Origin of the sequence: Sphingobium herbicidovorans (assembly GCF_002080435.1) — a bacterium.
Lineage (GTDB): Bacteria > Pseudomonadota > Alphaproteobacteria > Sphingomonadales > Sphingomonadaceae > Sphingobium > Sphingobium herbicidovorans.
In genome coordinates, this window is sequence record NZ_CP020538.1 from 1,871,941 (window position 1) to 1,912,500 (window position 40,560).

General features: G+C 62.4%; 37 protein-coding genes (2 of these 37 cut by a window edge). 22 read left to right on the top strand and 15 right to left on the bottom strand.

All coding sequences use genetic code 11. From position 1 onward, the window contains the following. Positions 1–1,775 carry the 3' portion of a transglycosylase domain-containing protein gene (locus B6S01_RS09080; RefSeq protein ID WP_037469060.1) on the top strand. It extends 301 nt beyond the left edge of the window, so only the last 1,775 of its 2,076 coding nucleotides appear in the window; its start codon lies off the left edge, out of view; the stop codon is at positions 1,773–1,775. Between the two features lie 11 nt (positions 1,776–1,786). On the opposite strand, the gene B6S01_RS09085 is transcribed toward B6S01_RS09080, so the two are convergent. After that, positions 1,787–2,743 (bottom strand): retroviral-like aspartic protease family protein, encoded by a 957-nt coding sequence (locus tag B6S01_RS09085; protein ID WP_037469063.1) that lies wholly within the window; start codon positions 2,741–2,743, stop codon positions 1,787–1,789. A gap of 215 nt (positions 2,744–2,958) precedes the next feature. Here B6S01_RS09085 and rho point away from each other — a divergent pair, with 215 nt between their 5' ends. Next, positions 2,959–4,215: a transcription termination factor Rho gene (rho, locus tag B6S01_RS09090; protein ID WP_037469064.1), complete on the top strand. Its 1,257-nt coding sequence runs from the start codon at positions 2,959–2,961 to the stop codon at positions 4,213–4,215. A gap of 22 nt (positions 4,216–4,237) precedes the next feature. Beyond that, on the top strand, positions 4,238–4,960 hold the full coding sequence (locus B6S01_RS09095; RefSeq protein ID WP_037469066.1) for a YjbE family putative metal transport protein: 723 nt from the start codon (positions 4,238–4,240) through the stop codon (positions 4,958–4,960). 123 nt (positions 4,961–5,083) lie between these two features. Here the strand turns inward: B6S01_RS09095 and B6S01_RS09100 are convergent, their stop codons facing one another. Then, a complete protein-coding gene (locus B6S01_RS09100; protein WP_231568088.1) occupies positions 5,084–6,052 on the bottom strand; it encodes a quinone oxidoreductase family protein in 969 nt (322 codons plus the stop codon). Positions 6,053–6,067: 15 nt separating this feature from the next. Further along, complete coding sequence (locus B6S01_RS09105) at positions 6,068–6,766, bottom strand: dienelactone hydrolase family protein (protein ID WP_037469192.1); 699 nt, start codon at positions 6,764–6,766, stop codon at positions 6,068–6,070. A gap of 151 nt (positions 6,767–6,917) precedes the next feature. Here B6S01_RS09105 and B6S01_RS09110 point away from each other — a divergent pair, with 151 nt between their 5' ends. The 7 genes from B6S01_RS09110 (at position 6,918) to pepN (ending at position 15,385) form a co-directional block, all read left to right on the top strand. Continuing rightward, on the top strand, positions 6,918–7,172 hold the full coding sequence (locus tag B6S01_RS09110) for a DUF6489 family protein (RefSeq protein ID WP_037469069.1): 255 nt from the start codon (positions 6,918–6,920) through the stop codon (positions 7,170–7,172). A gap of 7 nt (positions 7,173–7,179) precedes the next feature. Beyond that, complete coding sequence (gene mnmE / locus B6S01_RS09115; protein WP_037469193.1) at positions 7,180–8,457, top strand: tRNA uridine-5-carboxymethylaminomethyl(34) synthesis GTPase MnmE; 1,278 nt, start codon at positions 7,180–7,182, stop codon at positions 8,455–8,457. Positions 8,458–8,515: 58 nt separating this feature from the next. After that, positions 8,516–10,366, top strand: coding sequence for a tRNA uridine-5-carboxymethylaminomethyl(34) synthesis enzyme MnmG (mnmG, locus tag B6S01_RS09120; RefSeq protein ID WP_037469072.1), 1,851 nt, complete (start codon positions 8,516–8,518; stop codon positions 10,364–10,366). Then, positions 10,363–11,007, top strand: coding sequence for a 16S rRNA (guanine(527)-N(7))-methyltransferase RsmG (gene rsmG, locus B6S01_RS09125; protein ID WP_037469073.1), 645 nt, complete (start codon positions 10,363–10,365; stop codon positions 11,005–11,007). Before mnmG ends, rsmG begins: the two co-directional genes overlap by 4 nt. Continuing rightward, positions 11,004–11,786 carry a ParA family protein gene (locus B6S01_RS09130; RefSeq protein ID WP_037469075.1) on the top strand — a complete coding sequence of 261 codons (783 nt, stop codon included), beginning with the start codon at positions 11,004–11,006 and terminating at the stop codon, positions 11,784–11,786. Before rsmG ends, B6S01_RS09130 begins: the two co-directional genes overlap by 4 nt. Further along, positions 11,783–12,709, top strand: a complete 927-nt coding sequence (locus B6S01_RS09135; protein WP_037469077.1) for a ParB/RepB/Spo0J family partition protein — start codon at positions 11,783–11,785, stop codon at positions 12,707–12,709. The genes B6S01_RS09130 and B6S01_RS09135 overlap by 4 nt, the downstream gene beginning before the upstream one ends. Positions 12,710–12,784: 75 nt before the next feature. Further along, positions 12,785–15,385: an aminopeptidase N gene (pepN, locus tag B6S01_RS09140; protein WP_037469079.1), complete on the top strand. Its 2,601-nt coding sequence runs from the start codon at positions 12,785–12,787 to the stop codon at positions 15,383–15,385. 60 nt (positions 15,386–15,445) lie between these two features. On the opposite strand, the gene B6S01_RS09145 is transcribed toward pepN, so the two are convergent. Genes B6S01_RS09145 through B6S01_RS09160 form a run of 4 tightly spaced genes read right to left on the bottom strand, consistent with a single transcriptional unit; the run spans position 15,446 to position 19,019 of the window. After that, positions 15,446–16,057 carry an ABC-type transport auxiliary lipoprotein family protein gene (locus B6S01_RS09145; protein WP_037469081.1) on the bottom strand — a complete coding sequence of 204 codons (612 nt, stop codon included), beginning with the start codon at positions 16,055–16,057 and terminating at the stop codon, positions 15,446–15,448. A gap of 14 nt (positions 16,058–16,071) precedes the next feature. Next, on the bottom strand, positions 16,072–17,034 hold the full coding sequence (locus B6S01_RS09150) for an MlaD family protein (RefSeq protein ID WP_037469083.1): 963 nt from the start codon (positions 17,032–17,034) through the stop codon (positions 16,072–16,074). Positions 17,035–17,037: 3 nt separating this feature from the next. After that, complete coding sequence (locus B6S01_RS09155; protein ID WP_037469085.1) at positions 17,038–17,910, bottom strand: ABC transporter ATP-binding protein; 873 nt, start codon at positions 17,908–17,910, stop codon at positions 17,038–17,040. Next, complete coding sequence (locus B6S01_RS09160) at positions 17,910–19,019, bottom strand: MlaE family lipid ABC transporter permease subunit (protein WP_037469087.1); 1,110 nt, start codon at positions 19,017–19,019, stop codon at positions 17,910–17,912. The genes B6S01_RS09155 and B6S01_RS09160 overlap by 1 nt, the downstream gene beginning before the upstream one ends. Before the next feature lie 98 nt (positions 19,020–19,117). On the opposite strand from B6S01_RS09160, the gene B6S01_RS09165 reads away from it, so the two are divergent. Continuing rightward, entirely contained in the window at positions 19,118–19,792 is a 675-nt protein-coding gene (locus B6S01_RS09165) for an HAD family hydrolase (protein ID WP_037469089.1), read from the top strand. 128 nt (positions 19,793–19,920) lie between these two features. On the opposite strand, the gene B6S01_RS09170 is transcribed toward B6S01_RS09165, so the two are convergent. After that, positions 19,921–21,246: a cystathionine gamma-synthase family protein gene (locus B6S01_RS09170; RefSeq protein ID WP_037469091.1), complete on the bottom strand. Its 1,326-nt coding sequence runs from the start codon at positions 21,244–21,246 to the stop codon at positions 19,921–19,923. Between the two features lie 135 nt (positions 21,247–21,381). Between B6S01_RS09170 and B6S01_RS09175 the strand changes: the two genes are divergently transcribed. Then, complete coding sequence (locus B6S01_RS09175; RefSeq protein WP_037469093.1) at positions 21,382–23,793, top strand: ligase-associated DNA damage response DEXH box helicase; 2,412 nt, start codon at positions 21,382–21,384, stop codon at positions 23,791–23,793. On the opposite strand, the gene B6S01_RS09180 is transcribed toward B6S01_RS09175, so the two are convergent. Then, the gene (locus B6S01_RS09180) at positions 23,790–24,281 is read right to left on the bottom strand and encodes a hypothetical protein (protein WP_037469095.1); all 492 of its coding nucleotides are present in this window, start codon (positions 24,279–24,281) and stop codon (positions 23,790–23,792) included. The genes B6S01_RS09175 and B6S01_RS09180 overlap by 4 nt on opposite strands. Positions 24,282–24,428: 147 nt before the next feature. On the opposite strand from B6S01_RS09180, the gene B6S01_RS09185 reads away from it, so the two are divergent. The 3 genes from B6S01_RS09185 to B6S01_RS09195 are packed head-to-tail and all read left to right on the top strand — an operon-like array spanning position 24,429 to position 26,516. After that, the gene (locus B6S01_RS09185; RefSeq protein ID WP_037469098.1) at positions 24,429–25,670 is read left to right on the top strand and encodes a pilus assembly protein TadG-related protein; all 1,242 of its coding nucleotides are present in this window, start codon (positions 24,429–24,431) and stop codon (positions 25,668–25,670) included. A gap of 1 nt (position 25,671) precedes the next feature. Next, complete coding sequence (locus B6S01_RS09190) at positions 25,672–26,139, top strand: TadE/TadG family type IV pilus assembly protein (protein ID WP_037469099.1); 468 nt, start codon at positions 25,672–25,674, stop codon at positions 26,137–26,139. Continuing rightward, on the top strand, positions 26,136–26,516 hold the full coding sequence (locus B6S01_RS09195; protein WP_037469102.1) for a TadE/TadG family type IV pilus assembly protein: 381 nt from the start codon (positions 26,136–26,138) through the stop codon (positions 26,514–26,516). Before B6S01_RS09190 ends, B6S01_RS09195 begins: the two co-directional genes overlap by 4 nt. Before the next feature lie 34 nt (positions 26,517–26,550). Here B6S01_RS09195 and gyrB read toward each other — a convergent pair whose 3' ends face one another. Then, the gene (gene gyrB / locus B6S01_RS09200) at positions 26,551–29,058 is read right to left on the bottom strand and encodes a DNA topoisomerase (ATP-hydrolyzing) subunit B (protein ID WP_037469194.1); all 2,508 of its coding nucleotides are present in this window, start codon (positions 29,056–29,058) and stop codon (positions 26,551–26,553) included. An 85-nt stretch (positions 29,059–29,143) separates the two neighbouring features. Between gyrB and B6S01_RS09205 the strand changes: the two genes are divergently transcribed. After that, on the top strand, positions 29,144–29,605 hold the full coding sequence (locus B6S01_RS09205; protein ID WP_037469103.1) for a hypothetical protein: 462 nt from the start codon (positions 29,144–29,146) through the stop codon (positions 29,603–29,605). A gap of 143 nt (positions 29,606–29,748) precedes the next feature. Then, a complete protein-coding gene (yczR, locus tag B6S01_RS09210; RefSeq protein WP_037469105.1) occupies positions 29,749–31,212 on the top strand; it encodes a MocR-like transcription factor YczR in 1,464 nt (487 codons plus the stop codon). A gap of 79 nt (positions 31,213–31,291) precedes the next feature. Here the strand turns inward: yczR and ppa are convergent, their stop codons facing one another. Both ppa and B6S01_RS09220 read right to left on the bottom strand, forming a co-directional pair. Further along, entirely contained in the window at positions 31,292–31,834 is a 543-nt protein-coding gene (gene ppa / locus B6S01_RS09215) for an inorganic diphosphatase (RefSeq protein WP_037469106.1), read from the bottom strand. Positions 31,835–31,878: 44 nt separating this feature from the next. Next, positions 31,879–33,792 carry a M61 family metallopeptidase gene (locus B6S01_RS09220; protein WP_037469195.1) on the bottom strand — a complete coding sequence of 638 codons (1,914 nt, stop codon included), beginning with the start codon at positions 33,790–33,792 and terminating at the stop codon, positions 31,879–31,881. Positions 33,793–33,947: 155 nt separating this feature from the next. Between B6S01_RS09220 and hisS the strand changes: the two genes are divergently transcribed. The 4 genes from hisS to B6S01_RS09240 all read left to right on the top strand — a co-directional run bounded on the left by hisS (position 33,948) and on the right by B6S01_RS09240 (position 38,258). After that, a complete protein-coding gene (gene hisS / locus B6S01_RS09225; RefSeq protein WP_037469108.1) occupies positions 33,948–35,210 on the top strand; it encodes a histidine--tRNA ligase in 1,263 nt (420 codons plus the stop codon). Continuing rightward, positions 35,210–36,301, top strand: coding sequence for a peptide chain release factor 1 (gene prfA, locus B6S01_RS09230; protein ID WP_037469110.1), 1,092 nt, complete (start codon positions 35,210–35,212; stop codon positions 36,299–36,301). The genes hisS and prfA overlap by 1 nt, the downstream gene beginning before the upstream one ends. Then, a complete protein-coding gene (gene prmC / locus B6S01_RS09235; RefSeq protein ID WP_037469113.1) occupies positions 36,298–37,125 on the top strand; it encodes a peptide chain release factor N(5)-glutamine methyltransferase in 828 nt (275 codons plus the stop codon). Before prfA ends, prmC begins: the two co-directional genes overlap by 4 nt. Before the next feature lie 314 nt (positions 37,126–37,439). Continuing rightward, a complete protein-coding gene (locus B6S01_RS09240; RefSeq protein WP_037469114.1) occupies positions 37,440–38,258 on the top strand; it encodes a DUF4167 domain-containing protein in 819 nt (272 codons plus the stop codon). Positions 38,259–38,355: 97 nt separating this feature from the next. On the opposite strand, the gene B6S01_RS09245 is transcribed toward B6S01_RS09240, so the two are convergent. Together B6S01_RS09245 and B6S01_RS09250 are read right to left on the bottom strand one after the other, a co-directional pair. Continuing rightward, positions 38,356–38,733 (bottom strand): acyl-CoA thioesterase, encoded by a 378-nt coding sequence (locus tag B6S01_RS09245; RefSeq protein ID WP_037469116.1) that lies wholly within the window; start codon positions 38,731–38,733, stop codon positions 38,356–38,358. Then, positions 38,726–39,025, bottom strand: coding sequence for a hypothetical protein (locus tag B6S01_RS09250; protein WP_037469117.1), 300 nt, complete (start codon positions 39,023–39,025; stop codon positions 38,726–38,728). Before B6S01_RS09250 ends, B6S01_RS09245 begins: the two co-directional genes overlap by 8 nt. Before the next feature lie 75 nt (positions 39,026–39,100). Between B6S01_RS09250 and B6S01_RS09255 the strand changes: the two genes are divergently transcribed. Then, complete coding sequence (locus B6S01_RS09255; RefSeq protein WP_037469118.1) at positions 39,101–39,529, top strand: CBS domain-containing protein; 429 nt, start codon at positions 39,101–39,103, stop codon at positions 39,527–39,529. Positions 39,530–39,535: 6 nt separating this feature from the next. On the opposite strand, the gene B6S01_RS09260 is transcribed toward B6S01_RS09255, so the two are convergent. Then, positions 39,536–40,560, bottom strand: the 3' portion of a protein-coding gene (locus tag B6S01_RS09260; protein ID WP_037469119.1) for a lipopolysaccharide biosynthesis protein. Its footprint extends 463 nt past the window's final position; only the last 1,025 of its 1,488 coding nucleotides appear in the window; its start codon lies beyond the right edge, outside the window; it ends in the stop codon at positions 39,536–39,538.

The window sequence follows — 40,560 nt, forward strand, 5'->3', positions numbered from 1 at the left end:
ACAGGCGCTTTTACATGCATCCCGGCGTCGATCCGGTAGGCATGGCGCGCGCGGCCTGGGTGGCGTTGGAGAACCGGGGCAAGGGACGCCGCTGGCAGGGCGCGTCGACCATCAGCCAGCAGGTGACGCGCAACATATTCCTCAACAACAGCTATAGCTGGGGCCGCAAGGTCAGGGAGATGATCCTGGCGCTGGCGCTGGAACGGAAATTTTCCAAGCGACAGATACTGGAGCTGTATCTCAACAAGGTCTATTTCGGCGGCGGCGCCTATGGCATCGACGCGGCGAGCCGCAAATTCTTCGGTCATCCGGCGACCACCCTGGACCTGCCCGAGGCCGCTATCATCGCCGGTCTGGTGAAGGCGCCGTCCAGCTATTCCCCCACCGCTGACGCTGAAGCAGCAATCGGGCGCGCGGGCGTGGTGTTGCAGTTGATGCAGGAAAATGACGTGATCAGTGCGGCTGAATTAGCCAGCATCGACCTGAACGACGTCAAGATGGCGCCCGAGCCGCCGCAGAACAGCGTGCGCTATTTCACCGACTGGGCGCTGCCGCAGCTCGACCTGCTGGTCGATGAGCCCAATGAACCGCTGGAAGTCTATACCACCATAGACCTTGGCATGCAGAAGGCGGCGACGGCGGCGATCCAGGCCAATGTACCCGCTGGCGCGCAGGGGGCGATGGTGTCGCTGGACCGCGACGGGGCGGTGCGGGCAATGGTCGGCGGGCTGGACTATGTTACGTCCAATTATAATCGCGCGACGACCGCGACGCGCCAGCCCGGCTCGGCATGGAAAATCTTCGTCTATATGGCGGCGCTGGAGGCGGGATACACGCCTGACACCGGCGTTACGGACAGCCCGGTCGATATCAACGGATGGAAACCGCGCAACAGCAGCGGCCGCTATTCCGGCGACATCGATATCCGCACCGCATTTGCCTATTCGGTCAATACGGTCGCGGCGAAGCTGGGCGTGGAGGTCGGTTTTCCCACCGTCGCCGACATGGCGCGTCGTTTCGGCGTCACGACGCCGATCAATACGCATCCGTCGATGGTGCTGGGCACGTCCGATGTGCGATTGATCGACATGACGCGGGCCTTTGCCTCGATCGCGCGCAAGGGCGTGGCGGTGACGCCCTATGGCATAACCAAGGTGACGACTGCGGACGGGCGACTGCTGTACGAGCATCAGGACGACACCAGCCGGGTGCTCGTCGCGCCGTGGGTGGCTGCGGGGATGACCGACCTGATGCAGACGGCGGTCAGCACCGGCACCGGCAAGGCGGCGCAGATCGGGCGACCGGTGGCGGGCAAGACCGGCACGACCAGCAGCAACAAGGACGGCTGGTTCCTGGGATTTTCCAGCGGGATCACCACCGGCGTCTGGATGGGCCGGGACGACGCCCGCGCGGTGCGGGTGCTGCAGGGCGGTCGCGCGCCTGCGCACGCCTTTGCCGACTATATGAAGGTTGCGGTGTCTCGCCGTCCGGTCGAGCAGTTCGAAACGCAGGTGACGCTGCCCGAATGGCAGTTGGAGCCGGACGAAGAAGCCTATTATGGCGAACCCGATAATGGCGTTGGCGGGGGCATGATGGTCGATGAAAACGGCCTGCCGATCGGCCCCGACCGGCAGCCGCCGCAGGATGAGGCCCCTTATCCGGATGACCAGCCGATCGATCAGGCGCCCGCCGCCCGCACCGCGCCGCCCCGGCTTGACCAGCAATGGATCGATCAGGTGCTGGGCCGCGAGCGGCAGCGGCCCCCGCCACAGTAGGCGGTGACCATTCAGCCCTGGCGGGGCGCGGCGGCAAAGCGCCGCAGATCGAGCGCGCTGCCGTCGGGCATCAGGAAATCTATCCTGCCCCGGCCAAAGTCGATGGCGACGCGGTCGAACATCTTGAGCGCCTGGATGCCGAGCAGCAGCGTCGGTTTGTCCTGAAGGCCCAGTTCCCGGAAGGGTGGGGCATCCGCGAACATGACCGGCAGGTTGGTCAAGGCAATCGGACCCATGCGAATCCTGCCGATTTGGCCCAGCTTTCCGGTCAATGTCTCCCCGGTTACGCTGATCAGGCTGACATCGCTCATTATGGGCGCGCGCTTCTTGCGGATCAGCTTGTCGCGGAGCGCCAGATTCCCGACGCTTAAATGCGTGCCGGTGTCGAGGATGATGTTGACCTTCAGCCCATTGGCATCGGAATGCAGCAGGATAAGCTGTCCCTTGCGGCGGCGCGCTTCCACGATGATCGCGTCAGGGTCGCGCCATGCAGGGCGGCTGGCGCCAATTTCCATGCGGCCCGTGCGAAAATTCAGCAGCAGGCGTTTGGCATGCAGGCTGTCCAGGCCAAGCAATCCGGCGGCGCCGAGATGGTCCGCCTCCAGCACTGGCGCCTCTATGTCGTCGACCGTTTCATGCCCATAGCCCAGGCGGGGGAGGGCGACGGTCCGCGCCTCGCTGCGGCCCGCCATGCTGATGATCGTCACCGCCCGTTGGTAGGGAAGGGCGAGGCGTTCGGCGAGGTCGCGGGAAATGACGGTGCGCTGCGACCCGGTATCGACAATGAAGTTCCACGGGCCCTTGCCGCCGATATGGATCGGGATCGACACGCGGTCGTCCGCCGCGGTGACCGTGCGCACCACTGCTGGCGGATCGGCGAGCGGAACGGCGGGCGCGGTCGGTTGGGCCGCTGCGGAGAGGCCGAATGTGATGGCGGCAATCGCGGGGACGAGATGCAACGGTCTCATGCCCTCACCTCTCCTATTTTGTTTCTTGTACCATGAAGGCGGCGCTGGGCCTATCGATGCAACCGATGCGCCTTGACTTGGGGGTAGTCTGATCGCTAAACGCGGACAATCTATCCTGGCCGTCCAGCGCCGGAGTCCCGTGTTTTCCTAACCGGGCAGATTTCCCTGATTTTCGAATTTTCCTTCCTCATCTCTCTCCATCGGACTCTAGTCGAATGCACCTCAAGGACCTCAAGAAGAAATCACCAGCCGACCTCGTCACCATGGCGGAAGAGCTGGGCGTCGAAGGCGCATCGACCCTGCGTAAGCAGGATTTGCTGTTCGCGATCCTCAAGGCCGAGGCAGAGAATGGTGAGCAGATCATGGGTGAGGGCACCATTGAGGTGCTGACGGACGGCTTTGGCTTCCTGCGCAGCCCGGAAGCGAATTTCCTCGCCGGTCCCGACGATATCTATGTTTCGCCCAACCAGGTCCGCAAATTCGGCCTGCGCACCGGCGACACGGTGGAAGGCGAAATCCGCGCGCCCAAGGACGGCGAGCGTTATTTCGCGCTGACCAAGCTGATGTCGGTAAACTTCGACGATCCCGATGTTGTGCGCCACCGCGTCAATTTCGATAATCTGACGCCGCTCTATCCGACCCAGAAGCTGGTGCTCGACTCGCTCGACCCGACCGTCAAGGACAAGTCGGCGCGCGTCATCGACATCGTGTCGCCGCAGGGCAAGGGCCAGCGCGCGCTGATCGTCGCACCGCCGCGTACCGGTAAAACGGTGCTGCTGCAGAATATCGCCAAGGCGATCACCGACAACCATCCCGAAGTCTTCCTGATCGTGCTGTTGATCGACGAGCGGCCCGAGGAAGTGACCGACATGCAGCGCAGCGTGAAGGGCGAGGTCGTGTCCTCCACCTTCGACGAACCCGCCTCGCGCCACGTCCAGGTCGCCGAAATGGTCATCGAAAAGGCCAAGCGCCTCGTGGAACATAAGAAGGATGTGGTGATCCTGCTCGATTCGATCACCCGCCTGGGCCGCGCCTATAACACTGTGGTTCCAAGCTCCGGCAAGGTGCTGACCGGCGGTGTCGATGCCAACGCCCTGCAACGCCCCAAGCGTTTCTTCGGCGCCGCGCGTAATATCGAGGAGGGCGGCTCGCTGTCCATCATCGCCACGGCTCTGATCGACACCGGCAGCCGCATGGACGAAGTCATCTTCGAAGAGTTCAAGGGCACCGGCAATTCGGAAATCGTCCTCGACCGCAAGGTCGCGGACAAGCGCATCTTCCCGGCGCTGGACGTCGGCAAGTCGGGCACCCGCAAGGAAGAGCTGCTGGTTGACAAGGCCAAGCTCAGCAAGATGTGGGTCCTGCGCCGTATCCTGATGCAGATGGGCACGGTCGATGCCATGGAATTCCTGCTCGACAAGATGAAGGATTCCAAGACGAACGAAGACTTCTTCGATTCGATGAACCAGTAAGCCGGAGCTTCGTTAGGCCGCCATGCTCGACCTGATCACGACTGCCGCTGCCGCCGCGCAGGGCCTGGGTTCCCCCGCAGATATCTGGGGACATATCGTCAACGATTTCAGCAACATCGGTTCTCCGGCGGCGCTGGCCGCTTTTGGCCAGGTGCTGATGATCGACGTGCTGCTGGCGGGTGACAATGCCATTGTCGTAGGCGCGCTTGCCGCCGGCCTCCCGCCGCAGCAACGCCAGCGCGTGATCCTGATCGGCATCATAGCCGCGCTCGTCCTGCGTATCGGTTTTGCGCTGGTCGTGACGCAGCTGATGCAGATCGTCGGCCTGATTCTGGCGGGCGGATTGCTGCTCCTGTGGGTCAGCTGGAAGATGTGGCGCGAACTGCATCCCAAACGGGGTGCGGACACGCCAGACGACACCAGCGACGATGATATTTCCGGCCTGCGTCCCGCAAAGAGCTTTGCGGCGGCGGCCTGGGCGGTCGCGGTTGCAGATGTGTCGATGAGCCTGGATAATGTGCTGGCCGTCGCGGGCGCGGCCCGTGATCATCCGGGCATCCTGATCATCGGCCTGATCCTGTCGGTCGCCCTGATGGGCGTGGCGGCCAATATCATCGCCAAATATATCGAGCGCTTCCGCTGGATCGCCTATATCGGCCTGGTCGTGATCGTCTATGTTGCGGTCAAGATGATCTATGAAGGCATTGTCGATCATAATGTCGGCATATTGACCCTGCTGACCTGAGGGTGCGGGGCGGGCGGCTATTTGGTCGTCCGCCCGCCTCTTTCCTCCGCCTGATATGTGCCAGCATTCGCGGAGCGCGTTCAGCCTTGCGGCGCTTCACCTTAAGATCAGCTGTTCAGCCAGTCAGGGCAGCAACAGCGTACTGCCCACAGTCTGCCGGGCTTCCAGCTTGCGGTGCGCTTCGGCGGCATCGGCAAGGGCGAAGCGCTGGCCTATGGCTGCGCGAACAACGCCGCGCTGCATGCGATCGAACAGGCGTGCCGACACATTGTCCAGTTCTTCGCGCGTGACGATATAATCGAATAAAGTCGGTCGGGTGACGAACAGGGAACCAGCGCGGCTCAACTCCAGCAGGGATATGGGCGGGACTGGGCCAGAGGCGTTGCCATAGCTCACCATCATGCCACGGCGCTTGAGCGATGCGATGGACGCGCTCCAGCTATCCTTTCCAACGCCGTCAAAGACAATATCCGCGCCGCGGCCGGACGTAAGCGCGCGCACCTGCTCAGCCAGTTCGGAAAAGGGGCCATGCAGGCTGTGGTCAGCTGTCACGCTGGCTGCCTTTTCCGCCGACCCGCTATGGGCGATGACGATCACGCCCTTGTCGCGCAACCAGGGCGCCAGCGCAGATCCGACGCCGCCGGCGGCCGCATGGACCAAAGCCACCTGGCCGGGCGTCAGCGTAACGACATCTTCCGCCAGGATGCAGGCAGTCATGCCCTTCAACATCATCGCGGCCGCTTCATCGGCCCCCACGCCCTCCGGGATCGCGATCACACGGTTGGCCGGGACGATATGATGAGTAGAGTAGGCGCCCATCGGCCCCACGCTTCCCACCTTGTCGCCGACCGCGACGTTGGTGACGCCAGGGCCTACCGCCAGGACCCGTCCGGCGCCTTCTACGCCCAGAGTGAGGGGCAGGGGCGCCGGGTAAAGCCCTGAGCGGTGATAGGTATCGATGAAGTTCAGGCCCACCGCATCTTGTGCGATCAGCACTTCGCCTGCGGCCGGGGGAGCGGGATCGAACAACTCTCGCTCAATTGCCTCGGGTCCGCCAGTCGTGCGGACGATCATGCGATAGGCCTGCCTCATCGATGGCGTCGCTTGTCAGAGGTTGGTGGCGAAGAAATCGGCGGTGCGCTTATCGGCCAGCTGGGCCGCTTCCTCGTTCCGGCGAGCGCCCATCTCCGCAGCGAAGCCATGGTCCATCCCTTCATAGTCATAAAGGCTAACGTGCCGGTTGTCCTTCAGCCCTTCATGCATCGTCTTTTGAACTTCTGGCGGTACGAAACCATCAGCTGTGGGAATATGGAGCAGCAGCGGCTTACCGATGGCATGTTGTTCGCCGAGCAGGTTGTCGATCCCGACCCCGTAATAGGCGACGAAGGCGTCGCCATCCGTCCGGCAGGCGGCCATGAAGGCCAAGCGTCCGCCCAGGCAATAGCCCACAAGCCCGACCTTGCCAGTCCCGCCCAACTCAGCGCGAGCCGCTTTTATCGTCGCTTCGATGTCGTAGATGGCCCGATCCTGATCCAGCTTCTGCATATATTCGATCGCCTTCTGGAAATCCTCGGGCACATCGGCGTCCAGTTCGACCCGGGCGTCATCGCGCCAGAACAGATCGGGAGAAAGGGCGAGATAGCCCTGTTCGGCCAGATGGTCGCATTTCCTGCGGATGCCTTCGTTGACGCCGAATATTTCCTGGATGACGATGATCGCGGCGCGGGGCGTTCCCGTTGGACGGGCAATATAAACGTCGAACTGGCCATCACCTTCCAGGGGCTTGATGGATGTAAATGCTCCCATGCTGAATCCTTCCATGCTTTTATGACACTGTTTCTCAGGCATAAGCGGCTTCTGTGGGAGAGCCAACCGATCTGGAGCGCAAATTTTTTTTGCGTTTGTCGCCCATGATACGGCATGAGGCGGTAATGGCTGCAACAGAAGGGTGCCGACGATGAAAGTGACCGTGGATGTGGATTGCACCCCTGCCGAGGCGCGCACCTTTTTGGGCTTGCCCGATGTGACGCCGATCCATGACAAATATGTCAAGACGGTGTTGGACAGCTTTGACGGCGTGGCGAACATTGAACAGATGGAAACGATGTTCAAAAGCTTTTCGCCGATGGGCGATGCGGGGATGCGCCTGTTCCGGCAGATGATGGACATCGGCCTGGCGGGCGTCGCCGGGAAGAATGGCGACAAATCCTGAACTTCGCGTGACGGACACTATTTACGCCCTGTCGAGCGGCGCGCCGCCGGCAGGGATCGGCGTCATAAGGATCAGCGGTCCTTCGGCAGGTAAGGCGTTGGAATCCTTGGGCGGGAGGCTACCGCCGCCCCGCCGCGCCCACCTGACCCTGCTGACCGACCCGAAGGACCACGCACCGCTCGACCGTGCGTTGGTGTTGTGGCTCCCTGGGCCGGGCACGGCGACGGGGGAAGATGTGGCAGAGCTGCATTGTCATGGCGGGCGTGCCGTGATCGCCGCGATTGAGACCGTACTGTCTTCGTTGGACGGACTGCGCCGGGCTGAACCCGGAGAGTTTACGCGCCGCGCCTTTGAAAATGGCCGCATGGACCTTAACGAGGTTGAGGGTCTTTCAGATCTGCTGGCGGCTGAAACGCAGCAGCAGCGGCGCGCTGCGCTCCTCATGGCGGAGGGGCATTTTTCCCGTCGCGTAGCCGAATGGCAGACAGCGTTGCTCGACCTGTCGGCCATGGCTGAAGCGGCGCTCGATTTTTCCGACGAGGATGATGTTCCGGATGAAGCGATCGAGATGCGCATCTCGGACGGATTGTTGAAGTTGGGTGAAGAAGTCAGGGCTGCGCTCAACGCACCGCGTGCGGAACGGTTGCGCGACGGTGTCAGAGTGGTCCTTGCAGGACCACCCAATGCGGGCAAATCCACATTGCTGAATGCGCTCGTGGGCCGTGAGGCTGCCATCGTATCGGACATTGCGGGGACCACGCGGGACCGGATTGAAGTCCCTGCTTCCCTGGGTGGGACCGCGTTTCTTTTCACCGACACGGCGGGTCTTCGGGAACAGACGGCGGACGCCATTGAAACAATCGGCATGGACCGGGCGCGCGCCGCGCTGGAGGCAGCCGATATTATTCTCTGGCTGGGCGACCCGGACATGCTCCCCCGACCGGATGCGCATCTGATCTTCGCGCAATGTGATCGGAGGGAGGGAAGCCCGGGCATGGCTGTATCCGCCGTAACGGGCGAAGGCATGGAGCAGCTTGCGGCGCTGTTGATTGATCAAGCCGCGAGGTTGCTGCCCAATGCGCAGGATTATGCCCTGCATGACAGGCAGCGCGAAGCGGTTTCAACATTACTGGCGCATATCGATGCTGCGGCGCGAAATGCCGATGTGCTGATAATTGCCGAGGAACTGCGACAGGCGCGGGCGGCGATTGATCGGCTGACCGGGCGAGCCAGCACAGAGGATATGTTGGATCGACTGTTTTCGGGATTCTGTATCGGCAAATAAAGTTGTTCCACGTGGAACAGTTTTGACCGCGCCTGCCCAACTCTGGTAAGGGCGCCGCATGCAGATGGCTTTCGATGTTATAGTGGTAGGCGGCGGGCATGCCGGCTGCGAGGCAGCAGCCGCAGCCGCGCGCAAAGGCGCGAAGGTCGCTCTTCTTACGTTCGACAGATCAACGGTCGGCGCGATGTCCTGCAATCCAGCGATAGGCGGTCTGGGGAAGGGGCATCTCGTGTGCGAGGTGGATGCGCTTGACGGTCTGATCGCACGCGCCGCTGATGCGGCCGCTATCCACTACCGCATGCTGAACAGTAGCAAGGGGTCGGCAGTCCAGGGTCCGCGAGTGCAAGCGGATCGAACCCATTATAAAATGGCGATTCACCGCATGATCGCGGCGCAACCGGGATTGGAAATCGTTGAGGGAGAGGCTGTTGGCCTGGTCCTTCACGCGGGAGAGGTCGCTGGACTGGAACTGAGCGATGGCCGCACTCTGTCCTGCAAGGCCGCTGTTCTGGCTACCGGCACGTTTCTCGGCGGCAAGTTGTTTCGAGGCGAGGAGATAAGTGAAGGTGGGCGCACAGGAGAAAGAGCAGCGACGGCGCTTGGTGTCCAGCTCCGCCAGCTGGGCTTGCCGATTGGGCGACTGAAAACCGGGACGCCGCCAAGACTTGACGGCCGCACCATCGATTGGGCGCAGTTGCAGGAGCAGCCCTCCGACGAGGGCGACTGGACGATGTCGGCGCTGTCCTCTGGCCGAGTGCTGCCGCAATTGCGATGCGCCATTACCCGCACCAATGACACTACCCATGCGATCATCCGCGATGGACTGGGGCGATCGCCGCTGTTCAGCGGCGCGATAGAGGGGCGCGGTCCCCGCTACTGTCCGTCCATCGAAGATAAGGTCATTCGCTTTGGCGATCGGGACGGCCATCAGATTTTCCTGGAGCCGGAAGGGCTTTCCAATCATCTGGTTTACCCCAATGGCATCAGCACCTCCTTGCCCGCCGATGTTCAGCTGGCGATGGTACGGTCCATGGCTGGGCTTGAGCGGGCAGAGATTGTCGTTCCGGGCTATGCGGTCGAATATGATCATATTGATCCCCGAGCGCTGGACGCGACTTTGGAGATGCGCGACGTGCCGGGTCTTTACTGCGCGGGGCAGATCAACGGCACGACCGGCTATGAAGAGGCCGCTGCCCAAGGGTTGGTGGCAGGCGTGAATGCCGCCGCAAGGGCGCGGGTTGAAGAGCCACTGATCCTTGACCGTGCGAGCAGCTATATCGGGGTCATGATTGATGACCTTGTTTTGCAAGGCGTCACCGAACCTTATCGGATGTTGACCGCCCGGGCTGAATATCGGCTGCGACTACGCGCCGACAATGCAGGCAGCCGGTTGGAGAAGGTCGGGCAGGAGCATGGCATTTTGGGACCAGAGCGTTCCTATCTCTATGCACGCCGCGCTGGTCAACGGAGGGCGGTGGACGAGCAGATGGGTTGGCTCCTGTCGGCGTCAGACATGGTGAAAGCGGGGGCGGCTGTTCGGCAGGATGGTGCGCGACGCACAATTTTTGAATGGGCCAGATTTCCTGAGGTGTCGAGGGAACTGCTATTCTCGCTCGCACCGGCCTTGCAGGCTGTTGAACCCGCGCTGCGAGAGGAGATATTGGAGGACGCGCATTATGCGCCTTATCTGGAACGACAGGCAGCTGAGATCGCCGACCTTCGCAGGAACGAGCGTGTGCATATTCCGGCGGACTTCAACTTCGCAATGATCGGCGGACTTTCCAACGAAATGATTGAGCGTCTGGACCGCGCGCGTCCCGATACGCTCGCTGCGGCTGGGCGCATCCGTGGCATCACGCCTGCCGCCCTGGCTGCATTGCTCGTTCACGTACGCCGGCGCGCGGCATGACGGAGGATGAAGCGAAGCAGTGGCTTGTCGATAGCTTGGCTGTTTCACGTGAAACATTGGGGCAGCTGGAGCGATATGTCGCTCTGCTGCTGGCCGGGATGGACGAGCAAAATCTGATTGCGGAATCGACCCGCAATCATGTCTGGGCACGGCATATCGTGGATTCGGCCCAGCTTTTGCCTCTTGCGGGCGAGGCCGGGGAGGGAGCTTGGATTGACCTCGGCTCTGGCGCGGGCTTGCCCGCCATCGTCCTCGCAATCCTTTCCGATCGACCAATGATCATGATTGAGACCCGACGCAAGCGGATCGAGTTTTTGAGTGACGTCTCCGCCGAGTTGGGGTTGTCGCATGCCACGGTGGTCGGTGGGCGGGTGGAAAGCGCGGAGATGACGGCGCCGGCCTCTGTCATCAGCGCGCGTGCATATGCGCCTTTGCCGCGATTGTTCAGCTCATCGCTTCATCTGTCGAACGGTCAGACCATTTGGGTGCTGCCAAAAGGGCGAAATGCGGAAATTGAACTGGAGGCGGCGCGGCCGACATGGCAAGGTGTGTTTCACGTGGAACGGAGTGTCACCGACCCCGATAGCGCGATCATCGTCGCGCGGGGTGTGACGCCGAAAGGCAGGAAAGGTCGAAGATGATCCGCATCGCCATTGCCAATCAAAAGGGTGGTGTCGGCAAGACCACGACCGCGATAAATCTGGCCACAGGCCTTGCGGCCACTGGCCTGCGGGTACTTCTCATCGATCTCGACCCGCAAGGGAATGCGTCTACCGGCCTAGGTGTCAACCAGGCCGATCGGGCCCGGTCAAGCTATGACCTGTTGGTGGGCAATTGCGGCGTGGATGATGCCGTGCTTCCGACCCGTGTGCCGAAACTGGAAATCATTCCGGCGACGCAAGATCTGTCAGGCGCTGAGATTGAGCTCATCGAATATGAGGAGCGCACGCATCGGCTGGAACGAGTGTTATCGGAAGCGCAACCGGGCCGGTGGGATATTTGCCTGATCGACTGTCCGCCATCGCTGGGCCTGTTGACCATCAATGCCATGGTTGCTGCCCAATTCCTGCTCGTGCCCTTGCAGTGCGAGTTTTTTGCGCTCGAGGGGTTGTCCCAGCTTTTGCAGACTGTGGAGCGCATAAGAGGCCGGTTCAATCCTGGTCTGTCGATCATGGGCGTGGCGCTCACCATGTATGATCGGCGTAATCGGCTGACGGATCAGGTGGCGGATGACGTTCGCGCCTGTTTGGGGGATCTGGTTTTCTCCACGGTGATTCCCCGCAATGTACGATTGTCGGAAGCGCCCAGTCATGGCGTGCCGGCGCTTATTTATGATTTTCGTTGTTCGGGGTCTGAAGCCTATATGCGCCTTGCTCGTGAACTGATTTCCCGATTGCCACGACAGGAGGTTGCCGCTTGAGCACCGACAATGAGGACAAGCTGAAGGTTGCCAAGCGTCCGCATGGACTGGGCCGCGGTTTGTCAGCCCTTCTGGGGGATGTCGCGCGGGAAGAGCCCGTAACGCAGACCGCGCCATCGGCATCGACCAAGGCCATCCAGAGCATTGAGGTCGCGCTGATCCAGCCGCATCCCGAACAGCCGCGGCGTCATTTTGATGAGGGCGCATTGGCAGAACTGGCCGACAGCATAGCCAAGCGCGGGGTCATCCAGCCGATCATAGTCCGTCCGCATGGCGGCGGGTTTCAGATTGTTGCGGGTGAGCGGCGCTGGCGGGCGGCACAGCGGGCGCAGATGCATCGCATCCCGGCGATCGTACGCGATTTCGACGAAGCCGAAACGCTGGAAATCGCGCTGGTGGAGAATATCCAGCGGGAGGATCTGAATCCGATCGAGGAGGCGGAGGCCTATCGCAAGCTGATCGCCGATTTCAACCATAGCCAGGAAGCATTGGGCCGACTGGTCGGCAAATCCCGCAGCCACATCGCCAATCTTATCCGCCTGCTAGACCTGCCCGGATCGGTGCAGCAGCAGGTCGTCGAGCAGAAGCTGTCCATGGGCCATGCACGCGCCCTGATCGGCGCGCCAGATTGCGAAGCGTTGGCCCGAACAGTGGAAGCCAAGGGGCTTTCGGTACGCGATACCGAAAATCTGGTGCGTCGCGCCAAAAATGGAGAGGCCGCCAGTCCGCGCAGTCGCGTCGGAGCCGCTCCGGAAGTCAGGGATGCCGACATAGTCGCGCTGGAACAGCACCTTGCCGACATTCTGGGCGTTAAGGTGGACATCAGCCACGGCGGCGGCCCTGCTGGCACCCTGACGCTTCGTTACTCGACCCTCGACCAGTTGGACATGCTTTGCCAGCGCCTTTCCGGAGAGCGTATCTGACGGCGGCCGGTCGTCCTGCGTAATAAGATTGGAGGCCCACTGGCCTTTTGTTTGCCGGTTTCTTAGGTTGCGGCCATGGCCGACATCCAATCCACCAACGCCGCTGCTCCCGCGATCATCCACCGTCAGGATTATTCGCCGCCCGACTGGTTCGTTCCCGAAATCAGCCTGGATTTCACGCTCGACCCAGCATCTACGCAGGTGCGGGCGACCTTGAGCGTCACGCGTAACGGCGCTCATGAGCGGCCTCTTATACTGGATGGTGACGGGCTTTCACCCATGGAGGTGCAGGTCGATGGGCGTCTGCTGCAAGGCGGCGAATGGATGATGAAGGGCGATGCGCTCGTCATCCCGCTGCCGGGCGACGCGCATCAGATCGAGACGCTGGTTGAGCTTGCTCCCGAGAATAACAGCAAGCTGATGGGCTTATATGCCAGCGGCGGCTTGCTCTGCACCCAGTGCGAAGCGGAGGGTTTTCGCCGCATCACCTTCTTCCCGGACCGGCCCGATATTCTGTCGCGCTATTCGGTTTGCATGGAAGCGGATCAAACCCGCTATCCGATATTGTTGTCGAACGGCGATCCGGTCGAACAGGGCAGCTTGCCCAATGGCCGACATTGGGCGCGCTGGAACGATCCCTTTCCCAAGCCTTGCTATCTCTTCGCGCTCGTTGCTGGAGACTTGTCCTGCAAAGCCGACAGCTTCGTGACCATGAGTGGGCGCACGGTTAGATTGGGCATCTGGGTGAAGGAAGGCGACCTGCCCCGCACCGATCACGCGATGCAGGCGCTGAAAAATAGCATGGCGTGGGACGAGCGGGTCTATGGCCGCGAATATGATCTGGATGTGTTCAACATCGTCGCCGTGGCGGATTTCAACTTTGGCGCGATGGAGAACAAAGGCCTTAACATATTCAATTCACGTTATATTCTCGCTGACCCAGAGACAGCGACCGACATCGATTACGATGGGGTAGAGGCGGTTGTGGCGCATGAATATTTCCACAACTGGTCGGGCAACCGGGTCACGTGCCGGGACTGGTTTCAGCTGTCCCTGAAGGAAGGCTTCACTGTCTTCCGCGACCAGAATTTTTCGGCCGATATGGGCAGCCATGCGGTCAAGCGGATCGAGGACGTCCGTGTGTTGCGAGCGGCGCAGTTTCAGGAGGACTCAGGCCCGCTGGCGCATCCCGTGCGGCCCGAATCCTATATAGAGATCAGCAATTTCTATACCGCGACCATCTACAACAAGGGCGCGGAGTTGATTCGGATGATCGCCCTTATGCTTGGTCCAGATCGCTTCCGCGCTGGGAGCGATCTGTATTTCGACCGGCATGATGGGCAAGCGGCGACCTGCGAGGACTTCGTCAAGGCGATGGAAGAGGGCGGGGGCATCGACCTTCGTCAATTTCGCCGCTGGTACGAACAGGCGGGGACGCCCCATGTCCGGGCAACCTTGCGGCATGATCCGGCCGCGCAAACGGTCGAACTTCTGCTGGAGCAAAGCATCCCGCCGACGCCGGGCCAGCCGGACAAGCAGCCGATGGCGATACCCCTTCGTACCGCATTGTTCGATCGTGCAGTGGGCAGGCACAGGGGCGAAACGCTGCTGATGCTGACGCAAGCGCAGCAGAGCTTTACTTTCAGCGGCTTTGCGGACGCGCCCATTCTGTCCATCAATCGCGGCTTTTCCGCGCCGGTCATCGTCGAAGCCGACCGCAGCCAGACGGAACTGGCCTTCCTGTCCGCGCATGATGATGATCCTTTCGCCCGCTATGAAGCGATGCAGCAGTTGATGGTCAACGTGCTGGTGGGCCGTGTCGCCGGGCAGAATATCGATGAGGGCGCAGTCGTCGCGGCGATCCGCGATACCGCTACCGATCCTAAGCTCGACCCTGCATTCATTGCAGAGGCGATCCGCTTGCCGAGTGAGGCTTATCTGGGCGACCAGATGGCGCAGGTGGACCCGGATGCGATCCATGCTGCGCGAGACGCATTGCAGCAGCGAATCGGGCAGCAGCTGGAGCCGCTATGGCGGGATATTCATGCCAATATGAAGGCCAATGGCTTCTCGCTGTCTCCCGCTGCGAAGGGGGCCCGTAAACTGCGTAATATTGCGCTGCTTTATCTGGTGGCGTCCGGCACGGACGATGGGCCGACAATGGCCTTTTCCCAGTTTGACGAAGCGGACAATATGACCGAGCGGCAGTCGGCATTGGCTACGCTGGCCAATAATATCAGCAACGAACGGGAAGCTGCGCTGGACATATTCTACAACCGCTATCGCAGCGATGCGCTGACGCTGGACAAATGGTTCCAGACGCAGGCGTTTGCTTCCCATCCCGACACGGTCGATCTGGTCGAGGAACTGGCGCGACATCCGGATTTCACCCTGTCCAATCCCAATCGCGTGCGGTCGCTCTTTGGCGCCTTCGCGGGCAATCAGTGGGCCTTTCACCACAAGTCGGGCAAGGGATATCGCATGGTCGCCGACTGCATCATCGCGCTCGACAAGATCAACCCGCAAACAGCTGCGCGCCTGGCGCCGCCGCTGGGGCGCTGGCGTCGTTTTGACGAAGGCCGAGCTGTCCTGATGCGTGCGGAATTGCAGCGCATTCTGGCCGAACCCGGCCTGTCGAAGGACGTCGCCGAGCAGGTTGGCAAGAGCCTGAACTAGGGCGTCGTCGAACGACACGCAGGGATTGCAAAAATCCCCCGGTTAGCTGGAACTATCGGCTTAGCGGCCAGTGGACGCGAGCCAGGCCGCGACGTCGGCGGCGACCTTGTTCGCGGCCTGGTTTAGCGGAGCGCCAACATTGCCTGCTTCGATCTTTGCGCCAACCGGCACGCTGGCGGTGAAGCGCTGGCGAGAAATGGCCGTTCCGCCCGGTCCCGCGAGAATGGCGTCATAGGTGACGACCGCGCTGTTGCTCGCTTCATCCAGGCCAAATTCTATCAGCTCGCCCATCAGCCGCTGCCCGGCATCAGCTGAATATTGGCCGGGATCGAGCACGATCCGGTTGCTGGTGGCCGCGATGGTTTCGGACAATAGTTTCTGGAACAGGTGGCGGGGCGTGTCGGCCCACTGAACCTTTGTCACATAGGCGATTGAGGTGGGTGATGTGCGCACGGGCACCCGGACCGTGTCGAGCAGCTTTGGCGCTTCGGGATCGGCCACGGTGATGGTGCTGCCGGCAGAGACGCTTCGAAGCGTGCCTGGCGCGACCTTCTGCGCGGCGTCCAGCGACAACAGCTTTTCGGGCGGCTTGCCGCCAAAGGACACACAGCCGGAAAGCGCGGCGGCGAGCGCGAGGGCGAGCGGAATGGCGGCAGGTTTCTTGTGGAACATTATCGCGCTCCCTCTCATGGCTTGTAATCCGGCAATTTGGGTGATCCGACGATTGATCCCGCGCCCTGCTGGTCCAACTTTTCAGCGACGCCGCGGAAGGCCCGCGACATTTCGCGAAGATCGCGGACCAACTGGTTCACTTCGGGCATCGTCTGGTTGCTGAACGCCCGAACGCCCGGCTGCGCTTCGGCAATCGTCTTGTCGAGCGTGTCGATGCTGCGGGTGGCGGACTGCACGCTCTTGCGCAGGTCCGCCATCAGGGGCTTGCCTTCGTCCGTCAGCATGGAGTCGGTGGTCGCGGCCAGCTTGCCGATCTGCTCGGCGGCGATGCCGGTGCGCTGAACGGCAATGCGCGCCTCGGCCAGAGTGGCGGCGATTTCAGGACTGCGATCGGCCAGAGCGCCCGACACGCGTTCGAGATTGGTCAGGATGCCAGCGATGGATTGCTGATTCTTGTCATTCAGCAGTTCCGTCAGCCGTTCGGTCAGCGTGGACAGGCGTTCCAGCAGCTGCGGCGCATTGTTGAGCAGCTCGCCCAACGCTCCGGGCTTGGTCGGGATGACGGGCACGCCATCAGGGCAGGCGGTGAGCGGGTTCGGTTCCGGGCAGCCGATCGGCGGCGCGCCCTTGACCGCACCGTCCAGCACGATTTCGCTGACGCCAGTGAAACCCACGCCCGCTATGGTGGCGGTGGTGCCCTGCAGAACGGGGGTGCCCTCTCTCACGGAGATGCGCACCTTCACGAAACTCGGGTCACGCTTCCACAATTCGATCTTTTCGACCTGACCGGAAGGAACGCCCGAATAGTTGACGCTCGACCCCTTGGCCAAGCCGTTCACCGACTGTTTGAAGAAGATGTCATATTCCATGTTGTCGCCCTCGGAGAGGCGCGAGAACCAGAAGGCAGCGATCATGATCGCCGCCAGCAGCAGCAGCGTGACCGTGCCCACCAGCACATGGTTGGAGCGGGTTTCCATATCCTATCGCCTTCCGTCCGATGGCTGTCCGGCCGTCTTTTCTCGTTCACGGGTCACCGCCGCAGTGGCGGCCCGGCCGCGAGGGCCGTTGAAATATTCCTGTATCCAGCTGTGGTCAGTCGCCAACAGCTCGTCGATCGTCCCTACGGCGATCACCTTTCCATCGGCCAGCACCGCCACCCGGTCGCAGATCGAATAGAGGGTGTCGAGGTCATGGGTGATGAGAAATACGGTGAGGCCCAGCGTTTCCTGCAGCTTGCGGGTCTGATCGTCAAAGGCGGCGGCGCCGATCGGATCGAGACCGGCGGTCGGCTCGTCCAGGAACAGCAGGTCCGGATCAAGGGCCAGAGCCCGCGCCAGGCCCGCGCGCTTTTTCATGCCGCCCGACAATTCGGCGGGATATTTGGGACCGGCTTCAGCGGGCAAGCCAGTGAGGCGAATTTTGTAGGCGGCGATCTCGTCACGCAGCTGTGGCCCGATATTGGGATAATATTCGCGGATCGGCACTTCGACATTTTCGGCGACCGTGAGCGTCGAGAACAGCGCGCCTCCCTGAAACAGCACGCCCCAGCGCTTGCGCACCGCCAGGGCCTCATCGTCCAGGCGGCCGATCATGGATTCGCCAAAGACGCGGACTTCGCCTTCATCGGGGGTCTGAAGCCCGATGATCGATCGCATCAGCACCGACTTGCCGGTGCCCGATCCGCCGACCACGCCCAGAATCTCGCCCTTGCGCACGTCCAGATCGAGATTTTCGTGCACGACCTGATCGCCGAAGCTGTTTTTCAGCCCACGCACGGAAATGGCGATATCGCTGGCTTCGATGGCCTTGTTGACGCGTGCTTCCTCGGCTGCGACTTCCTCTTCCTCGGACATCAGTTCCAGCCTACCCAGGTGAAGAATACGGCGAAGAAGGCGTCGATGACGATCACGAGGAATATCGCCTGAACCACGGCGGATGTCGTCCGCAGCCCGACTTCCTCGGCATTGCCCTTGACCTGCATGCCCTGGAAACAGCCGGACAGCGCGATGATGACGCCGAATACCGGCGCTTTCAGCAGGCCGACCCACAGGTCGGTAATCGGCACCACCTCCCGCAATCGCTGGATGAAGGTGATGGGCGGGATGTCGAGCGCCACGGCGCACAGGAAGCCGCCGCCGATCACCGCCACGACAGAGGAATAGAAGCCAAGCAGCGGCATCATGATGACGACCGCCAGCGTGCGCGGCAGCACCAGCGCCTCCATCGGGGAAACGCCGATGGTGCGCATGGCGTCAATTTCTTCGGTAAGCTTCATCGTGCCCAGCTGCGCCGCGAAGGCGGAGCCTGAACGACCGGCCACCATGATGGCGGTCATCAACACGCCCAGTTCACGGAAGGTGAGGCGGCCCACCAGGTTGATCGTCAGCATTTCCATGCCGAACTGGCGCAGCTGCACCGATCCCTGCTGGGCGATGACGATGCCGATCAGGAAGCTCATGAGGCCGATGATGCCCAGCGCGGATACGCCGACCACCTCGAACCGCTGAACCACCGCATTGACGCGGAAACGGCTGGGGTGGCGGATGACGTTCCAGCTCGCCACCAGCGTGCTGCCGAAAAATCCCAGGAGGCCGAACAGTGTCGAGCCCGCGTTGACGACGGCCTCGCCGATCTGGCCGACGACGCGCTGCCAGGGCGGCGCATGATCGGGCCGGATGCTGACCGGTTCGTCGAGCTTGCCGACCGCGTCGATCAGCCGTCGTGCATCCTCATTTCCCCCGGTGACGTCACATTCCAGCCGCTTGGCGGTGCGATGCACGGTCCAGGCGCCGATCGTGTCCATATGATCGACACCGGACAGGTCGATGGCCGCGACCGGCCCTGTTACGGCGTCCAGCCGCGCGGGCAGATCATGCAGGCATGCAATCGAAAGATGCCCCTGAATACGAATGACAGTACCGCCATCGCGCGTTTCTTCGACAAGATCGGCGGCTTTATTCATCAAGGCGGTTTACTGGTCCATTATCGGTTGCACGGCAAGCCGAAACGGCCCATCCGCACGATAGAACGATAGCAGGCTCCAAAAGTTTCGGAAACGGCATGACGCACCGGCTGGCAATCTACGATATGGACCGCACGGTAACCTTTTCAGGCACCTATACCGGCTTTCTGATCCACGTGGCGCGGGTCATGGCGCCGTGGCGACTGATCCTGTTTCCCGGCGTGATCCTGTTGATGCTGGCCTATGTGCTCAAGCTGATCAGCCGCCAGCGTCTGAAGGAACTAAACCAGGCGCTGATGATCGGTTATCATGTTGAGCGGGCGAAGCTGATGCCGCATGTCGAAAGCTATGCGGCAAAAGTCGTGGAGAGCAATATTCGCGCCGGGGCGCTCGACCAGATCGCGCGCGACAAGGCCGACGGCTACCGGCTGGTGCTCGCTACGGCATCCTATCGCCTTTACGTCGAGCCGATCGCGCGGCGGCTGGGATTTGACGCGGTGATCGCCACCGATCATCTCAGCCAGGACCTGCGCTATGTGCGCGCCAAGATCGCGGGCGAGAATTGCTATGACACAGGCAAGCTGCGGATGATCAAGGCATGGATGGCGGCCGAGGCGATCGACCGCAGCCAGGCGCAGATCCGCGCCTATTCCGACCATGTATCGGACGCGCCGATGCTGGAGTTTGCGGATATGCCCTTTGCTTCCAACCCCCACAAACCGCTGGCGCGGCTGGCGGCTCAGCGTGGTTGGACGCGGGTGGATTGGCGCTAAAGCCGCTTTAGCTTTCCGCGTTGGCATTGGCTGATGCCTCACAGGCGACAATAGCGGCTGCCCGGCGAAGAACGCGTCGAGATTGGCCAGCAGCGGCTGGCCGATCAGGATAATGAGGCGTTTCGGGCTTATCCCACCGCCTGCAACGCTTGGGCAAAGTCGGCGATCAGGTCGTCGGCATCCTCGCAGCCGATGGAGATGCGGACCATGTTGTCGTTGATCGCGAGGGCCTTTTTGCGATCGGCCGGGACGGAAAGATGCGTCATCGCCGCCGGGTGGCTGGCAAGTGTCTCCGTGCCGCCCAGGCTGACGGCGAGCTTGGCGATCTTCAATGCGTCGAGAAAGGCGAAGGCCTCCGCCTCGCCGCCCTTGAGGTACAGCGAGAAGGTCGATCCCGCGCCGGTGCAATGCCGCCGGTATATGTCCGCCTGCCGCTCAGTCTCCGGGAAGCCGAGATAGACGACCTTTTCGACCTGCGGCTGCTCCTTCAGCCAGGCGCAGACCTTCGCGGCGTTTTCTCCCGCACGGGTCATCCGCAATTCCAGCGTTTCCAGGCTGCGCAGAAGCATCCATGCGCTGTGCGGGTCCAGGATCGTGCCGATCGTGTTGCGCATCGACCGGATCGTATTGATCAGGCCGTTAGGCCCGAGCACGCCGCCCGCAACCAGATCGCTGTGGCCGCCCGCATATTTGGTCAGGCTGTAGATGACCAGATCGGCGCCATGGGCAAGGGGATGGTGCCAGAGCGGGCCGAGGAAGGTGTTGTCGATCGCGACCGGCGGAATATGCGCCTCGCCGGCGAACAGCTGATCGCGCCGCGCCACCACCGCCTCCACATCGACCAGCACGTTGGTCGGGTTGGCCGGGCTTTCCAGATAGATAAGCGCTACGCGGCCCAGCGCCTTGGCCTTTTCGATGACCGCGCCAATATCTTCTTCGGTCGCGCCCGCCGGGAAATCGAGCCATTGTACCCCAAACTTGCCCAGAATGCGGCCGATCAGCGATTCGGTCGCGGCATAGAGCGGAGCGGAATGAACGATGACGTCGCCAGGCTGCACAAGGGCCAGCAGCGTCGTGGCTATGGCGGACATGCCGCTGGAAAAGAGCAACGCGTCTTCGGCTTCTTCCCAGACCGCCAGCCGGTCTTCGGCGATTTCCTGATTGGGGCCGTTGAAACGGGAGTAGACAAGGCCCTCTGCGCCGCCCGGCCGAATGCCCGTCACGCCTTCGAAATGGCGCTTGCCCGCGGCCGCGCTTTCGAACGCGAAGGTGGAGGTCAGGAAGATGGGCGGCTTCAATGATCCTTCGGACAGGGTGGGATCATAGCCATGACCCATCATCAGCGTCGCGGGCTTCAGCTTGCGGCCGCCAATCTCCATGATGGCGGCTTTGGGGCGGCGGCGGTTGCGTGGGGCTTGCGCGCCCGTCAGATCGGCCTCGGTTTCGCCGGTCATCGCTTTTCTCCTGCTTCGATCATGGGAGTGTAACGCCTTGGTGGCGGAAAGGGCCAGCGCCGTCCCGAGAGCGATGGAAAATCCGTGCGGCGGGGACAGCGTGACAGTGGCGGCACGCCACCCTACATCCCCTGCATGAGCCAAAGCCTACCCGACCCGCTGGAGCAATGGTTCAGCTCTCGCGGCTGGACGCCGCGCCGTCACCAGATGGACATGCTCGCCGCCGCTCGCTCCGGGGATCATGCGCTGCTCGGCGCCCCGACGGGAGCGGGCAAGACGCTGGCGGGCTTTCTGCCGACGCTTGCCGACCTGATCGATAGTCCGGGCGGGGGCCTTCATACGCTCTATGTTTCGCCGTTGAAGGCGCTGGCGGTCGATGTGCGCCGCAATCTGCTGACGCCGATCGAGGAAATGGACTTGCCGATCCGCGTCGAGACCCGGACGGGCGACACGCCATCCGACCGAAAGGCCCGTCAGCGCGCACGGCCGCCGGAAATCCTGCTGACCACGCCGGAATCGCTATCGCTGCTGCTGAGCTATCCGGACAGCTTCCTGATGTTCGCGCAGCTGCGGACCGTGATCATCGATGAAGTCCATGCCTTCGCCACGCAGAAGCGCGGCGACCTGCTCAGCCTCTCGCTCGCCCGGTTGCAGGCGATCAACCCGGCCCTGCGGCGCGTGGCGTTGTCGGCGACGGTTGCGGATGTTGACGCCTATCGCGCGTGGCTTGCGCCGGACGGCGACATCAACAGCGTGACGCCCGTCATCGGGGAGCAGGGCGCCGATCCAAACGTCGCCATCTTCATCCCCGAAGGCCGCATTCCCTGGTCGGGGCATTCAGGCAAATATGCCGCCAAACAGGTGATGGCGGAAATCGAACGGCGGCAGACCACGCTTATATTCTGCAACACGCGGGGCCTTGCCGAACTCATCTTTCAGGAACTGTGGACGGCGAACGACGCCAATCTTCCCATCGCCATCCATCATGGCAGCCTGTCGGTCGAGGCGCGGCGCAAGGTTGAGAACGCCATGGCGGCGGGGAAGCTGCGTGCGCTGGTGGCCACTGCCAGCCTCGACCTGGGCGTCGATTGGGGCAATGTCGATTGCGTGATCCAGATGGGTGCGCCCAAGGGTTCGTCCCGGCTGCTCCAGCGCATCGGCCGCGCCAACCACCGGCTGGACTGTCCGAGTGAGGCGATTTTGATACCCGGCAACCGCTTCGAATATCTGGAAGCGCGCGCCGCGCTTGACGCGGTGGAGGCGGGGGAGCGCGATGCGGATGACTTTCGTCCGGGTAGCCTGGACGTCCTGGCGCAGCATGTCATGGCGCTGGCCTGCGCCGCGCCCTTTCGTGAAGAGGAATTGCTGTCGGAGATCCGCTCCGCCACGCCCTACAGCGCGCTGACCGACGACGCGTTCGCCAACGTCCTGCATTTCATCGAGGGGGGCGGCTATGCGCTGCGTGCCTATGACCGGTTCAAGCGGCTGACGCATGAGGCCGATGGCACATGGCGCGTGTCGCACCCGCGTTTCATCCAGCAGCATCGGCTGAACGCCGGCATCATCGTCGATCAGCCGGTCCTCGACGTGCGCTTCGCCAATGGCCGCAAGCTCGGTACGGTGGAGGAAGGGTTCGCCGCGACGCTGCGGCCGGGCGACAGCTTCTTCTTTTCCGGCACGGCGCTGGAGGTCGTGCGCATGGACCTCACCGACCTGATCGTTCGGGCCACATCGAAGCAAGCGCGCATCCCCACATGGGGCGGCACCCGCATGGCCATGTCCACCCGCCTTGCCGACAGGGTGCGCCACTTTCTGGCGGAGCCGGAGGAGTGGTATCGTTTCCCGGACGATGTGCGCGATTGGTTGGAAGTGCAGAAATACCGGTCGGCCCTGCCCGAGCCGGGGCAGCTGCTGATCGAGACCTTTCCGCATGAGGGGCGTCATTATCTGGTCTGCTACAGTTTCGAAGGATGGAACGCGCACCAGTCGCTGGGCATGCTGCTGACGCGCCGCATGGATGCGCAGGGGCTGATGCCGCTTGGCTTTGTGTCGAACGACTATGCGCTGGCCGTTTACGGGCTGAAGCCGGTGACTGATCCGCAAAGCCTCTTTTCCGCCGACATTCTCGATCATGAATTTGTCGAATGGGTCGAGCAGTCGAGCCTTCTCAAGCGGGCCTTCCGCGATGTTGCGGTGATCGCAGGGCTGATCGAGCGCCAGCATCCCGGCAAGCGCAAGACGGGGCGGCAGGTCACTTTTTCGACCGACCTTATCTACGATGTGCTGCGCAAATATCAGCCCGACCATCTGCTGATAAAGGCGGCCTGGGCCGACGCGCGGGCGCGGATGACGGATGTCGGGCGATTGGGCGACCTGATCGATCGCGCGTCGGCGACGATGCTGCATATCGACCTGGAAAGGGTCAGCCCGCTGGCCGTGCCCGTGCTGATCCTGATCGGGCGCGAGCAGGTGGCGCAGACTGCGGCGGAAGATGCGCTGCTGATCGAAGCAGAGGCATTGGTGGCCGAAGCCATGCGGACGGATTAAAAATCCTCGCGGACGCCGCCGCAGCCTTTCAATGTTCCATCACCAAAAGACACCGCGACCCGGTCCGCCCAATGGGCGTCGCTCATGCCGTCGTTGCATGGCCCATCAGTCACGACCATGGAGAATCCGTCGCCCAGATAGCGGACCGCGCGGCCATCATCCGCACGGTCGATCGCGAAATCGACGGGCTCATTGTCCGGGCGCTCGAGCGTGGCGGTCGATCCCTTTACCGTTACCGCCCAGAAAGGCTCGGTGCCAAGCGCGCGATAGCGCGTCTCACTGCTTGGCGGGGTCGTATCGACGACTGCGGGGGCGGGGGGAGCCTCTTCGCGGGCATCAGAGGGTAGAGGCGCTTCCCGTGCCACGGCCAGATTTTCGATCGGAGCGTTGGCGACGGGCACCTCGTTTCTGGGCAGGTCCGCCATATTTTCTTTACGGCCGCATCCCGCCAAAATCAGCACGCCCGCGATCAACAGCCCCGCCCTCATGCTTCACCTTCCTATTTACAATTTATAAATATATCATTGGGTATATATGGAACAGTAAGTCGGCTCTTAATTCCAATTTAACCACGCCATTTAACCAAATGCAAAGTATGCGTGAGTAGAAAATCCCTGATGCGAAGGGGATTTTCCATGCGTCCTGATGTTTTACGCCGGTGCCTTCGGGACAAAGCGGGCAATGTCCTGATGCTGGCTGCGGCGTCCATGCCTATTCTTGTGGGTGCTGCGGGTCTTGCGACCGACACTGTGCAATGGGCCTTGTGGAAGCGCCAGGTTCAGCGGCAGGCAGATTCGGCTGCGCTTGCAGGCGCCTATGCCGTGGCCCAGGGCTTCAGCGCATCGGACAGCGCGACGGCAGACATCAGCCGTCTTTCGCTTGTCGCCTTGTCGCAAACACCCACAATCGAAAATGCGCCTACAACAGGCGTCGGCGCCGGCAATGCAAAGGCTGTGCGCGTCGTCCTGCAGACCAGTAGCGAGCTGCCTTTTTCAAAGATATTGGGCGTACCGACGCCCGTAATATCCGGCGAAGCGACAGCGGCGGTCGTGAGCGAGGGCGATTATTGCGTCGTATCGCTGGAATCTACTTCGACCGTTGGCGTCACGCTTCAGGGCAATGCCTCTGTCGATCTGGGCTGCGGCATTATCACCAATTCGCGGGCGGCCAGCGCCGTCTATGCCGGAGGCAGCAGTACCGTCAAGGCAACGCCCGTCGCCGCGGTCGGGGGGCTGCAGGCCAGTTCCAACTTCGTCTCGCCCACGACGCTGCAACCTTATACCGTGCCGCAGTCCGATCCCTATGCCGCGCTGCCGGTGCCCAGCCCGTCCAGTTGCCAGGGAAAGCTGAGCGTCAATCCACAGGGCACCGCGTCGAAGGGCCCGGGTTGTTACAAGGGCTTCGATATCAAGGGCACGCTGAACCTCGATCCCGGCGTCTATTATATCGATGGCGGCAGTTTCAACATAGGCTCGCAGGCGGTCATCAACGGCACCGGCGTCACCATCATCCTGACCAGCAGCAACGCGGCCACCAATCCCAGCCAGATCGCCACGGTCGATATCAACGGCGGCGCTACGCTGAACCTGTCAGCGCCGACCACCGGCACCTATTCCGGCGTCCTGTTTTATCAGGACCGGCGCGCGCTGGATTCGGGCGAAAACAAGATCAACGGCAACGCCAGTTCATCCTTCCAGGGGGCGTTCTATTTTCCCTCGCAAGCGATGTCGTTCAGCGGGACGTCGGGCATGACCACCAATTGCGTGAAGATGGTCGGTCGCCGAGTCACCTTCATCGGCAACAGCAGCATCGTCAATCAATGCGAAAATACGGGCGTGAATGAGATCACCGGCACTATGGTGAGGCTGATCGGCTGAAATGGCGAAGAGATGGCTCCATAATCTGCTGTCCGACCGGTCGGGGACGAGCACCATCGAACTGGCTATCATCTTTCCGGTTCTGGCGGCGCTGACTTTCATCGCGGCGGATCTGGCGATGGCGTTCAAGGCGAAGATCAGACTTCAGGCGGCGGCTGAACGGACGGCGCAACTGGCCACCAGCGGCGGCCTCAACAGCGCAGCCTACCAGAATCTGGCTGCCGACGCGGCTGCGGGCGCGGGGGTGTCCTCCAACGCCGTGACAGTCACCAGTTCGCTGCTGTGCGATGGCACGGTGCAGGCGTCGATGGCTGAGGTTTGCGCGACGGGGCAGCAGATGAAGCGCTATGTGACGATCGGCATTACCGGCAGTTACCAGCCGATGTTCGGTAAATTGCTGCCCGGGACCAGTTGGGCATCGGCACAGGGCATTACGCTTACCGGCTCATCATCGGTGCGTCTGCAATGATCCGGCTTATCCGGCATCAGCGCGGGGCTGCCGCGATCGAGTTCGGGCTGGCGCTGCCGCCTTTCCTCATGTTGCTGATGGGGGCGCTGCAACTGGGCATCGTGGCGATGGCGCGCACCGGATTGCAGCATGCGGTGGATGAAGGTGCGCGCTATGCCACCATCTTTCCCACGCCGACCGACGCACAGATCATCGCCTATGTGAAAAGCAAGCGCGTTGGCCTGGACCCGGCCTATGCCACGGACCCGGTCGTGACCCATGGCACGCAATATGGCATTGCCTACACGGAAATCACGATGAGCTACGCGCGGCCGCTCAATTTCCTGGTCTATCAGACCGCGCCTGTTTCGGTCAGTTATACGCGCCGGGCCTATTGAGCCGCCTGCGACCGCACAGACGGCTCAAAAGCGTCTAGACGTCCAGATTGGCGACGTTGAGCGCGTTGTCCTGAATAAACTCGCGCCGCGGTTCGACCACATCGCCCATCAGGCGCGTGAAAATCTCGTCAGCGACGTCCGCCTGTTCGACCTCGACCCGCAGCATGGAGCGATTGTCCGGGTCCAGCGTGGTTTCCCACAGCTGTTCCGCGTTCATTTCGCCCAGACCCTTGTAGCGCTGGATCGACAGGCCCTTGCGCCCTGCGGCCAGAATGGCTTCCAGCAACTCGCTCGGCCGGGTGATGGTGATCGATCCCTTGGAAGCAGCGGGCAGTTCATCGTCGCCCGATTCCTCGGCAGCGGCGGCGGCCTTGGCGGTTACCAGGCGGCTGGTGGTGCGATAGCTGTCGGCTTCTTCGGCGGCGATGCTATGCAGCTTGCGGGCTTCGGCCGAACCGATGAAGCCGGCTTCGATCATGTGGTGATCGGTGACGCCGCGCCACAGGCGTTCGAAATGGAAGCCGCCTTCTTCGGCGATGCGCCCGGTCCAGCTGCCCTCGCTATCCTGCATGTCCATCCACTTGACCGTGCTGGCCAGATTTTCGGCCTGCGCGTCCTGGCTGAGTTCCGGGTCGAGCGCGCCGTTGATCGCCAGCGCCTCGATGATGGAGGGATTATAGCGGCGCGGCACATAGCGCATCACCGCGCGCATCCGCCGCCCATGCTCGATCAATGACCGCAGGTCATCGCCCGATCGTTTGCCCTCCGTGGTTTCCAGCGCCATCGTATCGACGCCGTTGTCCACCAGATATTGCTCCAGCGCCGCTTCGTTCTTGAGGTAGACCTCGGACCGTCCGCGCGTCGCCTTGTAGAGAGGCGGCTGGGCGATATAGAGATGCCCCGCTTCGATGATCTGCGGCATCTGGCGGTAGAAGAAGGTGAGCAGCAGCGTGCGGATATGCGCGCCATCGACGTCGGCGTCGGTCATGATGACGATCTTGTGATAGCGCAGCTTTTCCAGATTGAAATCGTCGCGAATGCCGGTGCCCATCGCCTGAATGAGCGTACCGACCTCTTTCGATGAAAGCATCTTGTCGAAGCGCGCTCGCTCGACGTTCAAAATCTTGCCCTTGAGCGGCAGGATCGCCTGATTGTGCCGGTTGCGTCCCTGCTTGGCCGAACCGCCCGCCGAATCGCCTTCGACCAGGAACAGTTCGGACTTGGCCGGGTCACGCTCCTGGCAATCGGCCAGCTTGCCGGGCAGGGAGGCGATATCCAATACGCCCTTGCGCCGGGTCAGTTCGCGCGCCTTCTTGGCGGCTTCGCGGGCGGCGGCGGCGTCGATCACCTTCTGGATGATCATCCTGCCGTGCGCGGGATTTTCCTCCAGCCATTCGGCCATCTTGTCGGCCATCAGGCTTTCGAGCGGCTGGCGCACTTCGGAACTGACCAGCTTGTCCTTGGTCTGGGACGAGAATTTGGGATCGGGCAGCTTGACCGACACGATGGCGGTCAGGCCCTCGCGCATATCCTCGCCGGTCAGGGACACCTTTTCCTTCTTCAACATGCCCGACTTGTCGGCATAATTGTTGAGAGTCCGGGTCAGCGCGGCGCGGAAGGCCGCCAGATGGGTGCCGCCATCGCGCTGCGGGATGTTGTTGGTGAAGCAGAGGACGTTCTCATAATAGGAGTCGTTCCACTCCAGCGCGACGTCGATGGTCACATCGTCGCGGCTGCCCGAAATCGCAATCGGATCTGGCATCAGCGGCTGCTTGTTACGATCGAGATATTTGACGAAGGCTGCGATGCCGCCCTCGTAGAACAGCTCGATCTCCTTCTTTTCCTCATGCCGCGCATCGATCAGGAACAGCCGCACGCCCGAGTTCAGGAAGGCCAGTTCGCGGTAGCGATGTTCCAGCTTCTCGAAATCGAACTCGGTATGGTTCTTGAATGTGCCCCCGTCGCCGGGAACCTTCTCGGTCGAGGGGAGGAAGGTAACGCGCGTGCCCTTCTTGCCTGCGGGCGCATCGCCGATGACCTTCAACGGGGCGACGGCATCGCCATAGGCAAAGCGCATGTAATGCTCCTTGCCGTCACGCCAGATGTTGAGGTCCAGATATTCGGAGAGCGCGTTCACCACGCTGACGCCTACGCCGTGCAGGCCGCCCGAAACCTTGTAGGCGTTGTCGTCGTTGGTGTTCTCGAACTTACCGCCCGCGTGAAGCTGGGTCATGATGACCTCGGCGGCCGACACGCCTTCTTCCTTGTGGATGCCGGTCGGGATGCCGCGGCCATTATCCTCCACGCTGACGGACCCGTCCGGGTTCAACGTGATCAGGATGCGATCGCAATGACCGGCCAGCGCCTCGTCGATCGCATTGTCGCTGACCTCGAACACCATGTGGTGCAGGCCCGATCCGTCGTCGGTATCGCCGATATACATTCCAGGCCGCTTGCGCACGGCATCCAGGCCTTTGAGGACCTTGATGCTGTCGGCGCCATAGGCATTGCTGTTGGGGGTGTTCTGACTTTCCTCGCTCATGGCGAGCATATAGGGAAATCGCCCAGGAAACTAAAGCGAAACATGGCGTCTTTCGCTCTACCGCCGCTGGGTCTATCAGGTGGGGATGCGTGCGATTTTTCTCCTGCTCCCGCTCCTTGCAGCCTGTTCGGAAAGCAGCGAGATATTGGAGCAACTGCCCAACAGCTCGATCGCCGGAGCGCCGCGTGAAGATAGGCCCGACACGCGGTTGGGAGCCAAGATCACGCGTCCCGTGACAATCGGTGAAGATGGTCCCCGGCTGAATGCCTGCGGGGCGATGGGGCAGGCGATGCGCGTGGGCGCTTCCGGCCTTGCGGTCCGCGCGGCCCCCTTTGCCGAGGCGCAGGAAGTGGCGCGGCTGGCCGAAGGGGCGCGGGTCCATGTCTGCACCCGCAGCCTGGACCAGAAATGGCTGGGTGTCGTCATCCTGCCGCCTGCTCGGGGCGATTGCGGGCTATCCGATCCGGTCGAGCGCAGGCGGGCCTATGATGGCCCCTGCATGAGCGGCTGGGTGTCCAGCGCATCGATCCGGTTTACCGCGAATTGAGGAAAAAGGACCGGCCAGCGGGCTCATGCTGGCCGGTCAGGGGGCAAGGGTCTGTTACCTGTCTGGCTCTAAATGGCCTTTTACAAAACATCCATTTACCGGTAAGTGGCCTTGCTTGAACGCATGTGAAGCGAGCATTGGCCATGTCCACATCTGTCCTTCGTCCCCCTTCACTCCTCCGGCTGCTGGGCGCGTGGCGGGCGGAGGAGAGCGCCGAGCCCGCCTATCGCCAACTGGCGCAGGCACTGCGCATGCTTGTGCTCGATGGGCGCGTGGGTCTTAACGTCAGGCTGCCGGGAGAGCGGGAACTGGCCGCCGCGCTGGGGCTGAGCCGCACGACGATTGCCGCTGCCTTCGACCGGTTGCGGGACGAGGGATTTCTGGAGAGCCGCCAGGGATCCGGCAGCGTCACCCGCCTGCCGCCCGGGCGGATCGAGCCGGAGTCGCCGGAGATCGACATGGTCTCATACGGCAATATCCTCAACTGGACCCATGCTGCGCTGCCCGCTGCGCCGGGGGTCGGCCGCGCCTGCCAGACTGCGGTGGAGGCATTGCCGGCTTTTCTGGGCGAGCTGGGCTATGACCCGCTTGGCCTGCCCCCGCTGCGCCGTGCCATTGCCGCGCAGTTCGAACGGCGCGGCTGTCCGACCAGCCCCGACCAGATCATCGTCACCAATGGCGCGCAGCAGGGTTTTGCCTTGCTGCTGCAATGGCTGACCGGGCCGGGCGACCGGGCGGTGATCGACCATCCGACCTATCATAATGTCATCCAGGCGTTGCAGCGCGCCCATGTCGTGCCAGTGCCGGTCGGCCTGCCCGCCCAAGGGTGGGACATTGACGCGATGGAAGCGGCCTTCCGCCAGACGAGCCCGCGCTTTGCCTATGTCATCGCCGATTTTCACAACCCCACCGGGCGAGCCATGGATCCGGCGACCCGGCGCGCTCTGGTCGCCGCCGCCACGCGCAGCCATACGCCGCTGATCATTGACGAAACGATGGTGGCGATGGGGCTGGATTTCCCCGCGCCGCCCCCAGTGGCGATCCATGATCCCTCAGGACGCCAGGTCATCACCATGGGGTCAGCCAGCAAGATATTCTGGGGCGGGCTGCGGATCGGCTGGATACGCGCGGATCCGCAGACGATCGCCGCGCTCGGCCGCCTGCGCACGACGATGGACATGGCGAGCCCCGTTGTGGAGCAGCTTGCCGTCGCGCAGTTGATCGACAGCGATGAAGGGTTGGGATCACGCGCGGCCATGCTGCGCGCCCGCCGCGATCATCTGATCGGGGAGATAGAAAGGCATCTGCCGCACTGGCGTGTCGAATCGCCTTCCGGCGGGCTTTCCCTGTGGGCGGAACTGCCCCGTGCCGAGGCGACTGCGCTGGCCGCGATTGCCGAAAGCCATGGCGTGCGCGTCGCGCCAGGGCCGCGCTTTGGGGTCAGCGGCGCGTTCGAACGCTTCCTGCGCCTGCCATTCACCTTGCCGGAAGAGCAGTTGACGATGGGCGTGGAGCGGCTGGCCGAAGCCGATGCGCGGCTGCACGCGCGGTCGCCGCGTGGGCGCGATTCGCTGGCGGCCGCGCTGGAGGCGGACCGCCTGATCTGAAAGACCAGTTCCTTCACATTGAAAAGGCCGCGCAGGATAGCTCCCGCGCGGCCCATTTTTCAGCAGCTTGAGTGCGGCTTTACGCGGCCTTCTTCCCAGCCTGATAGCGTTCGATCGCTTCGAGCGTGATGCGGCGGGCGTCTTCCGCGCCGCCCCATGTGCCGATCCGCACCCACTTCTGCTTTTCCAGATCCTTATAGTGGGTGAAGAAATGTTCGATCTGCTCCATCACGATGCCGGGCAGATCGTCCTTTTCATCAACGTCGCTATAGTAGGGGAAGGTCTTGTTATCGGGAACGCAGACGAGCTTTTCGTCGCCGCCCGCTTCATCTTCCAGATTGAGCACCGCGATCGGGCGCGCGCGCACCACGGATCCGGGGACGAAGGGCGACCGGGCGATCACCAGCGCGTCGAGCGGATCACCATCGGGCGACAGGGTGTGGGGCACGAAGCCGTAATTGGCGGGATAGCGCATCGGCGTGTGCAGGATGCGATCCACGAACAGCGCGCCCGATGCCTTGTCGAACTCATATTTCACGGGCTCGCCGCCGATCGGCACCTCGATGATGACGTTCAGGCTGTTGGGCGGATCGTCGCCGACCGGGATCAGTTCGATATTCATGGGACTTCAAACCTTCTTCGATACGCGTTGGCGTTACGGGTGATTCATGTTTTCGGTTTGAGCAGCCGGTCCAGGCTGCCTTCACCCTCTCCTGTCTTTTCGAGGCGCGGATAGCGCAGCCCGCCTGAATATGCGAGCGTCAAAGTGCGATAGTATTTATCCTGCTTGACGATCATCTGCATCGGCTTGGCCGCCTTCAATGCGGCCTTGAAAACGTCGCCGGAATATTCGTCGCCATTGATTGCGACGATCTTCGCGCCGGTGACAAGCCCCGCCTTGAACGCCGCGCTGTCCCAGACGACGTTGCTGATCTCGCCATCGCCCTTGACGATCAGGCCGACGCCGAAACTCTGGTCGAGATTCCTGCCCTCGGCCGCCTTGGTGAAGGCGTTGGGCGTGTCGCCATAGACCAGTCGGTAGCCGCCGAGCGCGAAACCGCCCTTGGGCGTATCGCGGGTGGTGCTATCGACATATTTGGCGAAGAAACCGGACCAGTCATAGGGTGCGACGCCATTCAGCGTCTTGATGACATCGTCGCGATTATAGACGACCTGACCCCAATCGCCTGGATTGATGCCGAAAAAGGCGCGGGCGAAATCGTCGAGCCCCTTCGCGCCCTTCGTTTGCCGACGGATGATAGCGTCGGCTTCCAGCCAGATCATCAGACCTTCATTATAATAGTCCTCCGACCGCTGCCAGCTTGACCAGCCCTTCGGCCTGCGCGCCGAGATGATGGGGTCGTGGGTGGTATCCTCCATCGGTCGCCATTCGCGGCCGCGCGTGGTGTCGAGCTTGGCCGCGATATGGGCATAGGCGTCGAGCGTTTCCTGTTTGGAGAACAGGCCCGATCGCGCACCCAGCACATAGCCCCAGAATTGCGTTTGCCCTTCATAGACCCACAGCAGATTGTCCTGCATCGGCACGTTGAAGTCTGGCGTCCAGAGCAGGTCCGGGCGGCGGAACTTGCCGTCCCAGCTGTGGACGAATTCATGGGGCAGCAGGTTGCGGTCGAGCAGCGCCGTTCCATCGCTCCACTTGCTGAAATAGCCCGGCTCTACCTGATTTTCGGACGACCGGTGATGTTCCAGGCCGATGCCGCCCATTTCGTCGGTGATGGCGAAGAGGAAATCATAATGGTCGAAATGATAGGCGCCAAAGAGCGCGCCCGCTTCATCGACAAGTTTCTTGTGCTTGGCGATCTGGTCGGGCTTGGCCTCCAGCTCATCGGCGTCGTCGGCGACGATGTTGAGCGTTACATTGTGACCCAGATCCACGGGTTTGAAATAGCGCCCGGCAAAGACCGGCGAATCCTGCAACGCTTCATAATCGATAGCGTCATAGGCGACGGTCGATCCGCTTTTCCGTCCCCGCAGCGCTGTCGCCGCCTGCCAGCCTTCGGGATAGGTGACGGTCGCCTGCACCGGTATCTGCCGCGTGTAATAGCCCGCCGGATAGAGGGAAACCGACTCCCACTGGATGTTCAGCATCTTGGGCGTCACCACCACGCGGCCCTGATTGGGCTGGGTAGCCGACAGGAACTGAAACTCGGCCACGAGCTGGCGTGTGCCCGGCGGAACGTCGATGACAAAGCCATAGACATTGAGCGGATCGCGCTTCCAGCCTAGCGGCTTGCCATCGGCGGTGAAGGTCAGCCCGCTGAGCTTTTCGATCTGCCCGCGCGGCGCGTGATTGCCGGGTAGCCATTTGGGCATCAGCAGCGTCATCGGACCGCTTGTGGTGACGGGAATGGTTTCCTTGACGCGGAAGATGCGCTGCATCGTGTCGCTGGCATCCACCTCCAGGCGGATGACGCCGCCCGGATAGGGGATGTCGCGCGGCGCGGGCGTGGCGTCGTTGACGGGCAGGGCGACGGGCTTTGACCTTACGGCATCCTGGGCGTTCAGCGGACCAGTGATTGCGGTGGACAGCAGAAGAGCGGCAGCAAGGCTGCGGATCATGGGCATCTCCCGGAAAAAGGGCGAGGCTGGAATGCCTTAGGCAACCTAGAATGGCGAGACGGACAAGCGGCGTCCACCCCCATCAGCCGGAGCCTTATCTTATTACAAAAAAGCGCGTTTCCATGGGGCTTCTTTGCCGCTAAAGGCGCATCCCCATGGCGAAAATGGAAACCCCGCGTCCGGTGCGCGGTACGCAGGATATGCTGGGTGGCACGAACGAAGCGTTCCAGGAACGCTTTGCCCATGTCGTTGCGACCTTCGACCGGGTGCGGCGACTGTACGGCTTTCATCGTGTTGAAGTGCCGGTTTTCGAAGCCACTGCCGTTTTCGCCCGCTCGCTTGGCGAAAGCACGGACGTCGTGTCCAAGGAAATGTACACGTTCGACGATCGGGGCGGCGACAGCATCACGCTGCGCCCTGAGTTCACAGCGGGAATCGCGCGCGCCTATATTACCGAAGGCTGGCAGCAATATGCGCCGCTCAAGGTCGCGACGCATGGACCGCTTTTCCGTTACGAGCGCCCGCAAAAGGGCCGCTTCCGCCAGTTTCATCAACTCGATGCCGAGATCATCGGGGCAGGGGAGCCGGGCGCAGACATAGAATTGCTTGTTTTCGCCGACCAGTTGCTGCGGGAGCTGGGCGTGTCGGAGGGGGTGACGCTGAACCTCAACACGCTGGGCGATGCGGAAAGCCGCGAGGCGTGGCGCACCGCGCTGGTGGCGCATTTCGAAGCGCATCGCGACCAGTTGTCGGAGGACAGCGTCGATCGCCTTGGCCGCAATCCCCTGCGCATCCTGGACAGCAAGGACCCGCGCGACCGGCCGGTGGCGGACAGCGCGCCGGATATCGACGCCTATCTAACGGACGAAGCACGTGGCTTTTTCGACAAGGTCACGGCGGGTCTCGATGCGGCGGGCGTGGCGTGGGAACGCAACGCACGGCTGGTGCGCGGCCTTGATTATTATCGGCACACCGCGTTCGAGTTCATCACCGATCGGCTGGGCGCGCAGGGCACCGTGCTGGGCGGTGGCCGCTATGATGGCCTGATCGAAAATCTTGGCGGGCCCTCGACGCCTGCGGTCGGCTGGGCGGCTGGGATTGAGCGGTTGGCGATGCTGGTCGATACGCCGGAGATCGAGCGGCCTGCTGTGGCGGTCATTCCGATGGGAGAGGCCGCTGAGGAAAAGGCCACCGCCATCATAGCCGATTTGCGCCGTGCCGGGATCGGTTGCGACATGGGATATCGCGGCAATATGAAGAAGCGGATGCAGCGTGCAAATGCTTCGGGCGCTGCCTGGGCGATCATCCTGGGCGATGACGAGCTGGGCCGGGGCGAGGTGGCGCTGCGGGATTTGCGGTCTGGAGAGCAGCAACCGGTTCCGTTCGATGTCCTGGCAGAGAAGCTGACGGCCCTTTGATGCAAATCTCCGCCGAACGCATTGCGCAGATCGAGGCGCGCCGGGACGAGGTGCAGGCGTCGATGACGCGCGCCGACCTGGCGCCCGAAGAGTTTGTGCGGCTTTCAAAGGAATATGCCGAGATCGAGCCGGTGGCGAAGGCCGCGCATGAAGTGCGGCGGTTGCGGCAGGAGTTGCAGGCGCTCGAATATATGGCGGGTGGCGAGAATGCCGACGCCGACGCTGACATGCGCGAGATGGCGCAGGCGGAAATGCAGCTGATCAAGGGGCAGCTGCCCGCCGCTGAACGCGCGCTGGCGCTCCAGTTGCTGCCAAGGGATTCGGCGGATGCGCGCCCGGCTATGCTGGAAATCCGCGCCGGGACGGGCGGCGACGAAGCGGCGTTGTTCGCGGGCGACCTGTTCCGCATGTATCAACGCTACGCCGACGCGCAGGGTTGGAAGATGGAGATGATCTCCGCCAACGCCGCTGAAGTGGGCGGCTTCAAGGAAGTCGTCGCCAGCGTCACCGGCGTCGGCGTCTTCGCCAAGCTCAAGTTCGAAAGCGGCGTCCACCGTGTTCAGCGTGTACCCGTCACGGAGAGCGGCGGGCGCATTCATACTTCCGCCGCCACTGTCGCCGTGCTGCCGGAGCCTGAGGAAGTCGATGTCCAGATTGCGGACAGCGACCTCAAGATCGACATCTACCGTGCGTCGGGGGCGGGGGGACAGCATGTCAACACGACCGACAGCGCCGTGCGCATCACCCATCTGCCCAGCGGCATCGTGGTGACGCAGCAGGACGAAAGATCGCAGCACAAGAACAAGGCGAAGGCGATGCAGGTTCTGCGCGCCCGCCTTTACGAGGCAGAGCGTGAGCGCACGCAGAGCGAGCAGGCGGGCGCACGCAAGGCGATGGTCGGATCGGGCGACCGGTCGGAGCGCATTCGCACCTATAATTTCCCGCAGGGCCGCGTGACCGATCACCGCATCAACCTGACCCTGCACAGGCTGCCCGAAATCCTCGAAGGCGGGGGCCTTGCGGAAATCATAGATGCGTTGATCGCCGAGGATGAGGCCGCCCGCCTTGCCCAGCTGGACGGCATCGGGTGAGCATCGCGCAGGCGCTCCGCGATGCGGCGGCCCGCCTCCAATCGGTCAGCGACACCCCCCGCCTTGACGCTGAACTGCTGCTTGCCCATGCGCTCGGCATCGACCGCAACGATCTTTTGCTCCGCCAGCGTGCATTGGTCCTGACGCCGAATTTCGACGCCCTGCTTGAGCGCCGCCTCGCCGGGGAGCCTGTCGCCTACATTACCGGGGTGCGGGATTTCTGGACGATCAGCCTTCATGTCACGCCTGATGTCCTCATCCCCCGCCCGGACACCGAAACGCTGATGGAGGCGGCGCTCGACCATTTTCGCGGCGGTTCTCCCACGCGCGTTCTGGATCTGGGTACGGGTTCGGGCGCGCTGCTGCTGGCGGCGCTCGATCAGTGGCCTCGGGCTACGGGGTTGGGCGTCGATATTTCCACTGCCGCGTTGACCGTCGCGCAAGGCAATGCTGAGCGTCTTGGACTGGCCGAGCGTGCTGCTTTTCGCCTGGGGAATTGGGGGGAGGGGGTGTCCGGCCAATTCGACCTCATCCTTGTGAACCCGCCCTATATCGCCGGGAACGCGACATTGGCCGGTGATGTGCTGCACGAGCCGCACGGCGCTCTTTTCGCCGGTGCGGAGGGGCTCGACGACTATCGGCGGATTGCCCCCATGCTCCCCGCGCTGCTTCTTCCCGGCGGCATGGCCGCCATCGAGATTGGCTATGATCAGCGGGAAAGCGTGTCGGCGCTGCTTTTCAGTCAAGGGCTTAGCGTTGTCTGCCGCCCTGATCTGGCGGGGCATGACCGCTGCCTTGTCGCGACGCTGCCTGGCCCATGCTGACCAAGGACCGGCATTTGCGGACCTACAAGCGAAATTCGCTTGGATTATGGGTTTAAAAACACTACATGGAGTGCAGGAACGGCATTATCCTGAGGAACTGCCCCGTGGGGCCGCGCAAGAAAAGGCCGTTTTCCAGCTCCTTCCAAGTCACGACGGCGCTGCTGCGCAAGCGCCTCTGGCAGCGTAAGGTCAAGGGCTGTCGCAGCCCCTGTCCGGCGGAGCCCTACCCGGTCTGATAAACGGACCGTGCTTTAGGATAGCGACTGAACGATGATTCCAGTGAATGATGGCAAAGTGAACGCAAGGACCAGGTCTTGATCAACAACAGACAGGCCGGTCGCCGTAATCGCGGCCGGAACAATAACGGACGCCCCAGTGGTGGTAATCGGGGCGGTGGCGACAACGGCAACCGGATTGATAGCCGCGCACGCGGCAATGCGGCCCAGCTTCTTGAAAAATACAAGAATATGGCGCGTGATGCGCAAATGGCCGGCGACCGGGTCAATGCGGAATATTATCTGCAATTTGCCGATCATTATTTCCGCGTCCTTGCCGACAATCGCGCCCGCCAGGAAGAGCAGCAGCAGCGCTACCGTCGGCCGGACGACAATCTCGAATATGAAGGCGAAGATTTCGACACATCGGACTTTGCGGGCGATGACAACCGTGGCGAAGTGCAACCGCAGCAGCAATATGATCGCGGTTATGAAGGCGATCGTCGCCGGGAACAGCCGCGTGACCAACGCGAACCCCGCGAGGCTCGTGAACAGCGCGAACCCCGAGACCATCGCGAGCAACAGGACCAGCGCGATAGCCGTGGCCGCCGCGATCGGCCGCGCCGGGACCGGCCCGCTTATGAAGGGGCCGAGCAGCCGCAGGTAGAAGCTGCCGAGGCAGCCGTTTCGATGGCGGAACGCGCTCCTGAACCGCAGGCCGAAGCCGAAGCGCCCCGTCCGCGTCGCGGGCGCCCGCGCAAGGCCGATGTGGCGAAGTCGGAGGGCAGCGAGGGTTTGGACCTGGCCGTCCTGCCGCCCTCGATCGCTCGCGCCGATAATGACAGCGAGCCTGGGGCGGAGGAAGCGCCCCGCAAGCGCACCCGCCGGGCGCGTCCCGCTGCCGAAGCGGCTGAATAACCTGATCGGGGAGCCGCTGGACGAGCGGCGACGCAGGAAATGAAAAGGGGGACCGGCGCGAACGCTGGTCCCCCTTTTTGGTTCGGCTGTGGCATGGTCAGCCCGTGGGCAGAATCCTTGGTCGATGCAGTTCGTCCAGTGCGACGAACGTGAAGAGGCCGCTGGTAAGATCGATCTGCTGCTGATCTGCGCCGCGCGTCGCGATCACATCGACGCGTATGCCGATCGATGTCCGGCCTCGCCGCTCCTCCCGCGCATAGACGGCCACGATATCGCCGACCAGCATGGGAGAGATGAACTTCATTCCGTCGATAGCGACCGTGGCGACTGCGCCCTGCGCCAGGCGTCCGGCCACGATGCCGCCCGCGATATCCATCTGGCTCAATATCCACCCGCCAAAGATATGGCCGTTGCTGTTGATTTCGGTCAGGCGCGGAATCAACCGCAGGACCAGCTCGCCTCTATCTTCAGTCATCAATGGATACCTCGTCCTTCAGCGGATCGATCACCTGATCGTCATGGCCTGTTCCGCTCGACAGGAACACAAGGGCCATCAAAGCCGTGCCGAGCATGAAGGTCAACCAGACGCCCAGGATGGTCGCGAGGATCATGTGAAAAGGCATCGGCCCTGCCCAGATTCGCAGGCAGACCAGGGCTATTCCCACGCACAGCGCGCCGCCTGCCGCCATCCACAGCATGATACGGCGGAATCGGTTCCACGCGGTTGCGGCAATCTGCGGATCGTCCAGGCCTTGCGGGTTTCTCATCCCTTTCCTTTGGGGAGTGAAAGTGGGATCATCAAGATATTGGAGAAGAATGTCACAACGGCAAGGAGACGGGGCATGACGATCACCGCGATTCTGCAGGGTAAAGGACGCGAAGTCACTCAGGTCGGACCGGATGACACCCTGCTTTCCGTCGTTCAGCTATTGTCCGAACGGCGGATCGGCTGCGTCCCGGTCGTTGATAATGGACAGGTGCTGGGGATATTTTCGGAGCGCGATCTCGTCCACCATATCGCCAGAGATGGCGCGGCGGTGCTCGAACGGCGCGTCGGCGACGTGATGTCAACGCCAGCGATTACCACCGACGACAAGACGCCTGTCATCCACTGCCTGTCGCTGATGACCAAAAAGCGTGTCCGCCATCTCCCGGTGGTGGTTGATGGGACACTGGTCGGGCTGGTGTCGATCGGCGACCTTGTCAAATTCCGGATCGACAGCATCGAATCGGAGGCGGCGTCGCTGCGCGACTATATTCAGTCAGCCTGAACTGGATCAGGCGGAGAGGGGTTCCGGCGGCACGCGCCGGATCACCAGCGCCGCCAGTTCCATCAAGGCGCCGCGCGCGCAGAGCATCAGCGCCGCGAGGAAGGCGATGGCGCCCGACGGCACCAGTACGCATAGGCGCAACATCGCGGGGAGCGGCGGTAACAGCGCGTCGATAGCGGTCACCGCCCCCGCCATCAGGATCGAGCAGCCAAGGCCGGGAGCCGCCGCGCGAATCAGATCGGCGAATCGCAATCCCATCGGTCCTCCCGCCAAACGCACCGTGACGGCGGTTAAAACCGGAAAGCCGATCAACCATGCCCAAGCCAGTCCGATCGCGCCGAATCGGATGCCGCATAGAAAGGCGACCGGCATCACCACCGCTCCCACCGCTGCGATTCGCGCCGTCGTTCCGGGCCGTCCCAGCGCATTGCTTACCGGCGCGAACATCACCTGCAATGTCATGAAAGGCATGGCCAGCGCCAGCACGGACACGAACGGCGCCATCTCCAGCCATTTCTTCCCGAATAGCGTTTCCACCAGCGGCTCGGCCGTAACCGCCATGCCCAGATACACGGGGCAGGATATGAGAAGCAGCAACCGGACCGCCTTGCAGAAGGACCAGGCGATTCGACCGGGATCTTTCTGCATCCGCGCATAAGCGGGGAAGGCGACGTCATTCAGGGGGGGAATGAACTTTGAAACGAAGATCTGCGTCAGGAACAGGGCTTCGGCATAAAGACCAAGTTGATGCGGATCGAGCATGCGTCCGCCAATGAAAATATCCGCCTGGCTTTGCACGATCCAGAAAAGCTGACCGCCCAGCAACGACGCGCCATAAGCGACCATTGCGCCCGTGCCGCGGAAGTTGAAGCTGGGAATCGGCCTGAATCCGGTGGCGAGCACATAGCCCACGGCCTTGACCCAAAAGCCTGCGATCGGTGCAAAGACCAGCGTCCACACACCCCAGCCTGACAGGGCGCCGACCAATGCGACCGCAGCCGAAGCGATGGCCGCGATCAGATTGACCAGCG

Bases quoted from the DNA above. Each gene is read 5' to 3' on its own strand.
- B6S01_RS09085 (WP_037469063.1), bottom strand. From the start codon at position 2,743: ATGAGACCGTTGCATCTCGTCCCCGCGATTGCCGCCATCACATTCGGC.
- rho (WP_037469064.1), top strand. From the start codon at position 2,959: ATGCACCTCAAGGACCTCAAGAAGAAATCACCAGCCGACCTCGTCACC.
- B6S01_RS09095 (WP_037469066.1), top strand. From the start codon at position 4,238: ATGCTCGACCTGATCACGACTGCCGCTGCCGCCGCGCAGGGCCTGGGT.
- B6S01_RS09100 (WP_231568088.1), bottom strand. From the start codon at position 6,052: ATGAGGCAGGCCTATCGCATGATCGTCCGCACGACTGGCGGACCCGAG.
- B6S01_RS09105 (WP_037469192.1), bottom strand. From the start codon at position 6,766: ATGGGAGCATTTACATCCATCAAGCCCCTGGAAGGTGATGGCCAGTTC.
- B6S01_RS09110 (WP_037469069.1), top strand. From the start codon at position 6,918: ATGAAAGTGACCGTGGATGTGGATTGCACCCCTGCCGAGGCGCGCACC.
- mnmG (WP_037469072.1), top strand. From the start codon at position 8,516: ATGCAGATGGCTTTCGATGTTATAGTGGTAGGCGGCGGGCATGCCGGC.
- rsmG (WP_037469073.1), top strand. From the start codon at position 10,363: ATGACGGAGGATGAAGCGAAGCAGTGGCTTGTCGATAGCTTGGCTGTT.
- B6S01_RS09130 (WP_037469075.1), top strand. From the start codon at position 11,004: ATGATCCGCATCGCCATTGCCAATCAAAAGGGTGGTGTCGGCAAGACC.
- pepN (WP_037469079.1), top strand. From the start codon at position 12,785: ATGGCCGACATCCAATCCACCAACGCCGCTGCTCCCGCGATCATCCAC.
- B6S01_RS09145 (WP_037469081.1), bottom strand. From the start codon at position 16,057: ATGTTCCACAAGAAACCTGCCGCCATTCCGCTCGCCCTCGCGCTCGCC.
- B6S01_RS09150 (WP_037469083.1), bottom strand. From the start codon at position 17,034: ATGGAAACCCGCTCCAACCATGTGCTGGTGGGCACGGTCACGCTGCTG.
- B6S01_RS09155 (WP_037469085.1), bottom strand. From the start codon at position 17,910: ATGTCCGAGGAAGAGGAAGTCGCAGCCGAGGAAGCACGCGTCAACAAG.
- B6S01_RS09160 (WP_037469087.1), bottom strand. From the start codon at position 19,019: ATGAATAAAGCCGCCGATCTTGTCGAAGAAACGCGCGATGGCGGTACT.
- B6S01_RS09165 (WP_037469089.1), top strand. From the start codon at position 19,118: ATGACGCACCGGCTGGCAATCTACGATATGGACCGCACGGTAACCTTT.
- B6S01_RS09170 (WP_037469091.1), bottom strand. From the start codon at position 21,246: ATGACCGGCGAAACCGAGGCCGATCTGACGGGCGCGCAAGCCCCACGC.
- B6S01_RS09175 (WP_037469093.1), top strand. From the start codon at position 21,382: ATGAGCCAAAGCCTACCCGACCCGCTGGAGCAATGGTTCAGCTCTCGC.
- B6S01_RS09180 (WP_037469095.1), bottom strand. From the start codon at position 24,281: ATGAGGGCGGGGCTGTTGATCGCGGGCGTGCTGATTTTGGCGGGATGC.
- B6S01_RS09185 (WP_037469098.1), top strand. From the start codon at position 24,429: ATGCGTCCTGATGTTTTACGCCGGTGCCTTCGGGACAAAGCGGGCAAT.
- B6S01_RS09190 (WP_037469099.1), top strand. From the start codon at position 25,672: ATGGCGAAGAGATGGCTCCATAATCTGCTGTCCGACCGGTCGGGGACG.
- B6S01_RS09195 (WP_037469102.1), top strand. From the start codon at position 26,136: ATGATCCGGCTTATCCGGCATCAGCGCGGGGCTGCCGCGATCGAGTTC.
- gyrB (WP_037469194.1), bottom strand. From the start codon at position 29,058: ATGAGCGAGGAAAGTCAGAACACCCCCAACAGCAATGCCTATGGCGCC.
- B6S01_RS09205 (WP_037469103.1), top strand. From the start codon at position 29,144: ATGCGTGCGATTTTTCTCCTGCTCCCGCTCCTTGCAGCCTGTTCGGAA.
- yczR (WP_037469105.1), top strand. From the start codon at position 29,749: ATGTCCACATCTGTCCTTCGTCCCCCTTCACTCCTCCGGCTGCTGGGC.
- ppa (WP_037469106.1), bottom strand. From the start codon at position 31,834: ATGAATATCGAACTGATCCCGGTCGGCGACGATCCGCCCAACAGCCTG.
- B6S01_RS09220 (WP_037469195.1), bottom strand. From the start codon at position 33,792: ATGATCCGCAGCCTTGCTGCCGCTCTTCTGCTGTCCACCGCAATCACT.
- hisS (WP_037469108.1), top strand. From the start codon at position 33,948: ATGGCGAAAATGGAAACCCCGCGTCCGGTGCGCGGTACGCAGGATATG.
- prfA (WP_037469110.1), top strand. From the start codon at position 35,210: ATGCAAATCTCCGCCGAACGCATTGCGCAGATCGAGGCGCGCCGGGAC.
- B6S01_RS09245 (WP_037469116.1), bottom strand. From the start codon at position 38,733: ATGACTGAAGATAGAGGCGAGCTGGTCCTGCGGTTGATTCCGCGCCTG.
- B6S01_RS09250 (WP_037469117.1), bottom strand. From the start codon at position 39,025: ATGAGAAACCCGCAAGGCCTGGACGATCCGCAGATTGCCGCAACCGCG.
- B6S01_RS09255 (WP_037469118.1), top strand. From the start codon at position 39,101: ATGACGATCACCGCGATTCTGCAGGGTAAAGGACGCGAAGTCACTCAG.